Source organism: Pseudomonas asturiensis (assembly GCF_900143095.1).
GTDB lineage: Bacteria > Pseudomonadota > Gammaproteobacteria > Pseudomonadales > Pseudomonadaceae > Aquipseudomonas > Aquipseudomonas asturiensis.
In genome coordinates this window covers 1-57382 of sequence record NZ_FRDA01000016.1, presented here as the reverse complement: position 1 = coordinate 57382, position 57382 = coordinate 1, and the positions used below count along the sequence as shown (strand labels likewise).

Genomic DNA, 57382 nt, shown 5'->3' with positions numbered 1-57382 from the left:
AAAGGCCTGATGGAAGCGGCGCGAGTGCTTGGACAATCGCCGTTGCAAGCTTTCTGGCGTGTGGCCTTGCCAATGGCACGCCCGGCCATCGGTGCAGGTGTGGCGCTGGCGCTAATGGAAACTCTGGCGGATTTCGGTGCCGTGTCCGTGTTCAACTTCGACACCTTCACCACCGCGATCTATAAGACCTGGTACGGCTTCTTCAGCCTGTCCAGCGCGGCGCAACTGGCCAGCTTGCTGCTGTTGGCCGTGCTGGTCCTGCTCTATGGCGAACGCCGCGCCAGAGGTGCAAGCAGGGCCACCAACGAGCGACCGCGCGGCAAGGCGCTTTATCACCTGCGTGGCGTCAAGGCGCTGGCCGCGACCTTCTGGTGTGGGCTGGTGTTTCTCTGTGCGTTTGTCGTGCCCGTCCTGCAGTTGGTGGTCTGGGTGTGGCAGCGTGGCCGTTTCGATCTGGACGAGCGCTACACCGGCCTGATCCTGCACACCCTGTATCTGGGCGGCATGGCGGCATTGATCACGGTCAGTGCGGCGCTGGTACTGGCCTTCGCCCGGCGCATGGCGCCCACGCCTGCTATTCGCTCGGGCGTGAGCCTGGCCAATCTGGGTTATGCACTGCCGGGTTCGGTATTGGCCGTTTCCATCATGCTCGCCTTCAGTTACCTGGACCGCGAGCTGGTTATCCCCTTGTCGGGGTGGCTCGGCGGTGCGGGCAAGCCGCTGTTGCTGGGTAGCCTGTCTGCGTTGTTGCTGGCGTATCTGGTGCGCTTTATCGCCGTGGCGTTCGGTCCGCTGGAAAACAGCCTGTCGCGCATTCGCCCCTCGTTGCCAGAAGCGGCCCGTAGTCTGGGTGTCAGTGGGCCTAAGTTGTTTCTCAACGTGTATCTGCCATTGCTGGTTCCCGGCGCCTTGAGCGCAGCGTTGCTGGTGTTCGTCGATGTGCTCAAGGAAATGCCTGCAACCCTGCTGATGCGCCCGTTTGGCTGGGATACGCTGGCCGTGCGCATTTTCGAAATGACCAGTGAAGGCGAGTGGGCACGTGCTGCATTGCCTGCCTTGACGCTGGTTCTGGTCGGCCTGTTGCCGGTGATTGGGCTGATTCGCCGTTCTGCCCGGCAGATTGGCTAGGTGCGGGGGCCTCACCTTGCGGCTACAATGCGCCGCAATTGGTGCGGTCTGTCAGACAATTCGGCCTGCTATCTTCGCTGCAAACTCCGATTCAACGGGGGGCTTGCCGTGATGTGTCTGCCCGCACCTTCGCCACGCCCGGAAGGAGAAACCCATGGGACAGCGTACCCCCCTCTTTGACCTGCACCTCGCGCTGGGCGCGAAGATGGTCGATTTTGGTGGCTGGGACATGCCGTTGCATTACGGATCACAGGTCGAGGAACACCATCAGGTGCGTCGCGATTGTGGGGTCTTCGACGTCTCGCACATGAACGTGATCGACGTGGCCGGCAGTCAGGCCAAAGCCTGGCTGCGCTACCTGCTGGCCAATGACGTGGACCGGCTCAAAACGCCCGGTCGCGCCCTCTATAGCGCCATGCTTGACAGCCATGGCGGCATTATCGACGACATGATCGTCTACCTCACGACCACGGGTTATCGTCTGGTCGTCAACGCGGCCACCGGTGCCAAGGACCTTGCCTGGATGCAGTCCCGTCTGGAAGGGTTCGACGTGCAACTGATCGAGCGCAATGAGATGGCCATGCTTGCGATCCAGGGGCCGCAGGCCAGAAACAGGGTCTGTGAGCTGGTGTCCAGCGCCCGCGCCGATCTGATTCGCCAGCTCAAGCCGTTCGAAGGTCAGGACAACGCCGACTGGTTCATTGCCCGCACGGGTTACACCGGCGAAGACGGCCTGGAAATCATGCTGCCCGCCGAACAGGCGCCCGGCTTCTTCAACGATCTGGTTGGTGCAGGCATTTCTCCGATCGGTCTGGGCGCGCGCGATACCCTTCGTCTGGAAGCGGGCATGAACCTCTATGGTCAGGACATCGACGAAAACGCTTCGCCGTTGGTCTCGAACATGGCCTGGAGTATTGCGTGGGAGCCTGCCGAACGTGATTTTGTCGGTCGTCAGGCGCTCGAGGCCGAGCGAGCCGAAGGCATTGCCTACAAGCTGGTCGGACTGGTGCTTGAAGAGCGCGGCGTACTGCGCGCCCGTCAGGTCGTTCGCGTCGCAGAAATTGGCGAAGGTGAGATCACCAGTGGTAGTTTCTCTCCTACGCTAAGCAAGTCGATTGCTCTGGCACGTGTGCCAATGGTCACCGCTGACCGGGCCGAGGTGGAAATCCGCGGCAAATGGTATCCGGTACGGGTGGTGCAGCCAGCGTTTGTACGTCATGGTAAAGCCCTGATCTAACCTAATCTGGCGGGTTTTCCGCTGACTCGATGTGTTGAGGATGACTAAATGAGCAATATTCCCGCCGAACTGCGTTTCGCCGAAAGCCATGAATGGGCGCGTCTGGAAGCTGATGGCACCGTAACTGTCGGTATCTCGGATCACGCACAGGAAGCGTTGGGCGATGTCGTTTTCGTCGAGCTGCCGGAAATCGGCAAGACGTTCGCTGCTGGCGACACTGCTGGTGTCGTCGAGTCGGTCAAGGCTGCTTCGGATATCTATTCGCCGGTTGCTGGCGAAGTGATTGCTGTCAATGAAGAGCTGCAAGGTACGCCTGAAGGTCTGAACAGCGACCCTTATGCTTCCTGGATCTTCAAGCTCAAGCCCGCCGATGCGACAGTCGACCTGGCGAAGCTTCTGGACGCTGCCGGTTACAAGAGCGCCATCGGCGAGTAAATGCCGGACAAAAAAATGCCGCTCGATCGAGCGGCATTTTTTTTGGGGCGTGAATTACTGGTTTTCGGCAACCAGATTCTTGTCCAGGATCGCGTTGGCCAGATCCATGTCCGAGGCTTTCAGACCTGGGTTGTCCTGGCGAACCTGCTGGATGGCCGCTTCCAGAAATGGACCACGAATACCGCCGTTGCTGGCGACAAAACTGCCCGCATCGTCCTGTGCAGCAACAATCAGTTTGTGGTCCTTGAACGTCAGGTAAGTCGAGCCGGTGGTGGCACCCGAGGAAATCACATTACGCCAGAAGGAGTCAGCCATCGCTGAACCCATCGGGATAGAAAGCAAGGCAACGGTGGCGACAGCAAACTTGAGACGCATGGTGAGGTACTCCAACTGTGGTTGTTCTGAGGGGTTGGATAGGCAAAGTCGCGTACTAGTTCAATAAATGTACCGGCTTGTTCACTTTAGCTGTCGCACAGCGCCTTTATGCTCGTTGCCACGTCTTCAGAACTGCGGGTTCAACGCTGTTCACTTTGCGGCGTCACGCGCAGCACCTCTTCAAGGGTAGTCAATCCTGCCGAAACTTTCTGTGCGCCTGACAGACGCAGGCTGCGCGTTCCCTCCTTGAAGGCCTGCCTGCGCATGGCGGTGAGGTCCAGGTCAGCGCTGATCAGCGACTTCACAGCGTCCGACATCAACATGATTTCGTACACGCCAGCGCGGCCGCGATAGCCGGTGTCACGGCATTCCACGCAGCCCACCGCCTGGTGCGCGCCCGCCGGAACCGGTGCCTGCCAAGGGCGTGTCAGGGTCTGCCAGTCGGTTTCGTTGAGGTTGATCGGCGCCTTGCAGTGCGGGCACAGCGTGCGCACCAGACGTTGAGCCATCACACCGAGAATCGTCGCCTTGAGCAGGTAATGCGGCACGCCGAGCTCCAGCATCCGGCTGATGGCGCTCGGTGCGTCGTTGGTGTGCAGGGTTGAAAGCACCAGGTGGCCGGTCAGGGCTGCCTGAATGGCCATCTCTGCTGTCTCCAGGTCGCGAATCTCGCCGATCATGATGATATCCGGGTCTTGCCGCATCAGTGCGCGAACGCCGCTGGCAAATGTCAGGTCGATGTTGTGTTGCACCTGCATCTGGTTGAAGGCCGGCTCGACCATCTCGATAGGGTCTTCGATGGTGCAGAGGTTGACCTCGGAAGTCGCCAGCTTTTTGAGCGTTGTGTACAGCGTTGTGGTTTTGCCTGATCCCGTCGGGCCTGTGACGAGAATGATGCCGTTCGGCTGGCGGGTCATCTCCTGCCAGCGGCGCAGGTCATCACTGGAAAAGCCCAGTTGATCGAAATCCTTGAGCAGCACCTCGGGGTCGAAAATCCGCATCACCATCTTTTCGCCGAACGCAGTAGGCAGGGTCGACAGGCGCAATTCCACTTCGCCGCCCTCTGGCGTGGTGGTCTTGACCCGGCCATCCTGCGGTTTGCGCTTTTCGGCGACGTTCATGCGGCCCAGGCTTTTCAGGCGGCTGACAATGGCCATGACCACCTGTGGCGGAAACTGATAGACGTTGTGCAGCACCCCGTCGATGCGAAAGCGCACCGTGCCTTGCTCGCGCCGGGGTTCGATGTGGATATCGCTGGCACGTTGCTGAAATGCGTACTGGAACAGCCAGTCGACGATGTTGACGATGTGCGCGTCGTTGGCATCGGGCTCCTGATCGCTGGCACCCAGCTTGAGCAACTGTTCGAAGTTGCCCATGTTGCTGACTTTCTGCTCGTTCGTGCTGGCGCCGCTGACCGATTTTGCCAGCCTGAAGAACTCGACAGCCACCCGCTGGATGTCTGCCGGATTGGCGACCACGCGCTTGATCGGCAGCTTCAGCACATGCTCAAGGTCCGCTTCCCACGCCCGCACGTAAGGTTGGGCACTGGCGATGGTGACGGATTCGCGATCAACCGCCACTGCCAGGATCTTGTGACGCTGCGCAAAGGCGTAGGACATCAGCGGCGTGACAGCGGCAACATTGATTTTCAACGGATCGATGCGCATGTACGGCTGGCCGCACGCATTGGCCAGCCACGCCGTCAGGCTTTCCAGGTCGAGTTTCTTGCCGGGACGTTTGAGGTCCTCGAACTGCTGGGCCGCGAGAAACTCGAGCGGGTGCAGTTGAATGTTCGCGGCGCTGCGCCGCTGGGTGACCGCTGTTTCAGCGTCGTCCTGGCCGAGCATGCCTTGGGCGACGAGATCACGGAGTACATCGTTCAGATCGAGCCAGCGATCCTGTGAAGCTGGGGCCAGGGATGCCATGCACGCTCCTTGAGGCAGTTCATCATCGGAAGATGAACAAGACTAGCTGCCAAGCGTGCCAGTGTTGGGCCTTCTATGCGACCGGGAATTTCCAAAAGGGCTTTATGGTTTCAGCCAACAGCCCGTGCGACGCGGGTTTCCGGGGGTTGCAGCGACTCGCTGTGCGTCAGCTCGACCGAGCACACATTGATCAGGTTGCGCATTTTTTCGCCAATCACACCCGCGCGGTGCCCGCTCAGACCGTCGACCTGCACATGGATGACCAGCAATCCGTTCTGCCGGGTCGCCTCAAGATGGCAGGGTGTCAGGTACTGCATCGCGAACAGGTTGAGCACCTGGCAAAGCAGTGCCGGTTCGGCCTCGGCGAGGATCCGATAGCACACACAGCAGGTCTGGCTGGCGGACGACCAGCTGTCGGGGCGGTGTGCAGGCGTTGGGACGGTTTCCAGATTGGGCATGCCGGGTTCTCCTGTGCGAGTCAGAGAAATTCTTGCATGCCGAAAAAGAAATATCTGGTCGATGATGGATTGGATTAGGCTTGTTTTGACTTGTTAATGCGCACTGTAAGGTTTTGGAGAATTGTTTATGTCTGTCGAGCTGGATGCTTATGATCGCAAGATCCTGGCGTTGCTTCAGGAGGACGCTTCACTGTCCAGTGCGCAGATAGCCGAGCAGGTGGGCCTGTCGCAATCGCCGTGCTGGCGGCGTATTCAACGTCTGAAGGACGAGGGGGTGATTCGTCGTCAGGTTTCCCTGCTGGATCGCAAGAAAATCGGCCTGAATACGCAGATATTTGCTGAGGTGAAACTCAACGCACACGGCCGCTCCAATTTCACCGAATTCACCGACTCGATTCGCGGTTTTCCCGAAGTGCTGGAGTGTTACGTGCTGATGGGGTCGGTGGACTTTCTACTGCGCATCGTGACGCCCGACATCGAGGCGTACGAGCGGTTTTTCTTCGAGAAACTGTCGCTGGTGCCGGGGATACAGGAAGTGAATTCAACCGTGGCCTTGTCGGAAATAAAATCCACGACAAGTTTGCCGTTGCTGCGTTAATCCTCAAAAAACCGTGGGAGCGGACTCGTCCGCGAAGAGGCCGGTACATCCACCAGAGATGCAACCGCCAAACCGCTGCATTCGCGGACAAGTCCGCTCCTACGATGTCAACAAACCGTGGGAGCGATCCGCATGAGGCGCTGTTACAAGCGCAACAACGTCTTCCACGCGCGTCCCTGGAACACGGTCAGTGCCTGATGCACACGGGCGTCCAGCACTTCATCGCTGATGTCCTGATGAGCCAGTTCTTCCAGTTTTCTCAGCTCGCCGTACAGGCGGTCCAGGTCCGGCAAATCCAGTGCGCCGCGAGCCCAGTGCAGCCAGGACTGGATGCGCTCGATGCGAGGCAACTGTTCGGCAAGGTCTTCCGGCTGTTGCTGATAACGGCCCAGTTGCAGCGCGGTGGCTTCATCAGCCAGCAGGCGCGGCAGCCAGCTGGCCAGCAGTGCTGCGCCCTGGCGATTGCCGCGGTTGTTGCGCTCGGCGGCCCAGTTGCGTTCCAGCAACCAGCGCGAGGTGTTCAGCGAGAACTCGCCCCAGCGGGTGTCTTGCAGTTCTTCAAGGAACTGTTCGTGAGCGGCAGCGCGTACGTCGCCGTCTTCCTGACCGGCCAGAACCAGGGGACGCCAGTCTTCGAGCAAGGCGTCCAGCGCGGTACGCAGTTGCGCAGTCGACGCACGGGGCGCAGCCTGACCCAGGCTGCTGGTCAGTGCGCGCAGCTCGGCGAGCAATTCGACCCAATCCTGCAGCAGACGCCAGTGACCGTTGAAACGGTATTGCTCGGCCAGACGCTGGCTGCTACCCAGCAGGTGCCAGGCCAGCGCGGAGTAGGCGTCGTCCAGCGGCGTTTCCGCCGTCAGTTCAGGTGCCGCCAGGCTCAGCGAGTAGCTGCTGGCGTCGAGCAGGCGATAACCGCGCTCGGCCTTGCTGATGTCGCAAGGCATCAACGGCAACGTGGCGGCCAGCTCGGCGGCCAGTTCCAGAAGCGCAGCAGGCTCGCCTTCGCGCAGCTCAAGCTCCAGCTCGCAGATTTCTTCCTTCTGCTTGCCCGCGATCACCTGACCCAGGTCCAGTGCCGCCTCGATCACGACCTTGGCCTTGCCACGGCCCCAGGCGATTTCGGCTTTCTCACGCACGAAATCGGTGGTGAACAGCGGTTTGATGGTTTTCTTGTCCAGCTCGGCCAGTTGCTCGGGCCAGCAATCGCCTTCCAGCTTCTTGAGGTCCAGCTTGGCTTTGGGCAGGTCCCAGTTGTACTCGTTACGCTCGGACAGACCGGCCACGCTCTGACCGCGGGTTTTCATGGTCTGAATGATCTGGTCGCCGTCACGGCGGATGCGCAGGGCAACCTTGGCGTGGGCCAGCTCACGCTCGGGCGTATCGAAATACTGGTTCGACAGCTCAAGGCGCTCCCAGCCACTTTTGTTGCGCTTCTTGAGCAACGGGTGTTCGCGCAGTGCAGCGAGGGTCTCGCGGCTGACGCGGAGTTTGATTTCTGTTTCTTTTTGCATGGCCGGGGGAATCCAAACGCTGATGCTGATATCGGGAGCGCAGCCCGTGACTGAACGGCTGCTGAGGGCGGCAGTGTACAGGACATGGCCCGTAACGGTTTATTCCTGGGTCGTTATGACCCTATGATGGGGCGTGTTTCGACCCGATTACAGGAAGCGCCCATGCCCTTGCCGTCCATGAAAGACCAGTTTGCAGCCTTGATTGCTGCGCCTTCGGTGAGTTGCACCCAGCCTTCTCTGGACCAGTCCAACCGCCCGGTCATCGACCTGCTGGCCGGGTGGCTCGGCGATCTGGGTTTTGCCTGCGACATTCAACAAGTGTCGCCCGGCAAGTTCAACCTGCTGGCGACCTTCGGCACCGGCCCTGGCGGCCTGGTACTGGCCGGACACAGCGACACCGTGCCGTTCGACGAAGCCCTCTGGAAAACCGATCCCTTGAAGCTCACCGAAGTGGACGGGCGCTGGGTCGGTCTGGGCAGTTGCGACATGAAAGGATTTTTCGCGCTGGTGATCGAAGCCGTGCGCGGTCTGTTGGACCAGCCCTTCAAACAACCGCTGCTGATCCTCGCCACCTGCGATGAAGAAAGCTCCATGGCCGGTGCACGAGCGCTGGCCGATGCGGGACGACCTTTAGGACGCGCAGCGGTGATTGGCGAGCCGACCGGGCTCAAGCCGATCCGCATGCACAAGGGCGTGATGATGGAGCGCATCGAGATTCTCGGTCGCAGTGGACATTCCTCCGATCCAAGCCTTGGCCACAGCGCGCTGGAGGCGATGCATGATGCAATCAGCGAACTCAAGGGGCTGCGCAAGCAATGGCAGCTGGAATACAACAATCCTCAGTTCACGGTGCCGCAACCGACGCTGAACCTGGGTTGCATTCATGGCGGCGATAACCCGAACCGGATCTGCGGCCAGTGTTCGCTGGAATTCGACCTGAGGCCGCTGCCGGGCATGGACCCTGACGTACTGCGCTCGGCCATTCGGCAGAAGCTGCAACCGCTGGCCGAAATGCATCAGGTGCAGATCGGTTACGCGCCATTGTTCCCGGAATGCGCCCCGTTCGAGCAGGTTGCCGATGCTGAACTGGTACGCGTAGCTGAACGACTGACCGGTCATAAAGCAGCAGCGGTAGCATTTGGTACCGAAGCGCCTTATCTTCAGCGCCTTGGCTGCGAAACGCTGGTGCTGGGACCGGGCGATATCGCCTGTGCGCATCAGCCGGGGGAATACCTCGAAATGTCACGCCTGCAGCCTACAGTGGATCTGTTACGCCAGTTGATCGAACATTATTGTCTGACCCCGCAGTGAGGCGAGTCAGAAAACCTTGAAAAGGAGAGTGCGCGTGTTGCCAAGCCTGTTACGACGATAACCGCCCAGCGTTGTGCGTGTTTCTGCCCTTCGTCCATTTTTTCTACAGGCTCTTGCTGTCATGCCCGAATACGTTAACTGGCTACGCCACGCGTCCCCCTATATCAACGCCCATCGTGACTGCACCTTCGTGGTCATGCTGCCCGGCGACGGTGTCGCACATCCCAACTTCGGCAACATCGTCCACGATCTGGTGCTGCTGCACAGCCTGGGGGTAAGGCTGGTGCTGGTCCACGGCTCGCGTCCGCAGATCGAAAGTCGCCTGGCGCAGCGTGGCATCACACCGCGTTTTCACCGCGACATGCGCATCACCGACACCGAAACCCTGGAATGCGTGATCGACGCTGTCGGTCAGTTGCGCATCGCCATCGAGGCGCGCCTGTCGATGGACATGGCTGCTTCGCCGATGCAGGGCTCGCGTCTGCGCGTGACCAGCGGCAACGTTGTCACTGCGCGCCCGATCGGCGTGCTGGAAGGCGTCGATTACCAGCACACCGGCGAAGTGCGCCGGGTCGACCGCAAAGGTATCAATCGCTTGCTGGACGAGCGCCATATCGTGCTGCTATCGCCGTTGGGTTATTCGCCGACGGGCGAGATATTCAACCTGGCCTGCGAAGACGTCGCGACCCGCGCCGCCATCGACCTGGCCGCTGACAAGCTGCTGCTGTTCGGTGCGGAAACCGGTTTGCTGGACGAGCAAGGCCGTCTGGTGCGTGAGCTGCGCCCTCAGCAGGTGCCTGCGCACTTGCAGCGTCTGGGCAGCAACTATCAGGCGGAATTGCTGGATGCGGCGGCCGAAGCCTGCCGTGGCGGCGTGGGCCGTAGCCACATCGTCAGCTATGCCGAGGATGGCGCGCTGCTGACCGAACTGTTCACCCGCGACGGTGGCGGCACGCTGGTCGCTCAGGAGCAGTTCGAGCTGGTTCGCGAGGCCGCGATTGAAGACGTGGGCGGTTTGATGGACCTGATTACGCCGCTGGAGGAACAGGGCATTCTGGTGCGGCGCTCACGCGAGGTGCTGGAACGCGAGATCACCCAGTTCAGCGTGGTTGAACGTGAAGGCCTGATCATCGCCTGTGCCGCGCTGTACCCGATTTCCGGTTCGCAGGCGGGCGAGCTGGCGTGTCTGGCGGTCAACCCCGAATACCGTCACGGTGGCCGTGGCGACGAGTTGCTCGAACGCATCGAAAACCGCGCCCGTGCGCTGGGGATCACAACCCTGTTTGTGCTTACCACCCGCACCGCGCACTGGTTCCGCGAGCGTGGTTTCGAGCCGAGCAGCGTCGACCGCCTGCCCAGCGCCCGTGCGTCGTTATATAACTACCAGCGCAATTCGAAGATTTTCGAGAAAGCGATTTGATCAACGTCTGACGTAAAAACCGTGGGAGGCGGCTTGCCGGCGATAGCGTCAGTTCAGTCGCTGCTGGAGCGGCTGAGAAGCCGAATTGCCGTCAAGCCGCCTCCCACGGTGGTTCGTATTCCAGCCCTCAGTTGCTGATCGACAGAATACTCGCCTGATACGACCCGACGAAGGTGTCGAAATCCACCACTTCCTCGGTCGCTTCCAGTTCGGCCTGTTCGGCAATCGAAGTCTTTGCCAGCTCTTCGAAATGCGCCTGTTCTTCAGGCGTCAGCGGGTGAGTGCGGAAGTATTCGGCGTGGAGCTGGCTCTGGCGCAACGAGAACCCGGTAAAGCCTTCGTTGTGCGCCCGCATGCTTTCCAGCACCTGCGCCGAAGGCGTCAGTGAGGCATCGGCTACCTTCGCATGTTGCACCGCCATCGATTTCAGGTGTTCGTCACTGCCTTGGGCCTTGTCGAGCAACTGGGCGATCGGCGTGATTTTCTGCAGCAGCTCGTTGGCCCAGTCCTTGAGTTTGACCGGGTCATTGTTGCGCAGCAGTTCCAGATCCGGGCGACGTCCTTCCTTGACCACTGTCAGGAAGTTGGAGCCCGCGTTCGAGCACTCGTGGCCAGCCAGTTGCGGGCTTTCTTCCAGGGCGCAATACAGCACGAAGGCATCGATGAAGCGCGACTGCTCCAGGCTGATGCCGGTGGGCAGGAACGGGTTGATGTCCAGGCAGCGGACTTCGACATACTGCACGCCGCGAGAAACGAGCGCCTGGATCGGGCGTTCGCCGCTGTAGGTCACACGCTTGGGGCGGATGTTGGAGTAGTACTCGTTTTCGATCTGCAGCACGTTGGTGTTGAGCTGCACCCATTCATCGTTTGCGTCGTGAGTGCCGGTTTCGACGTAAGGCGCATACGGCGTGGCAACGGCCTTGCGCAGGCTGTCGGTGTAGCTGACCAGGTCGTTGTAGCACGGTGTCAGGTCGGCCTGGGCGTTGCTCTGGTAACCCAGATCGCTCATGCGCAGGCTGGTTGCGTAAGGCAGGTATAGTGTGTCGCCGTCGAACTGCTCGAGCATATGCGGCTGGCCACGCAGGAAGCCTGCATCCAGCGCTGGCGACGCGCCGAACAGGTACATCAGCAGCCAGCTGTAGCGACGGAAGTTACGAATCAGCGCGATGTAGGAGTGCGACTGGTAATCGCGCGCGTCACCGGCGAAGTCTTCGGTCTGCTTGAGCAACGCCCAGGCGTCTTCGGGCAGCGAGAAATTGTAATGAATACCGGCAATGCACTGCATGGTCTTGCCATAACGCAGCGCCAGACCCTTGCGGTACACGTACTTGAGCTTGCCGATGTTCGAGGTGCCGTAATAGGCAATCGGTATATGTTCTTCGTCGGGCAACGGGCAGGGCATGGACGGGCTCCAGAGGAGCTCGCGGTCCAGCTTGCTATAGGCGAAGCGGTGGATCTTGTCGAGGCTGTCGAGCGTCTGCACCGGGTCTTTGAGTGCCGGTGTGATGAATTCCAGCAGCGACTCCGAATAGTCGGTGGTGATCAGGCTGTTGGTCAATGCGGCGCCCAGAGCGGCCGGATGAGGCGTCTGCGCCAGGTGTGCCTGTTCGGTCACACGCAGGCATTCGCGCTCGATACCGTGCAGGCACTGCTCCAGCAGAGAGAGGTTGTTGCGCTCGCCAAGCAAAGCCAGACGACGGTTTAAAAGTTCGCTCAAGGTGGAATCCTTCACGCATCGGTCGCCCCGATATGGGGGTGGACATGACGGTCTACAAGGGTGAAGAAAGGAACTGGCGTTTTCGCCTGGTTGGGTCTTTTGACGCCTGTTCGCAATCACGGCTCTTCGTCGTACCACCAAATGGACTCGGCACCACGCTAATGGTGCCGAAATTAACCCAAATCGGTCGCGTACAGCTAGGTTCCGTTCGCAGTGATTGCTTTCATCTCACACACGTTGAAGTCTAGATGACGGCAAACGTGCCCTGCGCCTTGGCCACGAGCTTGTCGCCCTGAACCACTTGCGCCTCGACAACCAGCGTGCGACGTCCCGCGTGCAGCACCTTGGCGGTGCACAGCACCTCGCCTTCGGAGACGCCTCGCACGTAGTTGATCTTGCACTCGATGGTCACGCTGCGCTGATCGAAGCCATGGAAGCTGGAACAGGCCAACCCCATGCTGATGTCGACCAGGCTGAAGATCGCCCCGCCATGCATCACATGGCCGCGATTGCGCAGGTGCGCCTCCAGCGGCAATGCGACTTCGGCGACGCCTTCGTCCAGACGCCGCAGCTCACAGCCCAGCGTCTTGAAAAAGGCGCTGTGGGTCAGGTCTTCAGGAATATCCATCAGCGTTTCTTCAACTGCTTGGCGTTGGCGAACAGCGAAGCCATGGCGTTGTTGGCAGGTGCCGCGCTGGTCGTTTCCTTGCGCGGCGCGCTGTTTTGCTGACGCGGCGATGAGCCTGGACGTGCGCCACGGGCACCGTCGATTTTCTCGCCCGGCGTGTCGCTCATGCGCATCGACAGGCCGACGCGTTTGCGCGGGATGTCGACTTCCATGACCTTCACTTTCACAACGTCGCCAGCCTTGACCGCTTCACGCGGGTCCTTGATGAACTTCTCCGACAGCGCAGAGATATGCACCAGACCGTCCTGATGCACGCCGATGTCGACAAATGCCCCGAAGTTGGTGACGTTGGTGACCACGCCTTCGAGGATCATGCCCAGTTGCAGGTCCTTGAGGTCTTCGACGCCCTCCTGGAATTCGGCGGTCTTGAATTCGGGGCGCGGGTCGCGGCCTGGCTTTTCAAGTTCCTGCAAAATGTCGGTCACGGTAGGCAGGCCGAAGGTTTCGTCGGTGAACTTCTTTGGGTCCAGACGCTTGAGGAAACCGGCATCGCCGATCAGCGAGCGGATGTCACGGTCGGTTTCCGCCGCGATGCGCTGCACCAGTGGATAGGCTTCCGGGTGAACGGCCGACGAGTCCAGCGGGTTGTCGCCGCCCATGACGCGCAGGAAGCCTGCGGCCTGCTCGAAGGTTTTCTCGCCCAGACGGCTGACTTTCTTCAACGCCGCACGGGTCTTGAAGGCACCGTTTTCGTCGCGGTGGGCGACGATATTCTGCGCCAGCGTGGTGTTCAGCCCCGAGATGCGCGCCAGCAGCGCGACGGACGCGGTGTTCACGTCCACACCTACGGCGTTCACACAGTCTTCCACCACGGCGTCCAGCCCGCGCGCCAGTTTCAGTTGTGAAACGTCATGCTGGTACTGGCCGACACCGATGGATTTCGGATCGATCTTCACCAGTTCTGCCAGCGGGTCCTGGAGGCGACGGGCGATGGACACGGCGCCACGGATCGACACGTCCAGATCCGGGAACTCCTTGGCCGCCAGTTCCGACGCCGAGTAAACGGATGCGCCCGCTTCGGAGACCATGACCTTGGTCATTTTCAGACCTGGGTATTTTTTGATCAGGTCAGCTGCCAGCTTGTCGGTTTCGCGGCTGGCAGTGCCGTTGCCGATGGCGATCAGATCCACTGAGTGCTTGGCGCACAGGGCGGCCAGCACCGCGATGGTCTGGTCCCACTGATTCTTGGGAACGTGCGGGTAGACGGTCGCGTAGTCGAGCAGCTTGCCGGTGGCGTCCACCACGGCGACCTTGCAGCCGGTGCGCAGGCCAGGGTCCAGGCCCAGTGTGGCGCGCTGACCGGCAGGCGCGGCCAGCAGCAGGTCGTGCAGGTTGTGGGCGAATACGTTGATCGCTTCGGTCTCGGCACCGTCACGCAACTCGCCCAGCAGATCGGTTTCCAGGTGGCTATAGAGCTTGACCTTCCAGGTCCAGCGCACGACTTCGGCCAGCCATTTGTCAGCCGGACGGCTCTGATTCTGAATACCGAAACGCTCGCCGATCATCAGCTCGCACGGGTGCATGGTGCCCGGCAATTCTTCGCCGACTTTCAGCGCCGAGCTGAGGAAGCCTTCGTTGCGGCCACGGAAGATCGCCAGGGCGCGGTGCGACGGCATGCTCTTGAGCGGCTCGTCGTGTTCGAAGTAGTCACGGAACTTGGCGCCTTCTTCTTCCTTGCCCGGCACGACACGCGCACTGATGACGGCTTCCTGCTTGAGGAAGCTGCGCAGTTTGTCGAGCAGGGAAGCGTCTTCGGCGAAGCGTTCCATCAGGATGTACTTGGCGCCTTCCAGCGCGGCTTTTACGTCAGCCACACCTTTTTCGGCGTCGACGAAGCGGGCCGCTTCGGTTTCCGGTGTCAGGCCCGGGTCGTTGAACAGGCCATCGGCCAGCTCGCCCAGACCGGCTTCAAGGGCAATCTGGCCCTTGGTGCGGCGTTTCTGCTTGTACGGCAGGTACAAGTCTTCGAGCCGGGTCTTGGTGTCGGCCAGTTTGATGTCGCGGGCCAGTTCCGGGGTCAGCTTGCCTTGCTCTTCGATGCTGGCAAGGATGCTGACACGCCGGTCGTCCAGCTCGCGCAGGTAACGCAGGCGCTCTTCCAGATGACGCAGTTGCGTGTCATCGAGGCTGCCGGTCACTTCCTTGCGGTAGCGGGAAATGAAGGGCACTGTCGAGCCTTCATCCAGTAGTGCTACGGCCGCTGCGACCTGTTGTGGGCGTACGCCGAGTTCTTCGGCGATGCGGCTGTTGATGCTGTCCATAAGACCACCTGGAGTTGTGAGCAAAAAACTGGGCTGTGTACGGTCCGGCTTGTCAGATTCCGCGTCGCGGCCGGTTTATTTCTCTGACTGGCGAACTGCCATAAGTCTGGTGTTGCCTGACTTTGAGGGCGGCGCATTATACCCAGCGACGCCGGATTAGGGGATTGGCCGACGAGCGAGCTGTTTTTGCACCCTCAAAACACTCATAAGTGTGGCCCCCAGTAAAATCTGCTAACAATGCACACGGTGCGCATCACCGCAGCTACGCCATAATGCGCCCCGAGATCAAAGGAGCATCCGATGAGCAGCACCGCACAAAATGCTGAAGGCGAAAAAATCCTGATCGTTGATGACGATCCGGGGTTGAGCAGTCTTCTGGAACGTTTCTTCACCAGCAAGGGCTATCGTGCCCGCGCGGTAGCGAACGTGGAGCAAATGGACCGACTGTTGTCCCGTGAGGTCTTCAACCTCGTGGTTCTGGACTTGATGCTGCCTGGGGAGGATGGCCTTTCCGCCTGCCGTCGTTTGCGCGCAGCGAACAATCAGGTGCCGATCATCATGCTCACCGCCAAGGGCGATGAGTTGAGCCGCATCAAGGGGCTCGAACTGGGCGCCGACGATTACCTGGCCAAGCCCTTCAACCCGGACGAGCTGATGGCTCGCGTCAAGGCGGTCCTGCGTCGTCAGGCTGCGCCGGTGCCCGGCGCGCCCGGCAGCGAAGACGAGTCGGTCAGTTTCGGTGACTACGTACTGTCGCTGGCCACCCGTGAGCTCAAGCGTGGCGACGAAGTACACATGCTGACGACCGGCGAATTCGCCGTCCTCAAGGCGCTGGTCATGCACGCTCGCGAGCCGTTGACCCGTGACAAGCTGATGAACCTGGCACGTGGCCGGGAATGGGATGCGCTGGAGCGCTCCATCGATGTACAGATTTCCCGTCTGCGTCGTCTGATCGAGCCGGATCCCTCCAAACCCCGTTATATCCAGACAGTCTGGGGCGTAGGTTATGTATTCGTTCCCGATGGTGCCGGAAACCGCTGACAGACCCTTTGTCAGTACAGAACACCGAAGTTCCTGCCAGCCACGTCGATAACCGTTCACCGGTTATCGACGTGCTGGTTTTTTGCGTTCGTACCTCGGGTCTGGCCCGCGTTCGGTAAACTTGCGAGCCCAGGCTCGCCCTGCAAAGTGTGTAGCTGCAGTTATGAAGACTCCGCTCTGGTTCCCGCAAAGTTTTTTCTCCCGCACCCTCTGGCTGGTGCTCATCGTCGTGCTGTTTTCCAAGGCGCTGACGCTGGTCTACCTTCTGATGAACGAGGACGTGCTGGTCGACAGGCAATACAGCCACGGCGTGGCCCTGACCCTGCGTGCGTACTGGGCGGCGGATGAAAACGACCGGGAAGCGATTGCCGAGGCGGCGGGTCTGATTCGTGTGGTGGGCGGTGGTGTGCCGGAAGGCGAGCAGCACTGGCCGTACAGCGAGATCTATCAGCGGCAGATGCAGGCCGAGCTGGGTGACGACACCGAGGTGCGATTACGTGTTCATGCGCCGCCTGCGCTCTGGGTACGCGCCCCGAGCCTGGGCGATGGCTGGCTGAAGGTGCCGTTGTATCCGCATCCGCTGCGCGGTCAGAAAATCTGGAGCGTTCTGGGTTGGTTCCTCGCCATCGGTCTGTTGTCCACGGCGTCTGCCTGGATCTTCGTGCGGCAGCTCAATCAGCCGCTGAAGCGCTTGGTCTTTGCGGCTCGCCAACTGGGGCAGGGACGCAGCGTGCGCTTGCCGATCAGCGACACACCGAGTGAGATGGCCGAGGTGTACCGAGCGTTCAACCAGATGGCCGAGGATGTCGAGCAGGCGGGGCAGGAGCGCGAGCTGATGCTGGCGGGCGTGTCTCATGACCTGCGTACACCACTGACCCGGCTGCGGCTGTCGCTTGAGTTGATGAGCGACAACGAATTCACCGAAGGCATGGTGCGTGACATCGAGGACATGGACGCGATTCTCGACCAGTTCCTGGCTTTCATTCGTGATGGTCGTGACGAGGAAATCGAGGAAGTCGATCTGGGCGATCTGGTGCGCGACGTGGTCGAGCCGTTCAACGGTGCCGAGGACAGTATCCGTCTGTGTCTGGAGCCGATTCCGCCTTTCCCGCTGCGCCGTGTCTCGATGAAGCGTCTGCTCACCAACCTGATCGGCAATGCCAAGCACCATGCGGGCAATGGCATTGAAGTGGCCGCTTACGTGTCAGGCGACCGCAATGCGCCTTACGTGGTGCTGAGCGTGCTGGACCGTGGTGCCGGTATCGATCCATCGGAACTGGACACCATCTTCAACCCGTTCATCCGTGGCGACCGCGCGCGCAGCGGCAAAGGCACAGGTCTTGGGCTGGCCATCGTCAAGCGCATCGCCGCCATGCATGGCGGCAACGTGGAATTGAGGAACCGTTCGGGAGGCGGCCTGGAAGCGCGAGTGCGCCTGCCGCTGGGGCTGATGCTGCCCAGAGATGCGGTTTAGAGCGCCCGCTTGATCATTCCTGTACGCGTGCGGGAGCGCCTCTCGGGACGCTCCGCACGCCAACGCAACGCAGTGGCACGATCACCCGGATTAAAGACTTATCCCTTCCCTTTGGTCCGCGTCATATGCGGACCGCTGTTCTTTTCCAGATACTCGATGATCATCCCGGCAACGTCCTTGCTGGTAGTCACTTCGATACCCTCAAGCCCCGGCGAGGAATTGACTTCCATCACCAGCGGACCGTGATTGGAACGCAGAATATCCACGCCTGCGACGCTCAAACCCATGACCTTGGCCGCACGCAGGGCTGTCATGCGTTCTTCCGGGGTGATTTTGATCAGGCTGGCGCTGCCGCCACGGTGCAGGTTGGAACGGAACTCACCGGGCTTGGCCTGACGCTTCATCGAGGCAATGACCTTGTCGCCGACCACGAAGCAGCGAATGTCCGCGCCACCGGCTTCCTTGATGTACTCCTGAACCATGATGTCCTGCTTGAGGCCCATGAACGCCTCGATCACCGATTCTGCTGCTGTCGCCGTTTCGCACAGCACCACGCCGATCCCTTGCGTGCCTTCCAGCACCTTGATCACCAGCGGCGCACCATTGACCATCTGGATCAGGTCGGGAATGTCGTCAGGGGAGTGCGCGAAGCCCGTCACCGGCAGACCGATTCCGCGTCGCGAGAGCAGCTGCAGGGAACGCAGCTTGTCCCGTGAGCGGGCGATGGCCACGGATTCGTTGAGTGGAAAAACACCCATCATTTCGAACTGGCGCAACACCGCGCAGCCATAGAATGTCACTGAAGCACCGATGCGCGGGATGACGGCATCGAAGCCTTCGAGTGGCTTGCCGCGGTAGTGGATCTGCGGCTTATGACTGGCGATGTTCATATAGGCGCGCAGGGTATCGATCACCACCATCTCGTGGCCACGCTCAATACCAGCTTCGACCAGACGACGGGTGGAATACAGACGCGGGTTACGCGAAAGCACAGCGATCTTCATGCAGCACCTGAGGAAGTAGAGGCCGGGAACACCGGCTTGTCTTGTACATAAGTTATGCCCGGATTGACGACCAGTTGGCCGTCAATCAAGGCGTTTGAACCCAGCAGCAGCCGATAACGCATCGACTTGCGGCAGGCCAGGGTAAATTCCACTGGCCAGATGCGATCACCCAGGGCCAGCGTTGTGCGAATCACATAACGCACCTGCGCCTGACCGTTGGAGCTTTTGATGGTCTTCATGGCGACCAGTTGTGCCTCGCATCGACGATGCCGCAGTTGAACCACTGTGCCCAGGTGCGCGTTGAAACGAACCCATTTCTGGCCGTCCCGTTCAAACGGCTCGATTTCGGTCGCGTGCAGACTCGACGTGCTGGCACCGGTATCGATTTTTGCCCGAAGGCCCGCCACCCCCAAGTCGGGAAGCGCCACCCACTCGCGCAGGCCGATGACTGTCAGATGATCGAATGTTTTCAATGCGATTCCGTATTTCTCAAGACTTCTGCCAGGCGTCGGGACTGATCCGCGCCAGCGCTTTGAATGCAGGCCTGGCGAACCAGTAACCCTGCATCAGGAAAATGCCGCAATCAGCGAGAAAATCCCGTTCCTCCGCGTTTTCTATGCCCTCGGCGATGACTTTAATCCCCAACTCCGAACACATTGTGACAACCCCACGAACAATAGCCTGACGCGCGCGATTGCGGTGAATATCGCGGATCAGATTCATGTCGAGTTTTATCAGGTCGGGTTGAAACTCAGCCAGCAGGGTCAGGCCGGAATGGCCAGCGCCAAAGTCGTCGATGGCGGTCATGAAGCCGAATTCCCGGTATTCACGAAGAATATTGCTCAAGTGACCGTGATCATCCATGTGCTCGCTTTCGATCGTCTCGAAAATCAGGCGGTCGATGGGGAAGTTGTGTGTCTTGGCGGCTTCCAGTGTGCTGCGAATGCACAGCTCGGGACGATACACGGCATTGGGCAAAAAGTTGATCGATAAACGTTCGGTCATGCCCAGCCGCGCGGCACCGGCGATGGCGGTGGTCCGGCAGCTCTGATCGAAGCGGTAACGATTCTGGTCTGTGACCTGGCTGAGCACGGAGTGTGCGCCTTCGCCATTGGGACCGCGTACCAGGGCTTCGTGGGCGAAAATGGAGTGGTCGCGCAGGTCTACTATGGGCTGATAGGCGTAGTCGAACGAAAAATTCAGTTCTGGACTGTTTGTACAGCCTTCACACCCCTTCCTGGGGGCAGTCAATGAAGCTGGAAAGTCGGTCACGTCGCACTCCCTACGGGGTAAAGGCTGTGAAATTGAAGCAGGCTGTTTTTGACAAGCAAGGATCGGTTACTTCATGTTCGTGGCGTGATGAGGGCTTGCAGAAACACGCGATCAAGGTTCGCCGCTGTTTTCAACGCGCCTGGTAAACGTTCTGACTGTTATAAAGATGAGGAATTCATATGGCACAAAAGCCAGAGGAAGACGACAACATTCGTTTGGACAAATGGCTCTGGGCAGCGCGTTTCTTCAAAACCCGGGCCCTGGCCAAGGCGGCCATCGAAAGCGGCAAGGTGCACTGCCGTGGCGAGCGCTGCAAACCCGGCAAGGAGCCTCGCGTGGGCGACGAGTTTCAGATTCGCACAGGATTCGATGAGCGGACTGTCGTGGTCGAGGCGCTGTCCGTGGTGCGTCGTGGCGCGCCAGAAGCGCAGACACTTTACCGTGAAACGCCGGAAAGCATCACCCGTCGCGAACACGCAGCCGCGCAACGCAAGGCAGGCAACCTGGGCATGACCACCGACGGACGACCGACCAAGAAGCAGCGGCGGCAGCTGTTTGATTTCCGTGGCAGCCAACAGAGCGACTGATCCAGACCCTCGAAAGCGCTCGGCATCCGGCCCGAAACTGCATCTGGCTTGGAACAGTGCCGGATAGCTCCTAAAATGCCAGCCAAACGGCATGACACAGCGTGTGTTGAATGACGCTGTACGGCGCGTTTTTTCGTCGGCTGCCTTCACAGATCCTCACTTCAGATACCTTCTTTTATGAACGATACCCCGGACATCGATTTCACCCAGCGCTTCATCTTTGACGAAAGCGACGTTCGCGGCGAGCTGGTCGCCCTGGAGCGCAGCTACGCTGAAGTGCTTGCCAAACATCCGTACCCCGAGCCGGTCGCGCAATTGCTCGGTGAGCTGATGGCTGCTGCTGCCTTGCTGGTCGGCACGCTCAAGTTCGACGGTCTGCTTATCCTTCAGGCGCGCTCCAGCGGCGCTGTGCCTTTGCTGATGGTCGAGTGCTCCAGCGAGCGCGAGCTGCGCGGCATTGCCCGCTACGACGAAGCACTGATCACCCCGGGCGCAGGCCTGCAGGAACTGATGCCGGAAGGCTCGCTGGCCCTGACCATCGATCCGCGCAAGGGCAAGCGCTATCAGGGCATTGTCGCGCTGGACGGCGTGGACCTTTCCGAAAGCCTCTCCAGCTATTTCGTGATGTCCGAGCAGTTGGGCACACGTTTCTGGCTCAAGGCTGACGGTCATCGTGCTCGCGGCCTGCTGCTGCAACAGCTGCCGGTGGCACAGATACCCGACCCTGAAGAGCGTGATGCCAGTTGGGAGCATGTGCTGACCCTGGCCAATACGCTGACGGCCGAAGAGATGCTGAGCCTGGACAACCAGACCATCCTGCATCGCCTGTACCACGAAGACCCGCTGCGTCTGTTCGATATCCAGCCGATCTGCTTCCGCTGCAGCTGCTCACGCGAGCGGTCCGCCAATGCGTTGGTCAGCCTGGGTCTGGAGGATGCGCAGCAGTTGGTTCAGGAGCACAACGGCACCATCGAGATCGACTGCCAGTTCTGCAACGAGCGCTATCTGTTCGATGCCACTGACGTCGCCCAGCTGTTTGCTGGCGGCGGTGTCGATTCGCCATCTGACACGCGCCATTAACCGGTACACGAACAGCCCCAGAATACGACGTGGGCCCCTGTAATCCTGTTCTGACAGGAGGGTTCTACCATTCTTGGGCTTTTCTGGCATAATCCGGCCCACTTTTACGCTGTAGTAGTGGTTGTTTTTTTACTACAAAACCGTTTGGAGCACTCGGCCACTGGCCGACGGGGAACCTCATGACGCAAACCAACAACGCTGTGTACACCGATCTGAGCACCGACGAACTGGTCAAGGAAGCCCTTGCCCGCAACGAAGGCGAACTTTCCGACACTGGCGCACTGGTTGTGCAGACAGGCCATCGTACTGGCCGTTCGCCGGTCGATCGTTTCATCGTTGAAGAGCCGAGCACTCAGGACGCTATCGCCTGGGGCCCGATCAACCGCAAGTTCCCGGCCGAAAAATTCGATGCCCTGTGGAATCGTGTCGGTGCTTACCTGTCCGAACGCGAGCGCTTCGTTTCCCACGTTCATGTAGGCTCCGATCCTGCGCACTACCTGCCTGTCAAGATGACCACCGAGACGGCTTGGCACAACTTGTTCGGTCGTTGCCTGTTCATCAACCCTGAACAGTACAACCCGGCTGGCAAGGATGAGTGGGAAATCCAGAACGCGCCATGGTTCGTCTGCGACCCTGAGCGTGACGGCACCAACTCCGATGGTACCGTCATCATCAACTTCGCCGCCCGCAAGGTGTTGATCGCAGGCATGCGTTATGCCGGCGAAATGAAGAAAGCCATGTTCTCGGTGCAGAACTTCCTGCTGCCGGCTTCCGACGTTCTGCCGATGCACTGCGCGGCAAACATGGGCGAAGACGGCGACGTGACCCTGTTCTTCGGTCTGTCGGGCACCGGCAAGACCACCCTGTCGGCTGACGAAAGCCGTTACCTCATCGGTGACGACGAGCACGGCTGGGGCGAAGGCGTGGTGTTCAACATCGAAGGCGGTTGCTATGCCAAGTGCATCGACCTGTCCGAGAAGAACGAGCCTGTTATCTGGAAAGCCATTCAGCACGGCGCGGTTCTGGAAAACGTCATCCTCGACGCCAACAAGAAAGCCGACTACGCCGACAGCAGCCTGACCCAGAACAGCCGTGCGGCCTACCCGCGCGAGCTGATCGAAAAACGCGCACCGAAAAACCTCGGTGGCGAGCCGAACGCCGTGATTTTCCTGACCTGCGACCTGACCGGCGTACTGCCGCCTGTGTCGATCCTCAGCGAAGAACAGGCTGCCTACCACTTCCTGTCGGGTTACACCGCGCTGGTCGGTTCGACTGAAATGGGTTCGGGCTCGGGCATCAAGTCGACCTTCTCCACCTGCTTCGGCGCACCGTTCTTCCCGCGTCCGGCTGGCGAATACGCAGAGCTGCTGATCAAGCGCATCCGCGGTTTCGGCTCCAAGGTCTACCTGGTCAACACCGGCTGGACCGGCGGCGGCTATGGCGTCGGCAAGCGCTTCAATATCCCGACCACCCGTGGCGTGATTGCAGCGATCCAGAGCGGCGCGCTGATTGGTGCTGAAACCGAGCACCTGGACACCATCAACCTGGATGTGCCGAAGTCGGTACCGGGCGTAGACACCAACCTGCTCAACCCGCGCAACACCTGGGCTGACAAGGCTGCCTACGACGAAGCCGCCAAGGCGCTGGCTGGCCTGTTCGTGGAGAACTTCAAGAAGTTCGACGTGAGCGACGCCATCAAGGCTGCCGGTCCGAAGTTGTAATTAAACATTCCTGATGCCGCGCATGAGCGCGGTGCTCGGAAAGGCTCAAGCAAACGCCTCGACTTGTCGGGGCGTTTGCTTGTCCGGGATACTGCTTTCTTGTTGCAAGTGATGACAAGGAGCTGTGTTTTGAACCCGACCGATATCCTGATTCAACGTTTCGAGCCGCATCACCAGCAGGGCGTGGTCGATGTGATTCTGCCTATCCAGCGTGAAGAGTTCGGCATCGCCATCACTGCCGAGGACCAGCCGGACCTCAAGGCCATTCCCGACTTCTATCAGAGCGGTACAGGAGACTTCTGGGTCGCCACACACGGCGAGCAGGTCATCGGCACCCTCGGTCTCAAGGACATCGGTGCGGGGCAGGCGGCGCTGCGCAAGATGTTCGTTGCAGCGCCGTTTCGCGGACGAGAGTTCTCGGTGGCCGCCAAGCTGCTGAACCGCTTGATCGAAGACGCCAGGCTCAAGGGCGTCAGGAAAATCTTTTTGGGCACCACCGACAAATTCCTCGCCGCACACCGTTTCTATGAGAAGTACGGGTTCAGCGAGGTGGCTAAGGACAACCTGCCTGAACGCTTTCCGCTGATGGCCGTGGACAGCAAATTTTACGTGCTGGTACTGAGCGACTGACCCTTCTGGTCATTGAGCATATCCATGACCGAACTGTCGCCCGAGGTCAGGTTGGCCACGTAGTCGGCCGGGTATTGCGCCTGTTCTATGGGGGGCAGGTCGTTGTAGTGGGCGAGGATCATGAACAGGGTCTGGGTGCTTTTGCCGGTTTCGTTGTATTCGTCGACGTAGCGTTGGCACATTTCACGGTTCCAGATTTCCTGTTGTTGATAGTTTTCTCGATAGGCAGCCTTTCGCTCATTGAGCGTGAAATCGCCGCTTTCGTCATAGATGATTAGCCTTAGCGTGTCTTGCGACAGTCCGGCGAAAGGATTGTTTGCCTGCCCATTGGTGAATCGTGTGGCCTGCCTGGCTCTTTCAAGAAGTTCCGGGTCCTGAGTATCGGGAACCTCGGCATCATGAATGGCCTTGTTGGTGGGGTAACTGCTGTCGGTCAACTTGTCGATGACTGACCTGGCCAGTGTGCCGAGCTCTTTTGAGTTCAGAAGGGCATCGCGAGAATTGGCACGTGCAGCACTGTCATTCAGTTGTCTTGCCAGATTGGAAAGTGTCGCGCCGTCCGGGCGGCGATTCACTGCGTCTGATACTTGGGTGCTGATATTTTTGGTTGCCGGGGAGGGCGTGCCAGAGACTGGCTTATGGAGACTGCTGACGACTGCTGTCGGGGGAGAGTGAGTATCTATCATGATCGCGTCCTCGCGGTATAAGCCGATCCATGGCGTTATCTGCGTTAACGTTATCGGCACGGCGCACATGAGCTTGAGTATCCAGATAACATGCGCGTCGTGTCCGGCGCGCATGCATTTCTTTTACTTCATCGTGAACTCGGCCTCCCAGGCATAAGTGGAAAGATTAGTGGCGCGTGAAGTGGCCGTGCAGATTGCACCGCCCTCGGGCGTCGCCGTTCGGTTCCATTTCGGAATTTTGGCACCGCCCGCACCCGGGAGTTTTACGAAGGTCGTGGAAAACACGCAGGCTTTCGAGCCCATCACGTAGCGAACACTGGCATAACTGGTGTCCGGTGAAAGACTGCTTTGAACGATGTAGCGAGTGGAGTCGCCCGCCTCGACGATCGAGGTGATAGGCGTTCTTGCGTTCATCTGCGTAGACTGTTCATTGCGACTCAACGGGCTGTATTCAGCACGCTCCGTCCCTAAATTCTTAAACGTCACTGTAACAGGCGGCCCTGCCTGTGCTGTAACGGTTGCGCCCAGAGTGGCCAGGGCAAGAAAGCTTAGTGCGATGCAGTGGGTATTCATGGTGATGTCCTTAAGTTAAACGATTAACTTCATGTTATTTGTAATTGATTCGGCAATAGACGATCGGTGGCAGCAGTTTTCCGAAGCCGAATGGGATCGTCCTGTTTAACAACAGAGAGTGAGCGTCGAGAACTTTCAGGCGAGGTATGAAGTCGCTGTTGTCTGCTGTCTGGATTTTTAAGCAGTTCCTGACAGAGAAATCAACAGGTGGTGATGGATATCTAAAATAAACAGCGAAGTTAAATAATTGTTCTTGTGCCGCACACTTGGTGGCTATTAACTGCGCTGGCGAACCTTGTGCAGGTTGATATTAGTTCACGCTTAAACGTTATAGCCGCGCCCTTGCGCATGACAGGGCGCGGCTCATTTTTCACGTCACTGCATAGAACTTGCGCACATACCCCGTACTGGTCCATTTGCAGGGCGCGCCTTGTGCGACGAAGACGGTGTCGCCGGGTTTGACGACGACGGCTTCACCGCCTTCGATGCCCAGTGTCACGCTGCCTTCGATGAGGTTCATCAGCTCGTGGATTCTGTGCGGACGCGAGATGCGCTCGTAGGGTGTTGAATCCCAGACGCCGATGCGCAGGGTGCTGGCGGTGTCCTCAAAAATGTTATTGCTGCGGCACTGCGGCAGCGCACTGATCATGATGGCCGGGTCCGGCGGGGAGGACGGTGTGAGCATCGCGAGCCGATCCAGGTGCGTGATGCCGGGCTTGTCCGGTCCGGTGGCCTGTGTGGCTGCGCAGAAGGCCCAGAGGCTGTCTGGTTGCGCTTCGATACGCACCTGGGTACCACGGCCGATCACTGCGCTTTCGCCGGTGCTGATCGTGACGCTGTCGCCGCCGGAACTCAGCGTGACCGCACCACGGTGGACGACCAGCATTTCGGTGTAGGGGTAAGCGTCAACCGACAACGAGGCGACAGAGTGAACGACACCGGCGGCGATGCCTGCCTCATCGATGAAGGCCGTGCGGCGACCTTCGGCGAAGGGGTCGGCGGCGTCGAGCGGGCCGTTTGTAAATTCGGTGTCGACAGGGCTGTGATCGGCGCGGGCCAGCAGGAGAACGGTAGGTTGGGGCATGGTTCTGGTCTCGAGAATGGTGTGTGGACTGTTCGCAGATGTGGGAGGGGGCTTGCCCGCGATGAGGTCGACGCGGTACTGCAGGAACATCGCGTCATCGTTTCATCGCCGGCAAGCCGCCTCCCACAGTCCGGTATTTGCTGTGCGGCGGCGCTACGTCGTAAGCACGGCTGCGCTCAACCAATCGCCTGGGTAATCAACGCGAACTGGCGTACACCCTGGCTCGGTTGTGGAACGGCACCCATGCTCATGCAGGTCACGGCATCGACACGTTTGAGACCGGCTTCTTCCAGCCAGTCCACCAGCCCGCAATCGGTGGGGATGTCGATCCGCACGAAGGCGTACGGCACCTTGGCCAGCAATTGTTCGATCATGTGTTTTGCCTGTTCCGTGTCCTCGGCAACCACCGGGCCTATGCACAGGCCGCGTCCGAACGGGCGCATCAGGGCGAACGCCTGCAGGTGACCGTTGCGCTCGATGCCGACCGCATGTTCGAGGTTGCCGAGTACGTCGCTCAGAACCGTCGAGCGATCCATTCCGGTCCCCGCATTGGCCAGCTCAAGGGCGCGCGCATGATCGGCTTCGGTCAGCGGGCGACACTGCTCGCCAGCCTTCAGGTCGGTCGGCGCGGGTAACTGGGCCTGGCCCTGATGCTGCTGGATCTCGCCAAAACTCACGAAGCCCATCTTGGCGTAAAGCGGGGCGCCTGCGAGTGTGGCGTTGAGGATGGCGGTGCGCGGCGGCACGCTGCCAACCGCCATGTCCATCAGCTTGCGACCGATGCCCTTGCCTTGATAATCGTCGCTGACGATCACCAGTCCGATGGTCGAGAACCCGCCCTGATGGCAGGCGAAGGCGCTGCCGATCAGCCGGCCGTTGTGCAGCGCGACGAAGCCTTGGGCAACACGTTGCAGCATGGCCCAGTCTTCGAGTCGGTGCGGCCATTTCAGGGCAATGGACAGCTCGTGGGCGTTGACCACATCGGCGGCAGTCATCGGGCGGTATTCAAAGTCGAGGCGTTGCTGGGCGAGCATGATGTGTCTCCCTCCAGAAGGATGCACAGGCGATATAAAGAATGCGGCAGACCTGCTGTATCCCACCTGCGGAACGGGGTGACAAGAGGGCGGCAAACATTCGGTAGATTTCACGATTGGCAGCTCGCCAGACCACAGTTACTGCTTAAATCGGCCGAAGGTCCGGCAGCAAATGCTTGTGGTTTTTCAGGGTATGGCCTGCCTTATATAGCGGTGTGAATCAGGCTGTTCTGCGCGCCGTACATTGTGCTGAGCAAGGACGGTTGCAAAGGCGCAGTATCTGCGGTGCAAAGCCGCGTGTTTGAGCCCGAGCGCCCTGAAACGGGTCAAAAAAGCACTGAAAACCGGGGTTTGCCCAAGGCTGGAGCGCCCCGCAAAGTCTGCTGAGCGCGCACCTCAAAACGGTGCTTTCTATCAAGCAGCCATCACTTTTAACGCCATATGCTGATTTCACGGTGTTGTAATGAGGGTGTGCTGCAGCGTGCAACGCGGTCCTTGCATCAGGGCCGAAACTGCTCGTCATGCCATGACCCCAACGAACTTTCAGGACCGCACACAATGAGCTTTCTTCGACCAAAATTCATTACGTTCGACTGCTACGGCACGTTGACCAATTTCCACATGGGCACCATGACGCGCGAACTCTTCGCCGACCGTGTTCCGGCCGAGCAGATGGATCAGTTCGTGAAGGATTTCTCGGCGTATCGCCTGGATCAGGTCATGGGTGACTGGATGCCTTACGACGAGATCCTGAAAGTGTCGTTGTCCCGTGTCTGCAAGCGCTGGAATGTTGAATACCGTGGGGAAGGCCAGCTGTATTACGACGCCGTTCCGACCTGGGGTCCGCACGCCGATGTGCCGGCCGGTCTGTCGAAAATCGCTGACAAGATTCCGCTGGTGATTTTCTCCAACGCCAGCGACAGCCAGATCATGTCCAACGTCGAAAAGCTCGGCGCGCCGTTCTACAAAGTGTTCACGGCCGATCAGGCCAAGGTCTACAAGCCGCGCCTGGCTGCGTTCGAGTTCATGCTCGACAACCTCGGCTGCGGTCCTGAAGACGTCCTGCATGTGTCCTCCAGCTTCCGTTACGACCTGTTCTCGGCCCATGACATGAAGATCAAGAACAAGGCGTTCGTGGCGCGTGGTCACGAACAGCCTGCGCACAGCTCATACGAATACCACCAGATTCCGGACATCGGTGGTCTGGCCGGGCTGGTCGGGCTGTAAGCGCGGCACAAGGCAAGACGGCATTTTTCAAGGTGCTCTTCCATGAGTGACAAGGGGAACAAGATGCGCAGTGAGTCCTACTGGCTCGATACGGCTCCAGACTTTACCGGCGCGCAGGCTGGCGCAGTGGAGGGGCAGGCTGACGTGGTGGTGGTCGGTGGTGGTTTCACCGGGCTCTCGGCGGCGCGTGCATTGGCCTTGAAAGGTGCCAGCGTGGTAGTGGTGGATGCCGGCCGGGTCATCGGCGAAGCGTCTGGCCGCAACGGCGGGCAGTGCAATACCGGCGTGGCGCAGGACTATGCCTCGTTGAGCGCAACACTGGGCGCGGCTCAGGCCCGGCAGTTTTACAAGGCCTATGAAAGCGCCGTGCACAGCGTGGTCAGCGTGATCGAGCAGGAAAGCATTGCCTGCGACATCAAGCGCAACGGCAAATTGAAACTGGCCGCCAAGCCGGGTCATTACGAAGGCCTGGCACGCACCTGCGAGCTGATTCGTCGCGAGGTCGATGCCGATGTCGAGCTGCTCTCGGCGCAGGAGGTGCGATCCGAGATCGGTTCGGACGAGTTTCACGGCGGCCTGTTGCAGCGCAATGGCGTGCAGATTCACGTCGGTCGTTTTGGCCTGGGTCTGGCCGAGGCTGCCGTGCGTCATGGCGCCCGGGTCTATCAGGACACGACGGTCAAGGACTGGAAAGCCAACCGTAATGGTTTTGTGGTCAATACCTCCAAAGGCTCGATTCAGGCCCGTCAGGTTTTTCTGGCGACAGGTGCCTGTCAGCACGGCGGGTTGGGCTGGTTTCGCCGTCGCATCGTGCCGGTCGGCAGTTTTGTCATTGTTACGCAAGTGCTGCCGCAAGCCTTGATCGACCAGTTGTTCCCCAACCAGCGTGCGTACGTGACCAGCCGTTTGATCGGCAACTATTTCCGTCTCACCCCGGATAACCGTTTGCTGTTCGGCGGACGGGCACGCTTCGCCATGTCCAATAGCAGCTCCGACGCCAAGAGTGGCAAGGTGTTGCAGGCGGCCATGATCCAGATGTTCCCGCAACTGGCGCAGGTGAAAGTCGATTACTGCTGGGGCGGTCTGGTAGACATGACGTCCGATCGTTTGCCGCGTGCAGGCGAGCACGACGGCGTCTTCTACTCGATGGGCTACAGCGGCCATGGTGTGCAGATGTCCGTGCACATGGGGCAAGTCATGGCTGATGTCATGGAAGGCAAGGCGCAAGCCAATCCCTGGAAAGACCTGAACTGGCCGGCCATTCCCGGGCATTTCGGCAAACCGTGGTTTCTGCCTCTGGTCGGTGCTTACTACCGTTACCAGGACAGCCGTCACTGAGTGTTTTGTTTCACCGTCGTCGTGTGTGTGTGAAGGACGCTGCGGACAACCGCCAGCAACTCGGAATTTCCCTTTTTCGACAGGTAGAACTGATATGGCTGACAAGAAAAACGATTCCCCGCTGATCACAGGTGAAGACAGCCTGCGCGTTTTCGAGGGTCTCAATCGCGGCCTTTCGCGTCGTGATGCATTACGGATGCTGGGCGTTGCCGGTGTGGTTGCAGCAGGCTCCACCAGCTTGTTTGGTGCCGCCGGCAAGGTGTTCGCGGACGACGCAGCAGCGCCTGTCAAAGGCAAGCCGGGCGGTCGTATTCGTGTGGCGGGCATGTCCAGTTCTACCGCCGACACGCTGGACCCGGCCAAAGGCGCACTGTCCACCGACTATGTGCGTCACTACATGTTTTACAACGGCCTGACCCGCTTCGACAGCCATCTGGTTCCGCACATGGAGCTGGCCGAGAAGATCGACAACAAGGACGCCACCGTCTGGACCATCACCCTGCGCAAGGACGTGACCTTCCACGATGGCAAGTCGCTGACCGCAGGCGACGTGGTGTTCTCCCTGTCGCGCCACAAGGACCCGGCCACCGGCTCAAAAGTGATGCCGCTGATGGCACAGTTTTCCGAGATCAAGGCCACCGGCCCGCTGGAAGTGCAGATCACCCTCAGCTCGCCTAACGCCGAGCTGCCTTCGATCCTCGCGGTTTCTCACCTGCTGATCGTGCCCGAAGGCACGACCGATTTCAGCAAGGGCATCGGCACCGGTCCGTTCAAGGTCAAGGAATTCAACCCTGGCGTGCGTTCGGTCAGCGTGCGCAACCCCAACTACTGGAAGCCGGGCCTGCCGTATCTGGACGAGATCGAATTCATCGCCATTGCCGACGAGCCTTCGCGGGTCAACGCGCTGCTGGCTGGCGATGTGCACATGATCAACGAGGTCAACCCGCGCTCCACCACCCGTATCGCTGCCAGCTCGACACACCGTGTGGTCGATGCGCCGTCGGGCAACTACACCGACCTGATCATCCGTCAGGACCAGATGCCCGGCAAAAGCCCGGAATTCACCGAGGCCATGAAGTACCTGCTGGACCGTGAACAGGTGAAGTCTGCCGTGTTCCGTGGTTATGCCCGTGTCGGCAACGACCACCCGATTGCACCCGGTTCGCGTTACTTCAACGCCGACCTGCCGCAGCGCGCCTATGACCCTGAAAAGGCGAAGTTCCTGCTCAAGAAGGCCGGCATGGAAAAGATCACCATGGCCGTTGCTGCATCGCCTGCAGCGACCGGTTCGGTCGACATCGCCGTGCTGCTGCAGCAGTCGGCCAAACAGGCCGGACTGACGCTCAACGTCAACCGCCTGCCAAGCGACGGCTACTGGTCCAACCACTGGATGAAACACCCGTTGAGCTTCGGCAACATCAACCCGCGCCCGAATGCCGACGTGATCTTCTCGCAGTTCTTCCAGTCCTCGGCCCCGTGGAACGAATCGGGCTGGAAGAACGACCAGTTCGACCAGTTGTTGATGCTGGCCCGCGGCGAAACCGACGACGGGAAACGCGCCAAGATGTACGGCGACATGCAGACGCTGGTCAGCCAGAACTGCGGCATCGGCATCCCGGTGTTCATCAGCAACATCGACGGCGTGGACAAGCGTATCCAGGGCTACTCCAGCAATCCGCTGGGCGGCTTCATGGGCTACATGTTCAGCGAGCAGGTCTGGCTGGACGCGTAAACGCAGCCGTAACCGAGCGGGAGGATGCAGATGAATAGCAACACACTCTGGTTGATCCTGCAGCGCTTCGGCGCTGCGATCGTGACGCTGTTGATCGTTTCCATGGTGGTTTTCGCCATTACGGCGGTGCTGCCGGGAGACGCGGCGCAACAGGCACTGGGGCAATTCGCGACGCCTGAACAGGTCGCGGCATTGCGTACAAAACTGGGTCTGGATCAACCGGGTGTGGTGCGTTACCTGCATTGGTTGATGAACCTGCTGGGCGGCAATCTGGGCGAATCGGTGTCCAACGCGATGCCGGTTTCCGATCTGATTGCCGGCCGTTTCCCCAAAACGCTGATGCTGGCTGCGACCACTGCGATGGTGTCCGTACCGGTTGCCCTGACACTGGGCATCGGCGCAGCTATGGGCCGTGGCGGGCGTATCGACAGCGCACTGAACTTCATCACGCTGGCGCTGGTGGCCGTGCCGGAGTTTCTGGTGGCGACCCTTGCGGTGCTGGTGTTTGCTGTCAATCTGGGCTGGCTGTCGGCCTTGTCCTATGGCGGTGACGTCACGTCCCCGCTGCAGTTCATCCGCACGTATGCCTTGCCGGTCATGACCCTGTGCTGCGTCATCGTCGCGCAGATGGCGCGCATGACACGTGCCGCCGTCATTGATCAGCTCGACAGTCCCTACGTGGAAATGGCGCGCCTCAAGGGCGTCAGTCCCGTGCGTATCGTGTTGCGGCATGCCTTGCCCAACGCCATCGGCCCTATCGTCAACGCCATTGCGTTGAGTCTTTCTTACCTGCTGGGCGGTGTGGTCATCGTCGAGACCATTTTCAACTACCCAGGGATTGCCAGCCTGATGGTCGATGCCGTGACCAACCGCGACATGGCCCTCGTTCAAGGCTGCACCATGCTGTTTTGCGCCGCCTACCTGGGGTTGGTGCTGATGGCCGACCTGTGTGCAATTCTTTCCAACCCGAGGCTGAGAAACCAATGAATCCGATCATTGAGACATCGACGCCCGCCGCTGTCGTCGCGGCGCCGCGCAAGATCGCCTGGCTGGGTCTGGCAGGCGCTTCGGTCTGTTTTCTGTGGCTGATGATTGCGCTGTTCGGACCCTGGCTTGCGCCACACGCCGTGGGCGAAGTGGTGTCCGACAACGTGTTTGAAAACATGAGTGCGGCGTACCCGTTCGGCACCGATTACCTGGGCCGCGACATGCTCAGCCGGGTCATCATTGGCGCACGCTTCACCGTTGGCCTTGCCTTGATATCGGCGGTTCTGGCCAGCGGCATCGGCACGATCTGCGCGCTGTTATCGGTGGTCGCGCCCAAATGGCTGGATGAAATCATCAGCCGCCTGATGGACGCGTTCATTTCGATCCCGAGCAAAATGCTCGCGCTGATCATGGTGTCTGCGTTCGGCTCTTCCGAAATCCTGCTGGTGTGTACTGCCGTGCTGAGCTACACGCCGGGCGCTTTCCGTATCGCCCGCAGCATGGCGGTGAACATCGAAGCGCTGGAATACGTGCAAGTAGCGCGCACCCGTGGCGAAGGCCGTCTGTATGTGGCCTGTCGGGAAATCCTGCCGAACATGCTCAACCCTGTGCTGACTGACCTGGGCCTGCGTTTCGGCTTCATCGTGCTGCTGCTCAGCGGCATGAGCTTTCTGGGTCTGGGCGTGCAACCGCCGGATGCCGACCTGGGGTCGCTGGTGCGTGAGAACATCGGCGGTCTCAATCAGGGCGCGCCGGCTATCGTGATTCCAGCGCTGGCCATTGGCTCGCTGACCATTGGCGTGAACCTGTTTATCGACCGGCTTTCGTCCCGTCGCAGCCGACGCTCGGGAGGGCACTGAGATGAGTCAATTGATTCGGGTGCAAGACCTGCGCGTCGTGGCAGACACCGAAAAAGGTGAGCTGGAGATCGTCAAAGGCGTGAGCTTCGCGCTGGAGAAAGGCGAAGTGCTGGCGCTGATCGGTGAGTCAGGCTCCGGCAAGACCACGATTGCCCTGGCGCTGCTGGGCTATGCGCGGCGCGGCTGCAAGCTGGCCGGTGGCGTGGTTCAGGTCGGCGAGCACGACATGCTCAGCCTGCCGGAAAGCCAGTTGCAAAGCCTGCGCGGCAATCGGGTGTCCTACATCGCGCAAAGCGCTGCAGCAGCCTTCAACCCTGCGAAAAAGCTGATCGACCAAGTGATCGAAGGCGCATTGATTCATGGTCTGGGCAGTCGCTCGGACCTCCAGCGAAAAGCCGTCGATCTGTTCCGCGACCTGGCGTTGCCGAACCCGGAAACCATTGGCCAGCGCTATCCGCACCAGGTGTCGGGCGGGCAGTTGCAGCGGGTCATGGCAGCCATGGCGCTGATCAGTGATCCGCTGTTGGTTATCCTCGACGAGCCGACCACCGCGCTGGACGTCACCACCCAGATCGACGTGCTGCGTGCGTTCAAGCGTGTGGTGCGTGATCGCGGCGCGACAGCGGTCTATGTCTCCCACGACCTGGCGGTGGTGGCGCAGATGGCTGACCAGATTGTCGTGCTCAATGGCGGGAAGATTATCGAACAAGGCAGCACCGCCGCCTTGCTCAAGGGGCCGGAAGACGACTACACCCGCAGCCTGCTCGACGCCGCCCGGCCCGACGCGAAACTGTCGCCGGCCAGCGACATGGTCAAGGACAGCACACTGCTGACGATCAAGGGCCTGACGGCAGGCTATGGCAAGAAGAACCTGCAAGGCATGCCGATGATCCGGGTGCTGGAAGACATCGACCTGACCATCCGTCGCGGCCAGGCAATTGGCGTCATCGGCGAATCCGGCTCGGGTAAATCGACCCTGGCCCGCGTGGTCGCCGGCCTGCTTGATCCAGCCCACGGCAGCCTGACGTTTGACGGTGCAGCGCTGTCCGGCACGCTGGCAGGAAGAACCAAAGACCAGTTTCGGCGTATTCAGATGGTGTTCCAGAACGCCGACACGGCGCTCAATCCGATGCACAGCGTCAGCGCGATTCTGGCCCGGCCGCTGAAGATGTACTTCAACCTCAAGGGCAAGGCGCTGCGTGACCGCATCCATGAGCTGATGGACCTGGTGCGTCTGCCGCGCGAGCTGGCCGACCGTCGTCCTAACGAGCTGTCGGGCGGTCAGAAGCAGCGCGTCAATCTGGCCCGCGCGCTGGCGGCCAAGCCGGATTTGATCCTGTGCGACGAAGTGACCTCGGCGCTGGATACCGTGGTCGGTGCTTGCATCCTCGAACTGCTCGGCGACCTGCGACGCAAGTTGGGGGTGTCCTATCTGTTCATCAGCCACGACATCTCGACGGTACGCGCGTTGTGCGACGACATTGTGGTGATGTACAGCGGCCACAAGGTCGAGGAAGGCAGTCGTGATGCGTTCAGTCAGACGCCGTTCCATCCGTACACCGACCTGTTGGTGCATTCGGTGCCTGAGCTGCGCCAGGGCTGGCTGGAGAGCTGCGGCGTGACCAGCGGCAAGTTGCCACCGATCAGCGCGCCGTCGAGCACCCCCGAACTGTGCACGTTCCTCAATCGCTGCCCGGTCCGTGTCGAAGGGCTGTGCAACAAGACGGCACCGGGTCGTCGCGTGATAGCCGGTGGCAGCGAGATCCTGTGCCACCGCGACAGCGACGAGCTGCATGCACGTCAGGACAACCTGAATCCTGAAATCATTGGAGCCTATGCATGAACGGCCGTTTTGTAAGACTGGGCGAACGTGATCGGCCTGTGATCAGCCTGACGGTCGATGGCGCACCCATCGAAGCGTTGCAGGGCGACACCTTGATGGTGGCGCTGCTGACCAACGGTGCGGCCCTGCGCCAGTCCGAGTTCGACTCGGGGCGTCGGGCGGGCTTCTGCTTGATGGGTGCCTGCCAGGATTGCTGGGTCTGGACCCGCAGCGGCGAACGCCTGCGCGCCTGCTCCAACGAAGTCCGCGACGGGCTCGACATCGTTACCACACAACCGGAGGCGAAATGGCCACTTCTCCACGGCTGAATGTCAGCCACACGGGCAGCCCTCGTGTGGTCATCGTCGGTGCCGGTCCTGCCGGAACCCGCTGCGCAGAAACCCTGCTGGCCGCAGGTATCAAGCCGATCCTGATCGATGAAAATCGTCGTGACGGTGGGCAGATCTATCGTCGCCAGCCTGAGGGTTTCAAGCGTGATTATTCGGCGCTGTACGGCACCGAAGCGGCGAAGGCGCGGGACCTGCACGAAAGCTTTGACCGCCTGCGTGGCCAGATTGATTACCGGCCCGACACCCTGGCCTGGAACCTTACGGCCGGCCAGCTGTGCTGCGTCAGCAAGGGCCTGCACACCGTTGTGGAATACGACGCGCTGATGCTGTGCGCGGGGGCAACCGACCGCCTGATGCCGATCAAGGGCTGGCAACTGGCAGGCACTTACAGCCTGGGCGGCTCGCAGATTGCGCTCAAGTCGCAGTCGGTTTCCATCGGTCGTCAGGTCGTCTTTATGGGCAGCGGCCCGCTGCTGTACCTGGTCGCCAGTCAATACGTCAAAGCCGGCGCCGACGTGGCGGCAGTGCTCGACACGTCGCCGTTCAGCAAGCGCATCGGCGCGATGCCCAAGTTGCTGGCGCGTCCGGGTCTGTTGTTCAACGGCATGAAATTGCTGGCTCAGTTGTATCGCGCCAAAGTGCCGGTGCACCTGGGGATCAAGCCTGAAGAAATTCTGGGTGACGAACAGGACGGTGTGACCGGCGTACGCGTGCGGCTCGCCAACGGCAACGCCCTGACGGTGGATTGCGACGCGCTGGCGCTGGGTTATCACCTGCGGCCTGAAACCCAGTTGGCCGACCTGGCCGGTTGCGGCCTGCGTTTTGATGAGGCGTCCGGGCAATGGGTGCTGGCGGTCGATGATGATGGACGTACGTCAGTGGCGGGCGTCTACGCCGCAGGCGATGGCGCGAAAATCAGAGGCGCTGACGCCGCCGAACAGGCCGGGCGACTGGCCGCGCTGACGTTGCTGGCCGATCTGGGCAAGCCTGTGGATAACCAGCGTGTGGATAACTTGCGGCAGAATCTGGACGTCATGGATCGTTTCCGTGTCGGCCTGATGGAGGCCTTTCCCTGGCCAGCGGCGCAGGCAAAGGCGCTGCCCGACGAGGCCATTGTCTGTCGCTGCGAGATGATCAGCGCGGGCGAACTGCGCGGTGTGGTGCGCGAAAAGGGCGCCTGCGAAGTCAACCGCGCCAAGGCGTTCAGCCGGGTCGGCATGGGCCGCTGCCAGGGGCGTTACTGCTCCCAGGCCGGTGCCGAGGTGATCGCTGCCGAATCCGGCGTGCCGGTCGAACAGGTCGGTCGCCAGCGTGGTCAGGCCCCGGTCAAACCGTTGTCGATGATGACAGACGAGGTGGTGTCATGAAGCAGCCCAAGGTCGATGTGCTGATTGTTGGCGGCGGCGTGATGGGCGCGGCGTCTTCGTTTTTCCTGCGTCAGCGCGGCAAGTCGGTGACGCTGCTGGAACGCGATGTGATCGGCCAGTACGCCAGCGGCGTGAACTTCGGCAACGTGCGTCGTCAGGGCCGTCATCTGGATCAACTGGAGCTGGCCAATCGTTCATGGGCGCTGTGGAAGCGGCTGCCGCAACTGATCGGTGAAGACCTGGAGTTTCTGCCCAGCGGCCATATGCGCGTCTGCTATCGCGAGGACGAAATCGAGGAGCTTGATGCCTACGCTGCCGCACCGCAGGCGCGTGAACTGGATCTGAAGGTCTATCGCGGCAAGGAGCTGCACGAGCGCTTTCCGTTTTTAGGGCCTGATGTCAAAGGCGGTTCCTACGCGCCCCACGACGGCCACGCCAACCCGCGTCTGGCTGCGCCTGCCTGGGCCCGGGCTGCGATTCGCGCGGGCGCGCGTATCGAAGAGCGCACCGAAGTGCTGCATGTCGAAAAGGTCGGCAAGGAATTTCAGGTCACCACGGTCGATGGCCGTCTCTTCACGGCTGATCAATTGTTGATCACCGCAGGGGCCTGGGGCGAAAAGCTTTCGTCGCAGTTTGGCGAGCCCGTTCCGCTGGAAACCTTTGGCCCACAGATGTCGGTCACTGAGCCGGTGCCCTATGCGCTGCCGACGGTGATTGGCGTCTTCACCAAAATTCCGCATGAGGTGGTGTACTACCGCCAGATCGCACGCGGCAACATCGTGATTGGCGGCGGCATCCGTACCAAGCCGGACATGGTCAACCGCCGTGCGTATTTCGACCCCAACAGCCTCATCAATCACCTGCAGCAGATGCGTCGTCTGTTGCCCGGCGTCGGCAACCTGAACATCATCCGGGTCTGGAGCGGCATCGAGAGCTACACGCCGGATTCGCTGCCGATCATGGGGCCCAGCGGCAAGGTCGATGGGCTGTACTATGCGTTCGGCTTCTGCGGTCATGGTTTCCAGCTCGGTCCGGGCGTGGGCGATGTCATGGCTGAACTGATCAGCACCGGCAGCACCAGCACCCTGATCAGTCCGTTCGATATCCGCCGTTTTGCTGCCTTCTCAGAACTTGCGAGTAAAGCCTCATGACACCGCGTGCGCTGGACATCTTCAAACGTCTTATTGCCTTCGAAACCGTCTCGTCCGAATCGAACATGGCGCTGATCGACTACGTTCGCGACCTGCTGGCGACCCAAGGCATCGAGTCGCTGATCGTCAAGGACGAGACCGGCAAAAAGGCCAACCTGTTCGCCAGCACCGGGCCGCGAGAGCAGCCCGGTGTGTTGCTCTCGGGACACACCGACGTGGTGCCCGCCGCCGGTCAGGCGTGGACCGTGCCGCCCTTCCAGGCGACGCTGCGCGACGGGCGCATTTACGGGCGTGGCACCTGTGACATGAAAGGCTTCATCGCGCTGGCCATCGACGCCATGCTCGATGCGGCGGGCATGACCCTGACGCGTCCGCTGCAACTGGCCTTGTCCCACGACGAGGAAATCGGCTGTGTCGGCGTGCGGCGCTTGCTGGATGTCTTGCATCTCGCGCCCGTGCGGCCGTTTCTGTGTGTGGTCGGCGAGCCGACGTTGATGCAGTTTGCCGTTGGCCATAAGGGCAAGAGTTCGTACCGCACCTATTGCCGGGGTCAGGAAGCGCACTCTTCGCTGGCACCGCGTGCGGTCAACGCAATCCATCTGGCCAGCGATTTCATTGCCGAACTGCGCAAGAGCCAGAAGCAGGTCGAGCAGCAGGGCGTGCGCGACGAAGGCTATGACATTCCGTACAGCACCGTGCACATCGGCCGCATTGACGGCGGCAAGGCGCTGAACATCGTGCCCAATCTCTGCACGCTGGAGTTCGAGTACCGCAACCTGCCGGGTGATGATCCCGACCAGTTGCTGGAGCAACTGCGCGAGCGCGCCGAGGTGCTGGTCCGTGAAGCCAGGCAGCTGTCCGGCGTGGCGGCCATCGACATTGAAATCATGAACGAATACCCGGCGCTGGAGACCCATCCCACGGTTGAGGCCGTGCGCATGCTGCACGCGTTTGCCGAGCCCGGCACGCAGCACATCAAGGTTTCGTACGGCACCGAAGGCGGCCTGTTCGCCGGGCGACTCAACGTGCCGGTGGTGGTTTGCGGACCGGGCTCCATCGAGCAGGCGCACAAGCCTGACGAGTTTATCGAAGAGAGCCAGATGAACGCCGGTGAGCGTTTTCTGCAAAGTCTGCTGGGTTCGCTGAAGCAGTAGACGCTGCCGTGCGGGCGCAAATTTCAGCAGTGCCAGCCGCCTGCACGCGCTGCTTTCAGCATCCTGGACTGTGATGGCTGCTTAGACTGGCAGTCATCCCGGAACAGGACTCGACCATGCTCAAGACTCAACTGAAAGACCCCAGCCTGCTGGTAGAACGCGCCTACGTCGATGGGCAATGGATCGTGGCCGACGATGGCGCGACGCTGGACATCACCGACCCGGCCACCGGCGACGTCATCGCGCAGGTGCCAGCCCTGCAAGGCGCGCAAACCCGCCTCGCCATTGAAGCCGCCGAGCGCGCCTGGCCAGCCTGGCGCGCGCGCCCGGCCGCTGAGCGTGCAGGTCTGCTGGAGCGCTGGCATCAGGCGATGCTGGAGAACGTCGAAGACCTGGCCTTGATCATGACCCTTGAGCAAGGCAAGCCGCTGAACGAGTCACGGGGCGAAATCCGCTACGGTGCCAGCTTCGTCAAATGGTTCGCCGAGGAAGCCCGTCGCTCGTACGGCGAAACCATTCCTGCGCCGAGTGCGGACCGTCGCCTGATGACGCTCAAGCAGCCGGTGGGTGTCTGTGCTGCCATCACCCCGTGGAATTTCCCGAACGCGATGATCACCCGCAAATGCGCGCCCGCGCTGGCCGCAGGCTGCCCGATAATCGTCAAACCCTCGGACCTCACCCCGCTGTCGGCACTGGCGCTGGCGGTGCTGGCCGAGCGCGTGGGCATTCCGGCCGGCGTGTTCAACGTCATCACCGGTATGCCGACCGGCATCGGCGAAGAGCTGACCAGCAACCCGGTGGTGCGCAAGATTTCGTTCACCGGCTCCACCCCGGTCGGGCGTCTGCTGATGCGCCAGAGCGCCGAGCACATCAAACGCCTCAGCCTTGAGCTCGGCGGCAACGCACCCTTTATCGTGTTCGATGACGCCGATCTGGAGCAGGCCGTCACCGGCATCATGCTCAGCAAGTTTCGCAATGCCGGACAGACCTGCGTGTGCGCCAACCGCATTCTGGTGCAGGACGGCATTTACGACCGATTTGCCGCACGTCTGGTGGAAGAGGTTGCCAAACTCAAGGTCGGCAACGGTATGGAAGAGGGCGTGACCATTGGCCCGTTGATCAACCCGGCGGCGGTCAGCAAAGTGGCCCGGCACATTGACGACGCCCTGAGCCAGGGCGCGAAACTGCTGTGTGGCGGCCTGCCGGAGGGCGAAAGCCAGTTCGTCCAGCCTACCGTGCTGGGCGATGCTCACGCAGGCATGCTGCTGGCCAACGAAGAAACTTTCGGCCCGGTCGCGCCGCTGATGCGTTTCACCGACGAAGCCGAGGCGCTGGCGCTGGCCAACGCCACGCCTTACGGGCTTGGCGCGTATTACTTCACCCAGGACCTGCGTCGCTCATGGCGTTTTGGCGAGGCGCTGGAGTTCGGCATGGTGGGGCTCAACACGGGCATCATTTCCATGGAGGTCGCGCCGTTCGGCGGGGTGAAACAGTCCGGGCTGGGTCGTGAAGGCTCCAGCTACGGCCTGGACGAGTACCTGGAAGTGAAAGCGTTTCATATCGGCGGGCTGTGAGGGCTGTCTGAGAAGACGCGTCTGACACCACGAAAAACGCCGCAGGCTCAAAGAGCCTGCGGCGTTTTTTGTTGCTCAGCCTGAATCAGACGGTGTGCAGGTACCAGTTGTACTCGAGGTCGGAGATGGAGTGTTCGAACTCCTCCAGCTCGCTCTCTTTACAGGCCACGAAGATATCGATGTATTTCGGGTCGATGTACTTGGCCATGACCGCACTGTCGTCCAGCTCGCGCAAGGCATCGCGCAGGTTGTTCGGCAGGCTTTGCTCATGCTGCTCGTAGGAGTTGCCTTCCACGGGCGCGCCAGGCTCGATCTTGTTGACCAGACCGTGGTGCACGCCTGCCAGCACTGAAGCCATCAGCAGGTACGGGTTGGCATCGGCACCGGCAACGCGGTGTTCGATACGTACGGCGTCGGCAGAGCCGGTCGGAACCCGAATGGCAACCGTGCGGTTGTCCAGGCCCCAGGTCGGCGAGTTGGGTACGTAGAACTGAGCACCGAACCGGCGATACGAGTTGACGTTCGGGCAAAGGAACGCCATCTGCGCCGGCAGGGTCTCGAGCACACCGCCGATCGCATGACGTAATGCGGCGTTCTGCTCGGGATCCTCGCTGGTGAAGATGTTCTTGCCATCGCGGTCCAGGATCGAGATGTGGACGTGCAGACCGTTACCTGCCTGACCCGGATAGGGCTTGGCCATGAAGGTCGTGTCCATTTCGTGGTCGTAGGCGATGTTCTTGATCAGGCGCTTGAGCAATACGGCGTAGTCGCATGCCTTGATAGGGTCGGCCACGTGGTGCAGGTTCACTTCGAACTGCGCCGGGGCACTTTCCTTGACGATGGCGTCGGCCGGAATGCCTTGCTCTTTCGCACCTTCCAGAATGTCCTGGAGGCAGTCGACGTATTCGTCGAGGTCGTCGATCAGGTAGACCTGTGTCGAATGCGGGCGTTTACCGGAGATCGGCGAGCGCGGAGGTTGTGGGCGGCCGTTCACGTTCTCCTGATCGATCAGGTAGAACTCAAGCTCGAACGCGGCGCAGATGGTTAGGCCCATTTCGTCGAACTTGGCCACCACCTGGCGTAGAACTTCACGCGGGTCGGCGAAGAACGGATCGCCTTCCAGTTCATGCATGGTCATCAGCAATTGCGCAGTAGGGCGCTTTTGCCAGGGTTCATTGCACAGGGTGTCGGGAATGGGATAGCAGATTCGGTCAGCATCACCGATGTCCAGGCCCAGGCCGGTGCTTTCCACCGTGGAACCATTGATATCCAGAGCAAATAAAGAGGCCGGCAGGTTAATGCCTTTCTCGTAAACCTTATGGAGGCTGGTGCGTTCGATGCGTTTGCCACGCACCACACCATTCATATCTGCAATCAGAAGGTCAACGTAAAGAACCTCAGGATGTTCCTTAAGGAACGCGTTCGCTTCGTTAAGCTGAACGGCACGCGGGGGTACCGACATGATGCAACACCTTTGTTGTTAAAAATATCAATCATCAATGGTTACGGGTCTCAGTCAATCCGAAAGCCATGATGAAGTCAATAGCGCTTTAATCTGCCCTGAAACGGCGCAAAACAGTCTTTTTTGCTGCCATTTGGGGCGTTTTATTCAAGCTGAAGCCGTTGTTAAATTGGAGCTAGAGCGGCCTGTCTTTTATTTTTAACGGGTTGTTGTATAAAAAAATGAACACGACTAAGCTCGATTGCAACCCATAAATCAATAATACCGGGGGTTCAATGCTTCGCCTTCCCTTGACCGGCATGAGGATGTTCGACCTGCAGAACGGTCATCATGCCTGTGGTATCAGTGCGCATGGTGCGCTGTCGCCAGTTGCGAAGCCACCCGGATTGCCATTGGGCCTCACCCGTTTCACTTTCAATGCCCGACACTATCACTATAGCGGCCTCGCCAGTGTGACGGCGGCTGTGTGGAATTATGTCAGTGCAGGTGTCACCTTACGCCTTCTTGGCTCCTTAAACGAGTTGTACACCATGACGCCGATGCGTCTGAAAAACGCCTGATTACGATCAGGACACCAAAACCCTGAGGTATTTATGAGTACCAACCTCGACCAGCTCACCGATTGGTTGAAAGAACACAAGATCACCGAAGTCGAGTGCATGATGTCCGACCTCACCGGGATCACGCGCGGCAAGATCTCCCCGACCAACAAATTCATCGCTGAAAAAGGCATGCGCCTGCCTGAAAGCGTATTGTTGCAGACGGTGACCGGCGACTACGTAGAAGACGAGATCTACTACGAGTTGCTGGACCCTGCCGACATCGACATGATCTGCCGTCCCGACCAGAACGCGGTGTATCTGGTGCCTTGGGCCATCGAGCCGACCGCGCAGGTCATTCACGATACCTACGACAAGCAAGGCAATCCTATCGAGCTGTCGCCGCGCAACGTGCTCAAGAAAGTGCTCAAACTCTATGCCGACCAGGGCTGGCAGCCTATCGTGGCGCCGGAGATGGAGTTCTACCTGACCAAGCGCAGCGACGACCCCGACTACCCGCTGCAGCCTCCGGTCGGCCGCTCGGGGCGTCCGGAAACCGGTCGCCAGTCGTTCTCCATAGAAGCGGCAAACGAGTTCGATCCCCTGTTTGAAGACGTCTACGACTGGTGCGAACTGCAGAACCTGGACCTGGACACGCTGATCCACGAAGACGGCACCGCACAGATGGAAATCAATTTCCGTCATGGCGATGCCCTGTCACTGGCCGACCAGATTCTGGTGTTCAAGCGCACCATGCGCGAAGCGGCGCTCAAGCACGACGTCGCGGCCACCTTCATGGCCAAGCCCATGACCGGCGAGCCCGGCAGCGCCATGCACCTGCACCAGAGCATCATCGACATCGAGACCGGCAAGAACATCTTCTCCAATGAAGACGGCACGATGAGCGAGCTGTTTCTCAATCACGTCGGTGGCCTGCAGAAATTCATTCCCGAGCTGTTGCCGCTGTTCGCGCCCAATGTGAACTCGTTCCGCCGCTTTCTGCCGGACACCTCGGCGCCCGTGAACGTGGAGTGGGGCGAAGAGAATCGCACTGTCGGTCTGCGTGTGCCGGACGCCGGCCCGCAGAATCGGCGGGTGGAAAATCGCCTGCCGGGCGCTGACGCCAACCCGTACCTAGCCATTGCTGCCAGCCTGCTGTGCGGTTTCATCGGCATGGTCGAGGGCATCAACCCCAGCGCGCCTGTGGTGGGTCGGGGTTACGAGCGCCGCAACCTGCGCCTGCCGCTGACCATCGAGGATGCGCTGGAGCGGATGGAAAACAGCAAGACCATCGAAAAATACCTGGGCAAGAAATTCATCATCGGTTACGTCGCGGTCAAGCGCGCCGAGCATGAAAACTTCAAGCGCGTGATCAGCTCCTGGGAACGCGAGTTCCTGCTCTTCGCCGTTTGACCCGGTAGAGCGCCGCTGTGCGAGGCGGCGCTCGACTTACTGACCTGATTAAGGACGTGCTGTATGAGTGCCAACCAAAACCCGCAAACCCTCGAATGGCAAGCCCTGAGCAGCGAGCATCACCTGGCACCGTTCAGCGATTACAAGCAACTGAAAGAGAAAGGCCCGCGCATCATCACCCGTGCCGACGGCGTGTATCTGTGGGACAGCGAAGGCAATCGCATTCTGGATGGCATGTCCGGCCTGTGGTGCGTCGCCATCGGCTATGGCCGCGAAGAGCTGGCCGACGCTGCCAGCAAGCAGATGCGTGAACTGCCTTATTACAACCTGTTCTTCCAGACCGCTCATCCGCCGGTACTGGAGCTGGCCAAGGCGATTTCCGATATCGCGCCCGAGGGCATGAACCATGTGTTTTTCACCGGTTCCGGCTCCGAAGGCAACGACACCATGCTGCGTATGGTTCGTCATTACTGGGCGCTCAAGGGGCAGCCGAACAAGAAGACCATCATCAGCCGCATCAACGGCTACCACGGCTCCACGGTGGCGGGCGCAAGCCTGGGCGGCATGACCTACATGCACGAGCAGGGCGACCTGCCGATTCCCGGTATCGCTCACATCCCGCAGCCGTACTGGTTTGGAGAAGGCGGTGACATGACGCCGGATGAGTTCGGCATCTGGGCGGCGGAGCAGCTGGAGAAGAAAATTCTCGAACTGGGCGTCGACAATGTCGGTGCGTTCATCGCCGAGCCGATTCAGGGCGCAGGCGGCGTGATCGTGCCGCCTGACACCTACTGGCCGAAGATCAGGGAGATCCTGGCGCGCTACGACATTCTGTTCGTTGCCGATGAAGTGATCTGTGGTTTCGGCCGCACCAGTGAGTGGTTCGGTAGCGATTTCTATGGCCTCAAGCCCGACATGATGACCATCGCCAAAGGCCTGACCTCAGGCTATGTGCCCATGGGCGGTCTGGTGGTGCGCAATGAAATCGTGGCCGTGCTCAACGAGGGTGGCGATTTCAACCATGGTTTCACGTATTCAGGGCATCCGGTCGCCGCCGCTGTGGCGCTGGAGAACATTCGTATTCTGCGCGAAGAAAAGATCGTCGAGCGGGTCAAGTCGGAAACGGCACCATATTTGCAAAAGCGTTTGCGTGAGTTGAACGATCACCCTCTGGTGGGCGAAGTGCGCGGTGTCGGCCTGTTGGGCGCCATCGAGCTGGTCAGGAACAAGGCGACGCGCGAGCGTTACACCGACAAGGGCGCAGGCATGATCTGTCGAACCTTCTGCTTCGACAATGGCCTGATCATGCGGGCTGTGGGTGACACCATGATCATCGCGCCGCCTCTGGTGATCACGTTCGAGCAGATTGACGAACTGATCGAAAAGGCTCGCAAGTGCCTGGACCTGACTCTGGCGGCACTGGAGGGGTAAAAGATTGTTATCCGGTGCAGCGTTTGCATTGCGCCTCCCACAGGAAAGTGAGTCTTCAGTGGCTAGCGTTTTGTTTGATGAAAGGCAGTTTCACACAGAAAAAAGCGTTTCTTCAGCGGGATATGGGCGGTTCGGCAGGTGTCGGCTTGAAAGCCTGCCCTTGAACTTGCCAGACTACTGGCTACAAGCCGCTAATCTAATCGGTCAGTGATAAAAAACATTGGAGCTACGCATGAAAAAATTTGGCAAGACCCTTCTCGCTCTGTCCCTGATGGGCGTCATGGCCGGTGCTGCACAGGCTGATGACAAGGTGCTGCACGTCTACAACTGGTCCGATTACATCGCACCGGACACCATCGCCAAGTTCGAGAAGGAATCGGGCATCAAGGTGGTGTACGACGTTTTCGACAGCAACGAGACGCTCGAAGCCAAATTGCTGGCCGGCAAATCCGGTTACGACATCGTCGTGCCATCCAACAACTTCCTCGCCAAGCAGATCAAGGCGGGCGTCTATCAGGAACTGGACAAGTCCAAGCTGCCTGACTGGAAGAACCTGAACGAATCGCTGCTCAAGGCCGTGTCGGTCAGCGACCCGGGCAACAAGCACGCCTTCCCGTACATGTGGGGCTCGATTGGTATCGGCATCAACCCGGACAAGGTCAAGGCCGCGCTGGGTGCCGACGCTCCGGTGAACTCCTGGGACCTGCTGTTCAAGCCCGAGAACGCTGCCAAGCTGAAGTCGTGCGGCATCAGCTTCCTCGATTCGCCTACCGAGATGCTGCCGATTGCCCTGCATTACCTGGGCTACCCGACCGACTCGCAAGACAAGAAGCAGCTGGCCGAAGCCGAAGCACTGTTTATGAAGATCCGCCCTTCGATTGGCTACTTCCACTCGTCCAAGTACATCTCGGACCTGGCCAACGGCAACATCTGCGTAGCCGTGGGCTACTCGGGTGACATCTACCAGGCCAAATCCCGTGCTGAAGAAGCGGGCGGCAAGGTCAAGGTCAGCTACAACATTCCGAAAGAAGGTGCTGGCAGCTTCTACGACATGGTCGCCATTCCCAAGGATGCCGAAAACGTCGACGGTGCCTACAAATTCATGACCTTCCTGATGAAGCCGGAAATCATGGCCGAGATCACCAACGCGGTGCGCTTCCCGAACGGTAACGCAGCCGCCACGCCTCTGGTCGACAAGGCAATCACCAGCGATCCGGGCGTTTACCCGCCTGCTGACGTGCAGGCCAAGCTGTATGCCATCGCGGATCTGCCTGCCGCGACCCAACGGATCATGACCCGCAGCTGGACCAAGATCAAATCAGGTAAATAAGCCTGTCATGAAACCTGTGGAAGCTGCGTAGCCCTCGGCCGCGCAGCTTCCAACAGACAGGAATATTGCCGAAAACTTTGCTGGTTGGACTCATAGACGGTAAGTTGCGCGCCGGTTTTGTCGTCCGGATGCCATCCGGCTTTCAGGCCTCTCTGTTAAAAGGATTCATGTTTTGTCTATTTCTAATTTCTCCAAAGCCTTGCTGGTGACCGCCGGGCTGACACTGGCAGCCAGTGCTCAGGCCGAATCCACCGTGCATATTTATAACTGGTCCGATTACATCGGCAAGACCACGCTGGCAGACTTCGAAGCGGCGACCGGCATCAAACCGATGTACGACGTGTTCGATTCCAACGAAACCCTGGAAGCCAAGCTGCTGGCCGGGCGCACCGGCTACGACGTGGTGGTGCCGTCCAACCACTTCCTGGGCAAGCAGATCAAGGCGGGCGCGTTTCAGAAACTCGACAAGTCGCTGCTGCCCAACTACAAGAATCTGGACCCGGCGCTGCTCAAGCGCCTGGAGAAGAACGACCCTGGCAACCAGTACGCTGTGCCTTACCTGTGGGGCACCAACGGCATCGGTTACAACGTCGAGAAGGTCAAGGCCGCGCTGGGCGTCGACAAGATCGACTCCTGGTCGGTGCTGTTCGAGCCTGAGAACATCAAGAAGCTGTCCAGCTGTGGCGTAGCGTTCCTTGACTCTGCGGACGAGATGCTGCCGGCCATGCTCAACTACCTCGGGCTTGACCCCAACAGCACCAAGGAAGCGGACTACAAGAAGGCCGAAGCCAAGCTGATGGCGATTCGTCCTTACGTGACCTACTTCCATTCCTCCAAATACATCACTGACCTCGCCAACGGCGACATCTGCGTGGCAGCCGGTTTCTCGGGTGATGTGTTCCAGGCCAAGGCCCGCGCCGAAGAAGCAGGCAAGGGCGTCAAGCTCGCGTACAGCATTCCGAAAGAAGGCGCCAACCTGTGGTTCGACATGCTGGCCATTCCGGCTGACTCGAAGAACATCAAGGCCGCCAGCGCCTTCATCAATTACCTGCTCGATCCCAAAGTGATCGCTCAGGTCAGCGATGAAGTCGGTTATGCCAACCCCAACCCTGCTTCGGGTGAGTTCATGGATCAGGCGATCCGCACTGACGCCGCAGTCTATCCGCCTCAGGACGTGCTGGACCGGTTGTTCGTGAACAGCGAGTTGCCACCCAAGGTGCAACGTCTGATGACCCGCAGCTGGACCAAGGTCAAGTCGGGCAAATAACAATCCAGCGCCCGGCCGTCTTGGCCGGGCTGCCTATCATGTTGGGAGTTTCACCCATGGCAGTTGCCTCCGGCGCCTACAAGAAAGCCCTCGAAGGCGGTCAGCAACCCAAACAGGTGCTGGTCAAGATCGATCGCGTCACGAAAAAATTCGACGAGACGATTGCTGTGGACGACGTGTCCCTGCAAATCAACAAGGGCGAAATCTTTGCCCTGCTCGGTGGGTCGGGTTCCGGCAAGTCCACGCTGCTGCGTATGCTGGCCGGTTTCGAGCGTCCTACCGAGGGCCGTATTTACCTCGATGGCGTCGACATCACAGACATGCCGCCGTATGAACGTCCGATCAACATGATGTTCCAGTCCTACGCGCTGTTCCCGCACATGACCGTGGCTGACAACATCGCCTTCGGCCTCAAGCAGGACAAGCTGTCCAGATCGGAAATCGACGCCCGTGTGGCCGAAATGCTCAAACTGGTGCAGATGACCCAGTACGCCAGGCGCAAGCCGCACCAACTCTCGGGTGGTCAGCGTCAGCGCGTGGCGCTGGCTCGCTCGCTGGCCAAGAAGCCCAAGCTGTTGCTGCTCGACGAGCCGATGGGCGCGCTGGACAAGAAACTGCGCTCGCAGATGCAGCTGGAACTGGTGGAAATCATTGAGCGCGTAGGCGTGACCTGCGTCATGGTGACCCACGATCAGGAAGAGGCCATGACCATGGCCGAGCGGATCGCGATCATGCACCTGGGCTGGATCGCCCAGATCGGCAGCCCGATCGACATCTACGAAACCCCGACCAGCCGACTGGTGTGTGAGTTCATCGGCAGCGTCAACCTGTTCGAAGGCGAAGTGATCGAGGACATGGAAGGCCACGCGCTGATCCGCAGCCCCGAGCTTGAGCGCAATATCTACGTCGGCCACGGTGTGAGCACCTCCGTGGAAGACAAGAGCATCACCTACGCACTGCGCCCGGAAAAACTGCTGGTCACCACCGAGCAGCCGGCCTTCGAGTACAACTGGTCGCGCGGCAAGGTCCACGACATCGCCTATCTGGGTGGCCATTCGGTGTTCTACGTCGAACTGCCCGGTGGCAAGCTGGTGCAGTCGTTCGTGGCCAATGCCGAGCGTCAGGGTGCCCGACCGACCTGGGGCGATGAAGTCTACGTGTGGTGGGAAGACGACAGCGGCGTGGTACTGCGCTCATGAAAATCCGCAAGATCAAGCGCGCCTTCGAGCGCATCAAGCCCAATGGCCGGCAGATGGTCATTGGCGTGCCGTTCCTCTGGCTGTTTCTGTTCTTTGCCCTGCCGTTCCTGATTGTCATCAAGATCAGCTTCGCCGAGGCCGACGTCGCGATTCCGCCGTACACGGAAATCCTCAGCTACGCCGATGAAAAGCTGCAGCTGGTGCTCAACCTCGCCAACTACACCTTGCTCACCGGCGATGACCTCTACGTTTCGGCGTATCTGGGCTCGCTGAAAATGGCTTTCATCAGCACGCTGCTGTGCCTGTTGATTGGCTACCCGATGGCCTATGCCATTGCCAATGCGCGCAAGGATATCCAGACCGTTCTGTTGCTGCTGATCATGATGCCGACCTGGACGGCGATCCTGATCCGCGTCTATGCCTGGATGGGCATTCTCAGCAACAACGGCCTGCTCAATGCGTTCCTGATGTGGCTGGGCCTGATCAACGAACCGTTGCAGATCCTCAACACCAATCTGGCGGTGTACATCGGCGTGGTCTATTCCTACCTGCCGTTCATGATTCTGCCGCTGTATGCCAACCTCGTGAAACACGACACCAGCCTGCTGGAAGCTGCGTCCGACCTGGGTTCGAGCACCTTCAACAGCTTCTGGAAAATCACGGTGCCGCTGTCCAAGAACGGTGTGATCGCCGGCTGCATGCTGGTGTTCATCCCGGTGGTGGGCGAGTTCGTGATTCCCGAGCTGTTGGGCGGTCCGGAAACCCTGATGATCGGCCGCGTGCTGTGGCAGGAATTCTTCAACAACCGTGACTGGCCTGTGGCTTCGGCGCTGGCGGTCATCATGCTGCTGGTGCTCATCGTGCCGATCATCCTGTTCAACCGCAGTCAGGCCAAAGAACTGGAGGGCAAGGCATGAAGAGCTTTCGATTTTCGAACCTGGTGCTGATCCTCGGCCTGCTGTTCATCTACGCGCCGATGGTCATTCTGGTCATCTACTCGTTCAACGCCTCGCAGCTGGTGACGGTCTGGGGTGGCTGGTCGGTGAAATGGTACGTTGGCCTGCTGGACAACTCGCAACTGATGGGCTCAGTGATGCGCTCGCTGGAAATCGCCTGCTACACCGCCATTGCGGCAGTGGCGCTGGGGACGATGGCGGCGTTCGTGCTGACCCGCATCACACGCTTCAAGGGCCGTACCTTCTTCGGCGGGCTGGTCACGGCACCCCTGGTGATGCCGGAAGTGATCACCGGTCTGTCGCTGTTGCTGCTGTTCGTGGCGATGGCGCAACTGATCGGCTGGCCACAGGAACGTGGCATCGTGACCATCTGGATCGCGCACACCACGTTCTGTGCCGCTTATGTGGCGGTGGTGGTGTCGGCGCGGTTGCGTGAGCTGGACCTGTCGATCGAAGAGGCAGCGATGGACCTGGGCGCGCGGCCCTGGAAGGTGTTCTTCCTGATCACCATCCCGATGATCGCGCCATCGCTGGCGGCGGGCGGCATGATGTCGTTTGCGCTGTCGCTGGACGACCTGGTGCTGGCGAGCTTCGTTTCCGGGCCTGGCTCGACCACCCTGCCGATGGAAGTGTTCTCGGCGGTGCGTCTGGGTGTGAAGCCTGAGATCAACGCCGTGGCAAGTCTTATCCTGCTGGCGGTGTCGATGGCGACCTTTCTGGTCTGGTTCTTCAGCCGTCGTGCGGAAAACAACCGCAAGCGTGCGATCCAGCAAGCCATCGAGGAAAGCGCCGCCGACTCATGGAAACAACCCGACCCACGCCGCGCGCCCGCGGCGTGAGGGTCGAACCTGTGGGAGCGAGCTTGCTCGCGAAGGCTGTGTTTCAATCGATGCATCTCTGACGAGTGTATCGGCCTATTCGCGAGCAAGCTCGCTCCCACGGCTCATTCAGCTCTACGCAGCGGCAACGATGAGCGGGGAGCGACAGTCGCGATCAGGGCCTTCTGTCAGCGCCCCGGCACAAACTTCAACACCCCTTCAGTATGCTCAGCCACATCCTGTTCGCTGAAGTGCTGCGTCACGTACTGGCCATTGATGAACGCCTTGGCCTGATCCGCGTAGTGCTTGTCGAACGGCACGCCGCTTTGCCCTACCGGGTTGATGCCCAGGCTGTTGGCCGGGTCGGCGAAGTCGATCAGGCGGCGGGTCGAGGGGCCGTAATTCACGGGCCACGGCGCAGGCCGAATGCTTGAGGACAGATTGTTAGGCACTTCATGGGTGCCTGGCGCAGGGTAAGGGCCGACGTTAAGCACTTTATCCAGCGGCTTCTGCGAGCCCATCGGATGGCCTTGGGTCAGGGTGTGGGCCTTGCCCCAGACCCATTCGTCCGGGTTGTTGCCGTACAGGGATTTCAAGTGCGAGACGCTGGCACGCCAGGCGACCTTGACGGTGTTGGCCCGGCTTTCCTCGTGGGGTGAATTGCGGTTGTTCCACCAGGGCGAATCAGCGTCGGCGGCCAGGCGCGGCAGCGCCATGTCCAGCGCACGGGTCGAGAGCAGCGTCTCGAACAAGGCATCACCCAGTTCGTCATGGAAGGTTTCTTCCGTGATGTCGAACAGGAATTGATTGAACAGCGTCGCACCGACCGAATCCACCGTGTAGTTGCCATCCCAGCTGGCCAGTCGCTCGACCAGCGCCTGCTCTTCGGGGTCGCTGACCACGCGGCGCAGGACCGGGATCAGCGGCCTCAGAATGCTGGGTGCGTAGTCGGTCTGTGTGCCCAGTTGCAGCTTCTTGCTGGCCTCAAGGTCCCACTTCACCGAGGCGTCGCTCAATTGACGGTTGAGCTGCTGGCCGCGCTCGGCCGGGTTGTAGTAGCCCGGAATCGACATGCCGGTGGGCGACAGCGGCTGAAAGTTGGCGGACACGATGTAGCCACGTGCCGGGTTTTCCTCGTGTGGGTTGGCGCTGAACGGGTAGAAGCCCAGCTTGTCGGCCTGGGCTGTGCTGCCATCCAGAATGAAAGTCGGTGTGACGCCGTCCGGCCGGATCGGCAGTTGCGCCGCGGCCCACCAGCCAATGTCGCCACTGGCGTTGGCCCAGACAATGTTCAGGCCCGGCGACTGAATCTTCTCGGCCGCGTTGCGCATCTTCTCCAGCGTGTTGGCGCGGTTGGCCTCGTAGAAACCGTCCAGCACCGGGTTTTCCGAGACTAGAAACGACCACCACATCGCGATAGGGGTCTGGCCCGCGTTTTTGCCCATCGCATTGTTGACGATAGGGCCGTGCGGCGAATCCAGCAGCGTCAGGCTGACAGGCGCCTGGCCCTTGACCGCAATCGATTGTTCGGTTCGAGTCATGTCCACCCACTGGCCGTGATACCAGACCTGATTCGGATTGTCCGGGTTGGTCTTCTCGGCGATCAGGTCCACGTCATCGTTCTGGAACATGGTCAGGGTCCAGCCGAAGTCCATGTTGTGGCCCAGAAACGCGAACGGGTTCAGCGCCTGAAAATGCCCGTACAGCTCGAAACCCGGTGCCGAGAGCTGCGCTTCGTACCACACCGACGGCACCGAGAAGCGAATGTGCGGATCACCCGCCAGAATCGGTTTACCGCTTTGCGTGCGGCTGCCGGAAATCGCCCAGGCGTTGCTGCCTTCGAACTGAGGCAGCCCGGCCTGTTCGAAGGCTTCATTGCTCAGCTTCGCCAGTGCGCTCAGGCCTTTCCAGTCTGCGCCGGCCAGCGCGGGCGTCTGCCCCAGCATGCCGTCCGGGTGCCAGTCCAGGTCGAAGACCCTCAGGTATTGCGGGCCGAGTTGATCACGCACGTAGGTCAGCAACGGCTCGGTCCGAAAGGCGGCCGCAAAGCTGTAAGCCAGGTAGCCGCCGATGCTGAGGGTGTCTTCGGCACTGAAAGGCCGTTTGGGGATGCCCAGCGCATCGAACTCCATCGGCCTTGCGTGGGTGTCCTGATACTGGTTGATGCCGTCGATATAGGCTTCCAGAGCCTTCCACATCGGGGTGTTCTTGTCCTGACGCGCCACATAGGCCGCTGCATGGTCACGAATGCGCAGGCTGCGGAACAGTTTGTCGGTCTCGATCAGCCCGGGGCCCATGACTTCTGCCAGTTCGCCACGCGACAGGCGTCGCAGCATTTCCATCTGGAACAGGCGATCCTGCGCATGCACGTAACCCAGGGTGCGGTACAGATCCGCTTCATTCCCGGCCCGGATATGCGGCACGCCACGCTCGTCGTAACGCACGCTGACGGGTGCCTGCAAATGGCTCATGGCGATCTCGCCGTCGCGCACCGGCTGCTTGGAGTGGACGTACCAGCCCGCACTACTGGCAACGATGGCGATGATGATGGCTAGAACGATCAGGCTGCGTTTCATCCGGTTCCTCTGGGGGTGGTGTACGGCGGGGATGAAGGCTACCGTTTTGGTTCGGGGCTGGGTAGTGAAGATACCCGGCGGATACAATGTGCGTTGGCCTGGCTTGCCATCGCCGGGCAGACAGCAGAATATCCTGTGATTGAGTTCTCGCCGCCCTTGCTTATACCTGGAAGCCCCATGTCCACCACGTTCGACCCCGATCATCTGCGCGCCAGCCTGCTGCCGCTGAGCGTCATCGATCCGCTTTCCCTGGATGGGCAGGCGTATCAGCGTTTCTATGGGCTCGCCGGGCTGGGCGGGGAGAACGTTATCCGCAGCTGGCTCGGGCGGCTGGACGTGGCGGGGTACGAGATCGTCGGGCAGGTCTGGGTACCGGAAAACGCAGTAGCGACCCTGTTCCTGTTTCACGGTTTCTATGACCACATGGGCCTGTATCGCCATGTGATCGAATGGGCGTTGGGCCAGGGCTTTGCAGTGATCTCGTGCGACCTGCCTGGGCATGGGCTTTCCAGCGGGAGCCGGGCGAGCATCAACGACTTCGCGGAATACCAGGCCGTGCTCCAGCAATTGCTGCTTGAAGCGCAAACCCTCAGGCTGCCGCAACCCTGGCACCTGTGCGGGCAAAGCACCGGTGGCGCCATCGTGATCGATCATCTGCTCAATCAGGGCGCTGACAGCCCTGCGCAAGGTCAGGTCATTCTGCTGTCGCCTCTGGTGCGACCGCGCGCCTGGGGCTGGTCGCGGCTCAGCTATTACCTGCTCAAGCCTTTCGTGACCGGTATCGCTCGGCGCTTCACCGAAAACTCCAACGCTCCGGCCTTCCTGCCGTTTCTGCTGGCAGACCCGTTACAGCCCAATCGGCTGCCAACGGCCTGGGTCGGTGCGCTGGCGCAATGGATAGTGCGTATCGAAAGCGCACCCCGCAGCACACGCAGCCCGCTGATCATTCAGGGCGAAGCGGACATGACGGTGGACTGGTCGCACAACCTGACCGTGCTGAAGGAAAAGTTCAGCGAGCCGCAGATCCTGATGCTCGGCCATGCCCGCCATCATCTGGCCAACGAGCTGCCCGAGCTGCGCACGCGGTACTTCGATTTTCTGGCGGCGCGGCTGCGTTAAGGCTTCTGGGTACCGGCCGACAACGCCTTGACCTGGCGGCGCAGACGGAAGTTGTCGACGGCCAGCGTCACAGTCGTGATCAGGCCAAGCACAGCAAATGCGTCCTGCCCCAGTTCCTTCCAGAACAGCGAGGCCAGAAGCGCCATGGCGATTGCGGTGGCGAGCAATGCGATGGAGTCTTTCATAAGTCCTTTTTGATAATGACTGCAAGCTTACTGCGCGGGATTCAGACTCGACGTGCTTTGCCCGACCGCCAGCCCTGCGCGGATCGCGGCGAGCGCTGCCTGATAATAGGCCTTGCCTTCAGGTGATTCGGCGAACGTGGAGAACTCTTCGAGTTCAGGGTCCGACAGGTCGCGGTAGACATAGAGCAGCGTGTTGTTCAGGTCTGCGCTGATCTGCGCCATCAGACGCTCGCGCTGACCTTCGAGCATGCCTTGCGCCTGACCGCCGCCCAGCAGGCCGGGGATCATCTGGCTCAGGCTGTCGGCAGCGACACCGGCGATGGCCAGGCTGACTTCGGCACCGGCCTGCTTGGCGGGCAGCGCCTGGGCCAGGTGGCCGATCAGTAGTTGACGCGTGGCGTCGGCTTCGATGTGCGGCAGCCCTTCGGCATGCTGTGCCAACTGATCGGCACGGGTGGCGGTCAGTTCGGCGTTGACGATCTTGCGGCCCAGCGGCGACTGGAAGAATTGCAGCGAAGGTGTAGGGTCCTTCAGGCTTTCACGCAGGCGTCGAGCGGCACGCTGATCCATGGCCTGCGGTGCAAAACGCTGATTGCTGTTATTGACCAGCGCCTGGAAGACCGCCGGGGGCAGATTATCGCGGTAGCGCTGTTGCGCAGCTTTCAAGGCATCGTTGAAGTGCGCGCGCTGTTCCGGCCAGCCTGCAGCCTTGTACAACTGGTCATAGCCGTCTGCCCAGGCAGGCACAGTGCAAAACATCAACAACAAAACAAACAAACGGCGCATTAGGGACTCCTGTCGGCAGGTCGCTATTCTCCGGGTGTTACCGTGGACTTGTCGAGTTATGACTGCCCTTGCCGGATGAAAACTGCGGCGTATGACGCCGTGTATACACGCCTCTGTCGGATTTCAGGGCTTATGGATACTATGCACGCCATGCGCATACCCTCCGATCACCCACTGCTGCTACGAATCGTCGATGACCTGGCCGCAAACGGCTGGTCGCAGCAGAATATTTTCATGCCCGAAAGTCTGACCCTTGAACTCGAGCAAGAGTGCCGCAAGCGTGCTGCCGAGGGAGAGCTTGAGCCTGCCGGCATCGGCCGGGGCCTTGCCCATGAGGTGCGTGAGGGCATACGCGGTGACCGGATCCAGTGGCTGGAGGCAGGGCAGGTGAGCTGCTGCGACCGTTATCTGGAGCTGATGGACAGCCTGCGTCTGGCGCTAAACCGTGGTCTGTTCCTCGGGCTTGAGGATTACGAAAGCCATTTTGCCCAATACCCGCCCGGTGCGTTCTACCTGCGGCATGTGGATCGCTTTCGCGATGACGACAAGCGCATGGTCTCGGCGGTGCTGTACCTCAACAACGCCTGGCTGCCGGAGCATGGCGGCCAGTTGCGTATGTACCTCAAAGGCGAGGTGGCGTATGACGTGCAGCCTACGGGCGGGTGCCTGGTGGTGTTTCTCTCCGGTGAGATTCCCCATGAAGTGCTGCCCGCGACCCGTGACAGGCTCTCGCTGACCGGCTGGTTCCGGCGCCGTGGCGACGACGTTTTTGCCTGAGTCGCGTCCTGGGTTCATGAAAACTGTTTCATCAAGTCATTCAGCTGTTGAGCGGGCGGTCGAGCTATCTTTGCTGAGTCCGACATTCCGTCAACCGAGTCTGGAGAAATCATGAAGCTGCTATTTTCTGGCGCTGTTGCGAGCGTTCTGCTGAGCGCTTCCCTGCTGGTCAGCGCCGCCGACATTCCGCGCACGGCCTCGCCTGCAGGTGCCGAGGTCTACATCATCTCGCCCAAAGATGGCGAAACCGTGACGTCGCCCTTCAAGGTGCAGTTCGGTCTCAAAGGCATGGGTGTTGCGCCCGCCGGGGTGGATGTTCCGGAAACCGGCCACCACCATCTGCTGATTGACGTGAAAGACCAGCCGTCGATGGACGCGCCGTTGCCCATGACTGACAACATCCGCCACTTCGGCAAGGGCCAGACCGAAACCGAAGTGAACCTGCCGCCCGGCCAGCACACCCTGCAACTGTTGGTGGGCGACAAGAGCCACATCCCGCTGAACCCGAGTGTCGAGTCCAGGAAGATCACTATCAATGTGAAGTGATTTCACGCTGTGTGAGGCTTTACCACGTCTTCGAAGTAACGCTGTCGCGCAGCCAACACCCCAGTGGGAGTGAGCTTGCTCACGAAGAAGGCGGTCCATCCACTGAAACAGGGGCGTGCGAAGCATGGCTTTCGCGAGCAAGCACGTTCCCACGGGGTGAAAACCG

Annotated in this window: 52 protein-coding genes (1 of these 52 cut by a window edge); 34 read left to right on the top strand and 18 right to left on the bottom strand. The window is 60.3% G+C overall.

The genetic code is table 11. The annotated features are described in order from the left end of the window. From BUB69_RS22645 to gcvH, 3 genes are all read left to right on the top strand, one after another. On the top strand, positions 1 to 1128 hold the 3' portion of the coding sequence (locus BUB69_RS22645) for an ABC transporter permease (RefSeq protein ID WP_073170802.1). 489 nt of this gene lie to the left of the window's left edge; the window shows 1128 of its 1617 coding nt (coding positions 490-1617); its start codon lies off the left edge, out of view; the stop codon is at positions 1126 to 1128. A gap of 154 nt (positions 1129 to 1282) precedes the next feature. Continuing rightward, positions 1283 to 2365 (top strand): glycine cleavage system aminomethyltransferase GcvT, encoded by a 1083-nt coding sequence (gene gcvT, locus BUB69_RS22640; protein WP_073170798.1) that lies wholly within the window; start codon positions 1283 to 1285, stop codon positions 2363 to 2365. 48 nt (positions 2366 to 2413) lie between these two features. Further along, positions 2414 to 2800: a glycine cleavage system protein GcvH gene (gcvH, locus tag BUB69_RS22635; protein WP_073170795.1), complete on the top strand. Its 387-nt coding sequence runs from the start codon at positions 2414 to 2416 to the stop codon at positions 2798 to 2800. A gap of 54 nt (positions 2801 to 2854) precedes the next feature. On the opposite strand, the gene BUB69_RS22630 is transcribed toward gcvH, so the two are convergent. The 3 genes from BUB69_RS22630 to BUB69_RS22620 all read right to left on the bottom strand — a co-directional run bounded on the left by BUB69_RS22630 (position 2855) and on the right by BUB69_RS22620 (position 5558). Next, a complete protein-coding gene (locus tag BUB69_RS22630; RefSeq protein WP_073170792.1) occupies positions 2855 to 3175 on the bottom strand; it encodes a DUF2388 domain-containing protein in 321 nt (106 codons plus the stop codon). A 140-nt stretch (positions 3176 to 3315) separates the two neighbouring features. Continuing rightward, complete coding sequence (gene tfpB, locus BUB69_RS22625; RefSeq protein ID WP_073170788.1) at positions 3316 to 5100, bottom strand: type IV pilus assembly ATPase TfpB; 1785 nt, start codon at positions 5098 to 5100, stop codon at positions 3316 to 3318. Between the two features lie 110 nt (positions 5101 to 5210). Beyond that, positions 5211 to 5558, bottom strand: coding sequence for a hypothetical protein (locus BUB69_RS22620; protein WP_073170783.1), 348 nt, complete (start codon positions 5556 to 5558; stop codon positions 5211 to 5213). Between the two features lie 127 nt (positions 5559 to 5685). Between BUB69_RS22620 and BUB69_RS22615 the strand changes: the two genes are divergently transcribed. Further along, positions 5686 to 6156 (top strand): Lrp/AsnC family transcriptional regulator, encoded by a 471-nt coding sequence (locus tag BUB69_RS22615; RefSeq protein WP_073170780.1) that lies wholly within the window; start codon positions 5686 to 5688, stop codon positions 6154 to 6156. Positions 6157 to 6299: 143 nt separating this feature from the next. Here the strand turns inward: BUB69_RS22615 and BUB69_RS22610 are convergent, their stop codons facing one another. After that, on the bottom strand, positions 6300 to 7667 hold the full coding sequence (locus tag BUB69_RS22610; protein WP_073170777.1) for a CYTH domain-containing protein: 1368 nt from the start codon (positions 7665 to 7667) through the stop codon (positions 6300 to 6302). Positions 7668 to 7829: 162 nt separating this feature from the next. Between BUB69_RS22610 and argE (BUB69_RS22605) the strand changes: the two genes are divergently transcribed. Together argE (BUB69_RS22605) and argA are read left to right on the top strand one after the other, a co-directional pair. Then, positions 7830 to 8978: an acetylornithine deacetylase gene (gene argE, locus BUB69_RS22605; RefSeq protein ID WP_073170774.1), complete on the top strand. Its 1149-nt coding sequence runs from the start codon at positions 7830 to 7832 to the stop codon at positions 8976 to 8978. 121 nt (positions 8979 to 9099) lie between these two features. After that, positions 9100 to 10398 (top strand): amino-acid N-acetyltransferase, encoded by a 1299-nt coding sequence (gene argA, locus BUB69_RS22600; RefSeq protein ID WP_024687271.1) that lies wholly within the window; start codon positions 9100 to 9102, stop codon positions 10396 to 10398. 127 nt (positions 10399 to 10525) lie between these two features. On the opposite strand, the gene gshA is transcribed toward argA, so the two are convergent. The 3 genes from gshA to BUB69_RS22585 form a co-directional block, all read right to left on the bottom strand. Beyond that, positions 10526 to 12115, bottom strand: coding sequence for a glutamate--cysteine ligase (gene gshA / locus BUB69_RS22595; RefSeq protein ID WP_073170770.1), 1590 nt, complete (start codon positions 12113 to 12115; stop codon positions 10526 to 10528). Between the two features lie 244 nt (positions 12116 to 12359). Next, complete coding sequence (locus BUB69_RS22590; RefSeq protein WP_073170767.1) at positions 12360 to 12743, bottom strand: PaaI family thioesterase; 384 nt, start codon at positions 12741 to 12743, stop codon at positions 12360 to 12362. Beyond that, positions 12743 to 15064 carry a Tex family protein gene (locus tag BUB69_RS22585; protein WP_073170764.1) on the bottom strand — a complete coding sequence of 774 codons (2322 nt, stop codon included), beginning with the start codon at positions 15062 to 15064 and terminating at the stop codon, positions 12743 to 12745. Before BUB69_RS22585 ends, BUB69_RS22590 begins: the two co-directional genes overlap by 1 nt. Positions 15065 to 15364: 300 nt before the next feature. Here BUB69_RS22585 and ompR point away from each other — a divergent pair, with 300 nt between their 5' ends. Next, positions 15365 to 16105, top strand: a complete 741-nt coding sequence (gene ompR, locus BUB69_RS22580; protein ID WP_004880573.1) for an osmolarity response regulator transcription factor OmpR — start codon at positions 15365 to 15367, stop codon at positions 16103 to 16105. Positions 16106 to 16268: 163 nt separating this feature from the next. Next, entirely contained in the window at positions 16269 to 17579 is a 1311-nt protein-coding gene (locus BUB69_RS22575; RefSeq protein WP_073170760.1) for an ATP-binding protein, read from the top strand. A 98-nt stretch (positions 17580 to 17677) separates the two neighbouring features. Here BUB69_RS22575 and rimK read toward each other — a convergent pair whose 3' ends face one another. Genes rimK through rimA form a run of 3 tightly spaced genes read right to left on the bottom strand, consistent with a single transcriptional unit; the run spans position 17678 to position 19855 of the window. After that, complete coding sequence (gene rimK, locus BUB69_RS22570; RefSeq protein WP_003318100.1) at positions 17678 to 18583, bottom strand: 30S ribosomal protein S6--L-glutamate ligase; 906 nt, start codon at positions 18581 to 18583, stop codon at positions 17678 to 17680. After that, a complete protein-coding gene (gene rimB, locus BUB69_RS22565; protein WP_024687266.1) occupies positions 18580 to 19056 on the bottom strand; it encodes a retropepsin-like aspartic endopeptidase RimB in 477 nt (158 codons plus the stop codon). Before rimB ends, rimK begins: the two co-directional genes overlap by 4 nt. A 16-nt stretch (positions 19057 to 19072) precedes the next feature. Then, complete coding sequence (gene rimA / locus BUB69_RS22560) at positions 19073 to 19855, bottom strand: S6 modification regulatory phosphodiesterase RimA (RefSeq protein ID WP_073170757.1); 783 nt, start codon at positions 19853 to 19855, stop codon at positions 19073 to 19075. Between the two features lie 179 nt (positions 19856 to 20034). On the opposite strand from rimA, the gene BUB69_RS22555 reads away from it, so the two are divergent. From BUB69_RS22555 to BUB69_RS22540, 4 genes are all read left to right on the top strand, one after another. After that, entirely contained in the window at positions 20035 to 20442 is a 408-nt protein-coding gene (locus tag BUB69_RS22555; protein ID WP_073170753.1) for an RNA-binding S4 domain-containing protein, read from the top strand. Positions 20443 to 20619: 177 nt separating this feature from the next. Further along, positions 20620 to 21522, top strand: a complete 903-nt coding sequence (hslO, locus tag BUB69_RS22550) for an Hsp33 family molecular chaperone HslO (protein WP_073170750.1) — start codon at positions 20620 to 20622, stop codon at positions 21520 to 21522. Between the two features lie 179 nt (positions 21523 to 21701). Next, the gene (locus tag BUB69_RS22545) at positions 21702 to 23243 is read left to right on the top strand and encodes a phosphoenolpyruvate carboxykinase (RefSeq protein WP_073170747.1); all 1542 of its coding nucleotides are present in this window, start codon (positions 21702 to 21704) and stop codon (positions 23241 to 23243) included. A gap of 129 nt (positions 23244 to 23372) precedes the next feature. Further along, positions 23373 to 23873 (top strand): GNAT family N-acetyltransferase, encoded by a 501-nt coding sequence (locus tag BUB69_RS22540; protein ID WP_175561828.1) that lies wholly within the window; start codon positions 23373 to 23375, stop codon positions 23871 to 23873. Here the strand turns inward: BUB69_RS22540 and BUB69_RS22535 are convergent. From BUB69_RS22535 to BUB69_RS22520, 4 genes are all read right to left on the bottom strand, one after another. Continuing rightward, complete coding sequence (locus tag BUB69_RS22535) at positions 23849 to 24559, bottom strand: hypothetical protein (protein ID WP_073171035.1); 711 nt, start codon at positions 24557 to 24559, stop codon at positions 23849 to 23851. The two genes, BUB69_RS22540 and BUB69_RS22535, sit on opposite strands and share 25 nt — an antisense overlap. Positions 24560 to 24682: 123 nt before the next feature. Next, positions 24683 to 25132 carry a hypothetical protein gene (locus BUB69_RS22530; RefSeq protein ID WP_073170743.1) on the bottom strand — a complete coding sequence of 150 codons (450 nt, stop codon included), beginning with the start codon at positions 25130 to 25132 and terminating at the stop codon, positions 24683 to 24685. 370 nt (positions 25133 to 25502) lie between these two features. Further along, complete coding sequence (locus tag BUB69_RS22525) at positions 25503 to 26216, bottom strand: cupin domain-containing protein (protein ID WP_073171028.1); 714 nt, start codon at positions 26214 to 26216, stop codon at positions 25503 to 25505. A 176-nt stretch (positions 26217 to 26392) separates the two neighbouring features. Further along, entirely contained in the window at positions 26393 to 27250 is an 858-nt protein-coding gene (locus BUB69_RS22520; protein ID WP_073170739.1) for a GNAT family N-acetyltransferase, read from the bottom strand. A 558-nt stretch (positions 27251 to 27808) separates the two neighbouring features. On the opposite strand from BUB69_RS22520, the gene BUB69_RS22510 reads away from it, so the two are divergent. From BUB69_RS22510 to BUB69_RS22460, 11 genes are all read left to right on the top strand, one after another. Then, positions 27809 to 28477 (top strand): haloacid dehalogenase type II, encoded by a 669-nt coding sequence (locus BUB69_RS22510; RefSeq protein ID WP_073170735.1) that lies wholly within the window; start codon positions 27809 to 27811, stop codon positions 28475 to 28477. A gap of 63 nt (positions 28478 to 28540) precedes the next feature. After that, entirely contained in the window at positions 28541 to 29815 is a 1275-nt protein-coding gene (locus tag BUB69_RS22505) for an NAD(P)/FAD-dependent oxidoreductase (RefSeq protein WP_073171024.1), read from the top strand. Positions 29816 to 29909: 94 nt separating this feature from the next. Next, positions 29910 to 31547, top strand: coding sequence for an ABC transporter substrate-binding protein (locus BUB69_RS22500; protein ID WP_073170732.1), 1638 nt, complete (start codon positions 29910 to 29912; stop codon positions 31545 to 31547). Positions 31548 to 31577: 30 nt separating this feature from the next. Then, a complete protein-coding gene (locus tag BUB69_RS22495) occupies positions 31578 to 32534 on the top strand; it encodes an ABC transporter permease (protein ID WP_024687255.1) in 957 nt (318 codons plus the stop codon). Next, positions 32531 to 33394, top strand: a complete 864-nt coding sequence (locus BUB69_RS22490) for an ABC transporter permease (protein WP_073170729.1) — start codon at positions 32531 to 32533, stop codon at positions 33392 to 33394. Before BUB69_RS22495 ends, BUB69_RS22490 begins: the two co-directional genes overlap by 4 nt. Position 33395: 1 nt before the next feature. Then, the gene (locus BUB69_RS22485) at positions 33396 to 35237 is read left to right on the top strand and encodes an ABC transporter ATP-binding protein (protein WP_073170726.1); all 1842 of its coding nucleotides are present in this window, start codon (positions 33396 to 33398) and stop codon (positions 35235 to 35237) included. Then, complete coding sequence (locus BUB69_RS22480) at positions 35234 to 35545, top strand: (2Fe-2S)-binding protein (protein ID WP_073170723.1); 312 nt, start codon at positions 35234 to 35236, stop codon at positions 35543 to 35545. Before BUB69_RS22485 ends, BUB69_RS22480 begins: the two co-directional genes overlap by 4 nt. Further along, positions 35524 to 36933 carry an FAD/NAD(P)-dependent oxidoreductase gene (locus tag BUB69_RS22475; RefSeq protein ID WP_073170721.1) on the top strand — a complete coding sequence of 470 codons (1410 nt, stop codon included), beginning with the start codon at positions 35524 to 35526 and terminating at the stop codon, positions 36931 to 36933. Before BUB69_RS22480 ends, BUB69_RS22475 begins: the two co-directional genes overlap by 22 nt. After that, complete coding sequence (locus BUB69_RS22470) at positions 36930 to 38084, top strand: NAD(P)/FAD-dependent oxidoreductase (protein ID WP_073170718.1); 1155 nt, start codon at positions 36930 to 36932, stop codon at positions 38082 to 38084. Before BUB69_RS22475 ends, BUB69_RS22470 begins: the two co-directional genes overlap by 4 nt. Then, positions 38081 to 39238 carry an acetylornithine deacetylase gene (gene argE, locus BUB69_RS22465; RefSeq protein ID WP_073170713.1) on the top strand — a complete coding sequence of 386 codons (1158 nt, stop codon included), beginning with the start codon at positions 38081 to 38083 and terminating at the stop codon, positions 39236 to 39238. Before BUB69_RS22470 ends, argE (BUB69_RS22465) begins: the two co-directional genes overlap by 4 nt. Positions 39239 to 39354: 116 nt before the next feature. After that, positions 39355 to 40812, top strand: a complete 1458-nt coding sequence (locus tag BUB69_RS22460; protein WP_073170709.1) for an NAD-dependent succinate-semialdehyde dehydrogenase — start codon at positions 39355 to 39357, stop codon at positions 40810 to 40812. 85 nt (positions 40813 to 40897) lie between these two features. Here the strand turns inward: BUB69_RS22460 and BUB69_RS22455 are convergent, their stop codons facing one another. Then, the gene (locus BUB69_RS22455; protein WP_024687247.1) at positions 40898 to 42274 is read right to left on the bottom strand and encodes a glutamine synthetase family protein; all 1377 of its coding nucleotides are present in this window, start codon (positions 42272 to 42274) and stop codon (positions 40898 to 40900) included. 275 nt (positions 42275 to 42549) lie between these two features. On the opposite strand from BUB69_RS22455, the gene BUB69_RS22450 reads away from it, so the two are divergent. From BUB69_RS22450 to BUB69_RS22415, 8 genes are all read left to right on the top strand, one after another. Next, positions 42550 to 42834 carry a hypothetical protein gene (locus BUB69_RS22450; protein WP_141121891.1) on the top strand — a complete coding sequence of 95 codons (285 nt, stop codon included), beginning with the start codon at positions 42550 to 42552 and terminating at the stop codon, positions 42832 to 42834. Positions 42835 to 42867: 33 nt separating this feature from the next. Then, positions 42868 to 44226 (top strand): glutamine synthetase family protein, encoded by a 1359-nt coding sequence (locus BUB69_RS22445; protein WP_024687246.1) that lies wholly within the window; start codon positions 42868 to 42870, stop codon positions 44224 to 44226. 63 nt (positions 44227 to 44289) lie between these two features. After that, positions 44290 to 45657 (top strand): aspartate aminotransferase family protein, encoded by a 1368-nt coding sequence (locus BUB69_RS22440; RefSeq protein ID WP_073170702.1) that lies wholly within the window; start codon positions 44290 to 44292, stop codon positions 45655 to 45657. Positions 45658 to 45889: 232 nt separating this feature from the next. After that, positions 45890 to 46987 (top strand): polyamine ABC transporter substrate-binding protein, encoded by a 1098-nt coding sequence (locus tag BUB69_RS22435; protein WP_073170699.1) that lies wholly within the window; start codon positions 45890 to 45892, stop codon positions 46985 to 46987. Positions 46988 to 47159: 172 nt separating this feature from the next. Then, positions 47160 to 48254: a polyamine ABC transporter substrate-binding protein gene (locus BUB69_RS22430; protein ID WP_073170696.1), complete on the top strand. Its 1095-nt coding sequence runs from the start codon at positions 47160 to 47162 to the stop codon at positions 48252 to 48254. Between the two features lie 56 nt (positions 48255 to 48310). Then, entirely contained in the window at positions 48311 to 49453 is a 1143-nt protein-coding gene (potA, locus tag BUB69_RS22425) for a polyamine ABC transporter ATP-binding protein (RefSeq protein ID WP_073170692.1), read from the top strand. After that, entirely contained in the window at positions 49450 to 50370 is a 921-nt protein-coding gene (locus tag BUB69_RS22420; RefSeq protein ID WP_073170687.1) for an ABC transporter permease subunit, read from the top strand. Before potA ends, BUB69_RS22420 begins: the two co-directional genes overlap by 4 nt. After that, entirely contained in the window at positions 50367 to 51248 is an 882-nt protein-coding gene (locus BUB69_RS22415; RefSeq protein ID WP_024687240.1) for an ABC transporter permease subunit, read from the top strand. The genes BUB69_RS22420 and BUB69_RS22415 overlap by 4 nt, the downstream gene beginning before the upstream one ends. A 167-nt stretch (positions 51249 to 51415) precedes the next feature. On the opposite strand, the gene BUB69_RS22410 is transcribed toward BUB69_RS22415, so the two are convergent. Beyond that, a complete protein-coding gene (locus BUB69_RS22410) occupies positions 51416 to 53803 on the bottom strand; it encodes a penicillin acylase family protein (protein WP_073170684.1) in 2388 nt (795 codons plus the stop codon). Between the two features lie 177 nt (positions 53804 to 53980). Between BUB69_RS22410 and bipL the strand changes: the two genes are divergently transcribed. Continuing rightward, on the top strand, positions 53981 to 54922 hold the full coding sequence (gene bipL, locus BUB69_RS22405) for a phospholipase BipL (protein ID WP_073170681.1): 942 nt from the start codon (positions 53981 to 53983) through the stop codon (positions 54920 to 54922). Here the strand turns inward: bipL and BUB69_RS22400 are convergent. Both BUB69_RS22400 and BUB69_RS22395 read right to left on the bottom strand, forming a co-directional pair. Then, positions 54919 to 55107: a hypothetical protein gene (locus BUB69_RS22400; RefSeq protein WP_073170678.1), complete on the bottom strand. Its 189-nt coding sequence runs from the start codon at positions 55105 to 55107 to the stop codon at positions 54919 to 54921. The genes bipL and BUB69_RS22400 overlap by 4 nt on opposite strands. A 27-nt stretch (positions 55108 to 55134) precedes the next feature. Further along, positions 55135 to 55893: a DUF2059 domain-containing protein gene (locus BUB69_RS22395; RefSeq protein ID WP_073170674.1), complete on the bottom strand. Its 759-nt coding sequence runs from the start codon at positions 55891 to 55893 to the stop codon at positions 55135 to 55137. A 141-nt stretch (positions 55894 to 56034) separates the two neighbouring features. Here BUB69_RS22395 and BUB69_RS22390 point away from each other — a divergent pair, with 141 nt between their 5' ends. Both BUB69_RS22390 and BUB69_RS22385 read left to right on the top strand, forming a co-directional pair. After that, positions 56035 to 56670 (top strand): 2OG-Fe(II) oxygenase, encoded by a 636-nt coding sequence (locus BUB69_RS22390; protein WP_175561832.1) that lies wholly within the window; start codon positions 56035 to 56037, stop codon positions 56668 to 56670. Positions 56671 to 56781: 111 nt separating this feature from the next. Continuing rightward, a complete protein-coding gene (locus tag BUB69_RS22385; protein WP_073170668.1) occupies positions 56782 to 57216 on the top strand; it encodes a DUF4399 domain-containing protein in 435 nt (144 codons plus the stop codon). Positions 57217 to 57382: the final 166 nt, after the last annotated feature.

Coding starts and splice junctions, on each gene's coding strand:
- argE (WP_073170774.1), top strand. CDS start 7,830: ATGCCCTTGCCGTCCATGAAAGACCAGTTTGCAGCCTTGATTGCTGCG.
- BUB69_RS22410 (WP_073170684.1), bottom strand. CDS start 53,803: ATGAAACGCAGCCTGATCGTTCTAGCCATCATCATCGCCATCGTTGCC.
- BUB69_RS22490 (WP_073170729.1), top strand. CDS start 32,531: ATGAATCCGATCATTGAGACATCGACGCCCGCCGCTGTCGTCGCGGCG.
- BUB69_RS22480 (WP_073170723.1), top strand. CDS start 35,234: ATGAACGGCCGTTTTGTAAGACTGGGCGAACGTGATCGGCCTGTGATC.
- BUB69_RS22615 (WP_073170780.1), top strand. CDS start 5,686: ATGTCTGTCGAGCTGGATGCTTATGATCGCAAGATCCTGGCGTTGCTT.
- BUB69_RS22420 (WP_073170687.1), top strand. CDS start 49,450: ATGAAAATCCGCAAGATCAAGCGCGCCTTCGAGCGCATCAAGCCCAAT.
- BUB69_RS22575 (WP_073170760.1), top strand. CDS start 16,269: ATGAAGACTCCGCTCTGGTTCCCGCAAAGTTTTTTCTCCCGCACCCTC.
- BUB69_RS22610 (WP_073170777.1), bottom strand. CDS start 7,667: ATGCAAAAAGAAACAGAAATCAAACTCCGCGTCAGCCGCGAGACCCTC.
- bipL (WP_073170681.1), top strand. CDS start 53,981: ATGTCCACCACGTTCGACCCCGATCATCTGCGCGCCAGCCTGCTGCCG.
- BUB69_RS22395 (WP_073170674.1), bottom strand. CDS start 55,893: ATGCGCCGTTTGTTTGTTTTGTTGTTGATGTTTTGCACTGTGCCTGCC.
- BUB69_RS22525 (WP_073171028.1), bottom strand. CDS start 26,216: ATGCCCCAACCTACCGTTCTCCTGCTGGCCCGCGCCGATCACAGCCCT.
- BUB69_RS22485 (WP_073170726.1), top strand. CDS start 33,396: ATGAGTCAATTGATTCGGGTGCAAGACCTGCGCGTCGTGGCAGACACC.
- ompR (WP_004880573.1), top strand. CDS start 15,365: ATGAGCAGCACCGCACAAAATGCTGAAGGCGAAAAAATCCTGATCGTT.
- BUB69_RS22435 (WP_073170699.1), top strand. CDS start 45,890: ATGAAAAAATTTGGCAAGACCCTTCTCGCTCTGTCCCTGATGGGCGTC.
- BUB69_RS22630 (WP_073170792.1), bottom strand. CDS start 3,175: ATGCGTCTCAAGTTTGCTGTCGCCACCGTTGCCTTGCTTTCTATCCCG.
- BUB69_RS22545 (WP_073170747.1), top strand. CDS start 21,702: ATGACGCAAACCAACAACGCTGTGTACACCGATCTGAGCACCGACGAA.
- BUB69_RS22500 (WP_073170732.1), top strand. CDS start 29,910: ATGGCTGACAAGAAAAACGATTCCCCGCTGATCACAGGTGAAGACAGC.
- hslO (WP_073170750.1), top strand. CDS start 20,620: ATGAACGATACCCCGGACATCGATTTCACCCAGCGCTTCATCTTTGAC.
- BUB69_RS22460 (WP_073170709.1), top strand. CDS start 39,355: ATGCTCAAGACTCAACTGAAAGACCCCAGCCTGCTGGTAGAACGCGCC.
- tfpB (WP_073170788.1), bottom strand. CDS start 5,100: ATGGCATCCCTGGCCCCAGCTTCACAGGATCGCTGGCTCGATCTGAAC.
- BUB69_RS22385 (WP_073170668.1), top strand. CDS start 56,782: ATGAAGCTGCTATTTTCTGGCGCTGTTGCGAGCGTTCTGCTGAGCGCT.
- BUB69_RS22495 (WP_024687255.1), top strand. CDS start 31,578: ATGAATAGCAACACACTCTGGTTGATCCTGCAGCGCTTCGGCGCTGCG.
- BUB69_RS22440 (WP_073170702.1), top strand. CDS start 44,290: ATGAGTGCCAACCAAAACCCGCAAACCCTCGAATGGCAAGCCCTGAGC.
- BUB69_RS22470 (WP_073170718.1), top strand. CDS start 36,930: ATGAAGCAGCCCAAGGTCGATGTGCTGATTGTTGGCGGCGGCGTGATG.
- BUB69_RS22510 (WP_073170735.1), top strand. CDS start 27,809: ATGAGCTTTCTTCGACCAAAATTCATTACGTTCGACTGCTACGGCACG.
- BUB69_RS22520 (WP_073170739.1), bottom strand. CDS start 27,250: ATGCTCGCCCAGCAACGCCTCGACTTTGAATACCGCCCGATGACTGCC.
- BUB69_RS22475 (WP_073170721.1), top strand. CDS start 35,524: ATGGCCACTTCTCCACGGCTGAATGTCAGCCACACGGGCAGCCCTCGT.
- BUB69_RS22590 (WP_073170767.1), bottom strand. CDS start 12,743: ATGGATATTCCTGAAGACCTGACCCACAGCGCCTTTTTCAAGACGCTG.
- BUB69_RS22450 (WP_141121891.1), top strand. CDS start 42,550: ATGCTTCGCCTTCCCTTGACCGGCATGAGGATGTTCGACCTGCAGAAC.
- BUB69_RS22505 (WP_073171024.1), top strand. CDS start 28,541: ATGCGCAGTGAGTCCTACTGGCTCGATACGGCTCCAGACTTTACCGGC.
- rimK (WP_003318100.1), bottom strand. CDS start 18,583: ATGAAGATCGCTGTGCTTTCGCGTAACCCGCGTCTGTATTCCACCCGT.
- BUB69_RS22400 (WP_073170678.1), bottom strand. CDS start 55,107: ATGAAAGACTCCATCGCATTGCTCGCCACCGCAATCGCCATGGCGCTT.
- BUB69_RS22390 (WP_175561832.1), top strand. CDS start 56,035: ATGCACGCCATGCGCATACCCTCCGATCACCCACTGCTGCTACGAATC.
- BUB69_RS22455 (WP_024687247.1), bottom strand. CDS start 42,274: ATGTCGGTACCCCCGCGTGCCGTTCAGCTTAACGAAGCGAACGCGTTC.
- potA (WP_073170692.1), top strand. CDS start 48,311: ATGGCAGTTGCCTCCGGCGCCTACAAGAAAGCCCTCGAAGGCGGTCAG.
- BUB69_RS22620 (WP_073170783.1), bottom strand. CDS start 5,558: ATGCCCAATCTGGAAACCGTCCCAACGCCTGCACACCGCCCCGACAGC.
- BUB69_RS22415 (WP_024687240.1), top strand. CDS start 50,367: ATGAAGAGCTTTCGATTTTCGAACCTGGTGCTGATCCTCGGCCTGCTG.
- BUB69_RS22445 (WP_024687246.1), top strand. CDS start 42,868: ATGAGTACCAACCTCGACCAGCTCACCGATTGGTTGAAAGAACACAAG.
- BUB69_RS22535 (WP_073171035.1), bottom strand. CDS start 24,559: ATGATAGATACTCACTCTCCCCCGACAGCAGTCGTCAGCAGTCTCCAT.
- BUB69_RS22555 (WP_073170753.1), top strand. CDS start 20,035: ATGGCACAAAAGCCAGAGGAAGACGACAACATTCGTTTGGACAAATGG.
- BUB69_RS22530 (WP_073170743.1), bottom strand. CDS start 25,132: ATGAATACCCACTGCATCGCACTAAGCTTTCTTGCCCTGGCCACTCTG.
- argE (WP_073170713.1), top strand. CDS start 38,081: ATGACACCGCGTGCGCTGGACATCTTCAAACGTCTTATTGCCTTCGAA.
- gcvH (WP_073170795.1), top strand. CDS start 2,414: ATGAGCAATATTCCCGCCGAACTGCGTTTCGCCGAAAGCCATGAATGG.
- gcvT (WP_073170798.1), top strand. CDS start 1,283: ATGGGACAGCGTACCCCCCTCTTTGACCTGCACCTCGCGCTGGGCGCG.
- BUB69_RS22585 (WP_073170764.1), bottom strand. CDS start 15,064: ATGGACAGCATCAACAGCCGCATCGCCGAAGAACTCGGCGTACGCCCA.
- argA (WP_024687271.1), top strand. CDS start 9,100: ATGCCCGAATACGTTAACTGGCTACGCCACGCGTCCCCCTATATCAAC.